This window comes from Actinoplanes sp. NPDC048796, assembly GCF_040650035.1.
Lineage (GTDB): Bacteria > Actinomycetota > Actinomycetes > Mycobacteriales > Micromonosporaceae > Actinoplanes.
On sequence record NZ_JBEZGO010000005.1, the window covers coordinates 424639 to 480445 of the forward strand.

At 72.2% G+C, this 55807-nt stretch carries 53 protein-coding genes (2 of these 53 running past the window's edge); 31 read left to right on the forward strand and 22 right to left on the reverse strand.

Going from position 1 to position 55807, the window contains the following annotated elements; genetic code table 11:
* The 5 genes from AB0C26_RS23655 to AB0C26_RS23675 form a co-directional block, all read right to left on the reverse strand.
* Positions 1 to 1492, reverse strand: the 5' portion of a protein-coding gene (locus AB0C26_RS23655; RefSeq protein WP_360251198.1) for a bifunctional diguanylate cyclase/phosphodiesterase. It extends 797 nt beyond the left edge of the window; 1492 of the gene's 2289 nt are visible here — the first part of the coding sequence; it begins with the start codon at positions 1490 to 1492; the stop codon falls past the left edge of the window.
* Between the two features lie 96 nt (positions 1493 to 1588).
* Positions 1589 to 5233, reverse strand: a complete 3645-nt coding sequence (locus tag AB0C26_RS23660; RefSeq protein ID WP_360251200.1) for a S8 family serine peptidase — start codon at positions 5231 to 5233, stop codon at positions 1589 to 1591.
* A 146-nt stretch (positions 5234 to 5379) separates the two neighbouring features.
* Complete coding sequence (locus tag AB0C26_RS23665) at positions 5380 to 5601, reverse strand: hypothetical protein (protein ID WP_360251203.1); 222 nt, start codon at positions 5599 to 5601, stop codon at positions 5380 to 5382.
* A gap of 221 nt (positions 5602 to 5822) precedes the next feature.
* Positions 5823 to 6824, reverse strand: a complete 1002-nt coding sequence (locus AB0C26_RS23670) for an NAD(P)H-dependent glycerol-3-phosphate dehydrogenase (RefSeq protein WP_360251206.1) — start codon at positions 6822 to 6824, stop codon at positions 5823 to 5825.
* A gap of 21 nt (positions 6825 to 6845) precedes the next feature.
* Positions 6846 to 8663, reverse strand: coding sequence for a hypothetical protein (locus tag AB0C26_RS23675; protein WP_360251209.1), 1818 nt, complete (start codon positions 8661 to 8663; stop codon positions 6846 to 6848).
* Positions 8664 to 9064: 401 nt separating this feature from the next.
* Between AB0C26_RS23675 and AB0C26_RS23680 the strand changes: the two genes are divergently transcribed.
* A complete protein-coding gene (locus AB0C26_RS23680) occupies positions 9065 to 10015 on the forward strand; it encodes an AraC family transcriptional regulator (RefSeq protein WP_360251212.1) in 951 nt (316 codons plus the stop codon).
* Here AB0C26_RS23680 and AB0C26_RS23685 read toward each other — a convergent pair.
* Genes AB0C26_RS23685 through AB0C26_RS23695 form a run of 3 tightly spaced genes read right to left on the reverse strand, consistent with a single transcriptional unit; the run spans position 9993 to position 11716 of the window.
* Complete coding sequence (locus AB0C26_RS23685) at positions 9993 to 10790, reverse strand: tyrosine-protein phosphatase (protein ID WP_360251215.1); 798 nt, start codon at positions 10788 to 10790, stop codon at positions 9993 to 9995. The two genes, AB0C26_RS23680 and AB0C26_RS23685, sit on opposite strands and share 23 nt — an antisense overlap.
* 33 nt (positions 10791 to 10823) lie before the next feature.
* Complete coding sequence (gene paaI / locus AB0C26_RS23690) at positions 10824 to 11258, reverse strand: hydroxyphenylacetyl-CoA thioesterase PaaI (RefSeq protein WP_360251218.1); 435 nt, start codon at positions 11256 to 11258, stop codon at positions 10824 to 10826.
* On the reverse strand, positions 11258 to 11716 hold the full coding sequence (locus tag AB0C26_RS23695) for a hypothetical protein (RefSeq protein ID WP_360251221.1): 459 nt from the start codon (positions 11714 to 11716) through the stop codon (positions 11258 to 11260). The genes paaI and AB0C26_RS23695 overlap by 1 nt, the downstream gene beginning before the upstream one ends.
* Before the next feature lie 115 nt (positions 11717 to 11831).
* Between AB0C26_RS23695 and AB0C26_RS23700 the strand changes: the two genes are divergently transcribed.
* Complete coding sequence (locus AB0C26_RS23700) at positions 11832 to 12596, forward strand: hypothetical protein (RefSeq protein WP_360251224.1); 765 nt, start codon at positions 11832 to 11834, stop codon at positions 12594 to 12596.
* Position 12597: 1 nt separating this feature from the next.
* On the opposite strand, the gene AB0C26_RS23705 is transcribed toward AB0C26_RS23700, so the two are convergent.
* On the reverse strand, positions 12598 to 13197 hold the full coding sequence (locus AB0C26_RS23705) for a hypothetical protein (RefSeq protein WP_360251227.1): 600 nt from the start codon (positions 13195 to 13197) through the stop codon (positions 12598 to 12600).
* A 156-nt stretch (positions 13198 to 13353) separates the two neighbouring features.
* Here AB0C26_RS23705 and AB0C26_RS23710 point away from each other — a divergent pair, with 156 nt between their 5' ends.
* From AB0C26_RS23710 to AB0C26_RS23720, 3 genes are all read left to right on the forward strand, one after another.
* The gene (locus AB0C26_RS23710; protein WP_360251230.1) at positions 13354 to 13701 is read left to right on the forward strand and encodes a hypothetical protein; all 348 of its coding nucleotides are present in this window, start codon (positions 13354 to 13356) and stop codon (positions 13699 to 13701) included.
* A gap of 97 nt (positions 13702 to 13798) precedes the next feature.
* Complete coding sequence (locus tag AB0C26_RS23715) at positions 13799 to 14182, forward strand: hypothetical protein (RefSeq protein ID WP_360251233.1); 384 nt, start codon at positions 13799 to 13801, stop codon at positions 14180 to 14182.
* A 41-nt stretch (positions 14183 to 14223) separates the two neighbouring features.
* Positions 14224 to 16368: a bifunctional diguanylate cyclase/phosphodiesterase gene (locus AB0C26_RS23720; RefSeq protein WP_360251236.1), complete on the forward strand. Its 2145-nt coding sequence runs from the start codon at positions 14224 to 14226 to the stop codon at positions 16366 to 16368.
* Positions 16369 to 16372: 4 nt separating this feature from the next.
* Here the strand turns inward: AB0C26_RS23720 and AB0C26_RS23725 are convergent, their stop codons facing one another.
* On the reverse strand, positions 16373 to 16969 hold the full coding sequence (locus AB0C26_RS23725) for an EamA family transporter (protein ID WP_360251239.1): 597 nt from the start codon (positions 16967 to 16969) through the stop codon (positions 16373 to 16375).
* Between the two features lie 71 nt (positions 16970 to 17040).
* On the opposite strand from AB0C26_RS23725, the gene AB0C26_RS23730 reads away from it, so the two are divergent.
* Positions 17041 to 17994, forward strand: coding sequence for a helix-turn-helix domain-containing protein (locus AB0C26_RS23730; RefSeq protein WP_360251242.1), 954 nt, complete (start codon positions 17041 to 17043; stop codon positions 17992 to 17994).
* Between the two features lie 161 nt (positions 17995 to 18155).
* Here AB0C26_RS23730 and AB0C26_RS23735 read toward each other — a convergent pair whose 3' ends face one another.
* A complete protein-coding gene (locus tag AB0C26_RS23735) occupies positions 18156 to 18332 on the reverse strand; it encodes a hypothetical protein (RefSeq protein WP_360251245.1) in 177 nt (58 codons plus the stop codon).
* Between the two features lie 168 nt (positions 18333 to 18500).
* On the reverse strand, positions 18501 to 19388 hold the full coding sequence (locus tag AB0C26_RS23740; protein ID WP_360251248.1) for a fructose bisphosphate aldolase: 888 nt from the start codon (positions 19386 to 19388) through the stop codon (positions 18501 to 18503).
* Positions 19389 to 20096: 708 nt separating this feature from the next.
* On the opposite strand from AB0C26_RS23740, the gene AB0C26_RS23745 reads away from it, so the two are divergent.
* A complete protein-coding gene (locus AB0C26_RS23745) occupies positions 20097 to 20852 on the forward strand; it encodes a hypothetical protein (RefSeq protein ID WP_360251251.1) in 756 nt (251 codons plus the stop codon).
* 253 nt (positions 20853 to 21105) lie between these two features.
* Here the strand turns inward: AB0C26_RS23745 and AB0C26_RS23750 are convergent, their stop codons facing one another.
* Both AB0C26_RS23750 and AB0C26_RS23755 read right to left on the reverse strand, forming a co-directional pair.
* Positions 21106 to 21930: an alpha/beta hydrolase gene (locus tag AB0C26_RS23750; protein WP_360251254.1), complete on the reverse strand. Its 825-nt coding sequence runs from the start codon at positions 21928 to 21930 to the stop codon at positions 21106 to 21108.
* Between the two features lie 134 nt (positions 21931 to 22064).
* Positions 22065 to 22691: a VTT domain-containing protein gene (locus AB0C26_RS23755; RefSeq protein WP_360251257.1), complete on the reverse strand. Its 627-nt coding sequence runs from the start codon at positions 22689 to 22691 to the stop codon at positions 22065 to 22067.
* A 190-nt stretch (positions 22692 to 22881) separates the two neighbouring features.
* Here AB0C26_RS23755 and AB0C26_RS23760 point away from each other — a divergent pair, with 190 nt between their 5' ends.
* The gene (locus AB0C26_RS23760; protein WP_360251260.1) at positions 22882 to 23394 is read left to right on the forward strand and encodes a VOC family protein; all 513 of its coding nucleotides are present in this window, start codon (positions 22882 to 22884) and stop codon (positions 23392 to 23394) included.
* Between the two features lie 144 nt (positions 23395 to 23538).
* Here AB0C26_RS23760 and AB0C26_RS23765 read toward each other — a convergent pair whose 3' ends face one another.
* Positions 23539 to 24420 carry an ornithine cyclodeaminase family protein gene (locus AB0C26_RS23765; RefSeq protein ID WP_360251263.1) on the reverse strand — a complete coding sequence of 294 codons (882 nt, stop codon included), beginning with the start codon at positions 24418 to 24420 and terminating at the stop codon, positions 23539 to 23541.
* Between the two features lie 40 nt (positions 24421 to 24460).
* Between AB0C26_RS23765 and AB0C26_RS23770 the strand changes: the two genes are divergently transcribed.
* From AB0C26_RS23770 to AB0C26_RS23805, 8 genes are all read left to right on the forward strand, one after another.
* Positions 24461 to 25126 carry a GntR family transcriptional regulator gene (locus AB0C26_RS23770; protein ID WP_360251266.1) on the forward strand — a complete coding sequence of 222 codons (666 nt, stop codon included), beginning with the start codon at positions 24461 to 24463 and terminating at the stop codon, positions 25124 to 25126.
* A complete protein-coding gene (locus AB0C26_RS23775; RefSeq protein WP_360251269.1) occupies positions 25123 to 26274 on the forward strand; it encodes an FAD-dependent oxidoreductase in 1152 nt (383 codons plus the stop codon). Before AB0C26_RS23770 ends, AB0C26_RS23775 begins: the two co-directional genes overlap by 4 nt.
* Before the next feature lie 91 nt (positions 26275 to 26365).
* Entirely contained in the window at positions 26366 to 26596 is a 231-nt protein-coding gene (locus AB0C26_RS23780) for a (2Fe-2S)-binding protein (RefSeq protein ID WP_360251272.1), read from the forward strand.
* Positions 26589 to 27980, forward strand: a complete 1392-nt coding sequence (locus AB0C26_RS23785; RefSeq protein ID WP_360251275.1) for an FAD/NAD(P)-binding oxidoreductase — start codon at positions 26589 to 26591, stop codon at positions 27978 to 27980. Before AB0C26_RS23780 ends, AB0C26_RS23785 begins: the two co-directional genes overlap by 8 nt.
* Positions 27977 to 28888 (forward strand): dihydrodipicolinate synthase family protein, encoded by a 912-nt coding sequence (locus AB0C26_RS23790; RefSeq protein WP_360251278.1) that lies wholly within the window; start codon positions 27977 to 27979, stop codon positions 28886 to 28888. The genes AB0C26_RS23785 and AB0C26_RS23790 overlap by 4 nt, the downstream gene beginning before the upstream one ends.
* A gap of 1 nt (position 28889) precedes the next feature.
* The gene (locus tag AB0C26_RS23795) at positions 28890 to 29891 is read left to right on the forward strand and encodes a proline racemase family protein (RefSeq protein ID WP_360251281.1); all 1002 of its coding nucleotides are present in this window, start codon (positions 28890 to 28892) and stop codon (positions 29889 to 29891) included.
* A gap of 7 nt (positions 29892 to 29898) precedes the next feature.
* Entirely contained in the window at positions 29899 to 31347 is a 1449-nt protein-coding gene (locus tag AB0C26_RS23800) for an aldehyde dehydrogenase (NADP(+)) (RefSeq protein ID WP_360251284.1), read from the forward strand.
* Positions 31348 to 31434: 87 nt separating this feature from the next.
* Positions 31435 to 32775, forward strand: coding sequence for an MFS transporter (locus AB0C26_RS23805; protein ID WP_360251287.1), 1341 nt, complete (start codon positions 31435 to 31437; stop codon positions 32773 to 32775).
* A 71-nt stretch (positions 32776 to 32846) separates the two neighbouring features.
* Here the strand turns inward: AB0C26_RS23805 and AB0C26_RS23810 are convergent, their stop codons facing one another.
* Entirely contained in the window at positions 32847 to 33536 is a 690-nt protein-coding gene (locus tag AB0C26_RS23810) for a response regulator transcription factor (RefSeq protein WP_360251290.1), read from the reverse strand.
* 116 nt (positions 33537 to 33652) lie between these two features.
* Here AB0C26_RS23810 and AB0C26_RS23815 point away from each other — a divergent pair, with 116 nt between their 5' ends.
* Positions 33653 to 34813 (forward strand): cytochrome P450, encoded by a 1161-nt coding sequence (locus AB0C26_RS23815; protein WP_360251293.1) that lies wholly within the window; start codon positions 33653 to 33655, stop codon positions 34811 to 34813.
* A 22-nt stretch (positions 34814 to 34835) separates the two neighbouring features.
* Positions 34836 to 35567 carry a hypothetical protein gene (locus tag AB0C26_RS23820; protein ID WP_360251296.1) on the forward strand — a complete coding sequence of 244 codons (732 nt, stop codon included), beginning with the start codon at positions 34836 to 34838 and terminating at the stop codon, positions 35565 to 35567.
* Here the strand turns inward: AB0C26_RS23820 and AB0C26_RS23825 are convergent.
* Positions 35527 to 35994: a nuclear transport factor 2 family protein gene (locus tag AB0C26_RS23825; protein WP_360251299.1), complete on the reverse strand. Its 468-nt coding sequence runs from the start codon at positions 35992 to 35994 to the stop codon at positions 35527 to 35529. The two genes, AB0C26_RS23820 and AB0C26_RS23825, sit on opposite strands and share 41 nt — an antisense overlap.
* A 290-nt stretch (positions 35995 to 36284) precedes the next feature.
* Between AB0C26_RS23825 and AB0C26_RS23830 the strand changes: the two genes are divergently transcribed.
* The 4 genes from AB0C26_RS23830 (at position 36285) to AB0C26_RS23845 (ending at position 38048) form a co-directional block, all read left to right on the forward strand.
* A complete protein-coding gene (locus AB0C26_RS23830; protein ID WP_360251302.1) occupies positions 36285 to 36575 on the forward strand; it encodes a cupin domain-containing protein in 291 nt (96 codons plus the stop codon).
* Complete coding sequence (locus tag AB0C26_RS23835; protein ID WP_360251305.1) at positions 36542 to 36700, forward strand: hypothetical protein; 159 nt, start codon at positions 36542 to 36544, stop codon at positions 36698 to 36700. The genes AB0C26_RS23830 and AB0C26_RS23835 overlap by 34 nt, the downstream gene beginning before the upstream one ends.
* A gap of 137 nt (positions 36701 to 36837) precedes the next feature.
* A complete protein-coding gene (locus AB0C26_RS23840) occupies positions 36838 to 37305 on the forward strand; it encodes a cyclic nucleotide-binding domain-containing protein (RefSeq protein ID WP_360251308.1) in 468 nt (155 codons plus the stop codon).
* A 362-nt stretch (positions 37306 to 37667) separates the two neighbouring features.
* On the forward strand, positions 37668 to 38048 hold the full coding sequence (locus AB0C26_RS23845; RefSeq protein ID WP_360251311.1) for a VOC family protein: 381 nt from the start codon (positions 37668 to 37670) through the stop codon (positions 38046 to 38048).
* A 62-nt stretch (positions 38049 to 38110) separates the two neighbouring features.
* Here the strand turns inward: AB0C26_RS23845 and AB0C26_RS23850 are convergent, their stop codons facing one another.
* Positions 38111 to 38977, reverse strand: coding sequence for an EamA family transporter (locus AB0C26_RS23850; protein WP_360251314.1), 867 nt, complete (start codon positions 38975 to 38977; stop codon positions 38111 to 38113).
* A 109-nt stretch (positions 38978 to 39086) separates the two neighbouring features.
* On the opposite strand from AB0C26_RS23850, the gene AB0C26_RS23855 reads away from it, so the two are divergent.
* Positions 39087 to 39566, forward strand: a complete 480-nt coding sequence (locus AB0C26_RS23855) for a MarR family transcriptional regulator (RefSeq protein ID WP_360251317.1) — start codon at positions 39087 to 39089, stop codon at positions 39564 to 39566.
* Here the strand turns inward: AB0C26_RS23855 and AB0C26_RS23860 are convergent.
* The gene (locus tag AB0C26_RS23860; protein WP_360251320.1) at positions 39563 to 40414 is read right to left on the reverse strand and encodes an aldo/keto reductase; all 852 of its coding nucleotides are present in this window, start codon (positions 40412 to 40414) and stop codon (positions 39563 to 39565) included. The genes AB0C26_RS23855 and AB0C26_RS23860 overlap by 4 nt on opposite strands.
* A 141-nt stretch (positions 40415 to 40555) precedes the next feature.
* On the opposite strand from AB0C26_RS23860, the gene AB0C26_RS23865 reads away from it, so the two are divergent.
* Together AB0C26_RS23865 and AB0C26_RS23870 are read left to right on the forward strand one after the other, a co-directional pair.
* Positions 40556 to 41275 carry an L-type lectin-domain containing protein gene (locus AB0C26_RS23865; protein ID WP_360251323.1) on the forward strand — a complete coding sequence of 240 codons (720 nt, stop codon included), beginning with the start codon at positions 40556 to 40558 and terminating at the stop codon, positions 41273 to 41275.
* A gap of 39 nt (positions 41276 to 41314) precedes the next feature.
* Positions 41315 to 42028 (forward strand): enoyl-CoA hydratase/isomerase family protein, encoded by a 714-nt coding sequence (locus AB0C26_RS23870; RefSeq protein WP_360251326.1) that lies wholly within the window; start codon positions 41315 to 41317, stop codon positions 42026 to 42028.
* On the opposite strand, the gene AB0C26_RS23875 is transcribed toward AB0C26_RS23870, so the two are convergent.
* Complete coding sequence (locus AB0C26_RS23875; RefSeq protein WP_360251329.1) at positions 42006 to 42824, reverse strand: helix-turn-helix transcriptional regulator; 819 nt, start codon at positions 42822 to 42824, stop codon at positions 42006 to 42008. The two genes, AB0C26_RS23870 and AB0C26_RS23875, sit on opposite strands and share 23 nt — an antisense overlap.
* Positions 42825 to 42953: 129 nt before the next feature.
* Here AB0C26_RS23875 and AB0C26_RS23880 point away from each other — a divergent pair, with 129 nt between their 5' ends.
* Both AB0C26_RS23880 and AB0C26_RS23885 read left to right on the forward strand, forming a co-directional pair.
* On the forward strand, positions 42954 to 43787 hold the full coding sequence (locus AB0C26_RS23880; protein WP_360251332.1) for an SDR family oxidoreductase: 834 nt from the start codon (positions 42954 to 42956) through the stop codon (positions 43785 to 43787).
* Complete coding sequence (locus AB0C26_RS23885) at positions 43784 to 44521, forward strand: SDR family oxidoreductase (RefSeq protein WP_360251335.1); 738 nt, start codon at positions 43784 to 43786, stop codon at positions 44519 to 44521. The genes AB0C26_RS23880 and AB0C26_RS23885 overlap by 4 nt, the downstream gene beginning before the upstream one ends.
* Here AB0C26_RS23885 and AB0C26_RS23890 read toward each other — a convergent pair.
* Entirely contained in the window at positions 44518 to 47238 is a 2721-nt protein-coding gene (locus AB0C26_RS23890; protein ID WP_360251338.1) for an AAA family ATPase, read from the reverse strand. The two genes, AB0C26_RS23885 and AB0C26_RS23890, sit on opposite strands and share 4 nt — an antisense overlap.
* A gap of 78 nt (positions 47239 to 47316) precedes the next feature.
* Here AB0C26_RS23890 and AB0C26_RS23895 point away from each other — a divergent pair, with 78 nt between their 5' ends.
* The gene (locus AB0C26_RS23895; protein WP_360251341.1) at positions 47317 to 52392 is read left to right on the forward strand and encodes a LuxR C-terminal-related transcriptional regulator; all 5076 of its coding nucleotides are present in this window, start codon (positions 47317 to 47319) and stop codon (positions 52390 to 52392) included.
* Here the strand turns inward: AB0C26_RS23895 and AB0C26_RS23900 are convergent.
* Positions 52386 to 53984: a CHASE3 domain-containing protein gene (locus tag AB0C26_RS23900; protein ID WP_360251344.1), complete on the reverse strand. Its 1599-nt coding sequence runs from the start codon at positions 53982 to 53984 to the stop codon at positions 52386 to 52388. The genes AB0C26_RS23895 and AB0C26_RS23900 overlap by 7 nt on opposite strands.
* A 363-nt stretch (positions 53985 to 54347) precedes the next feature.
* Here AB0C26_RS23900 and AB0C26_RS23905 point away from each other — a divergent pair, with 363 nt between their 5' ends.
* The 3 genes from AB0C26_RS23905 to AB0C26_RS23915 all read left to right on the forward strand — a co-directional run.
* Entirely contained in the window at positions 54348 to 54698 is a 351-nt protein-coding gene (locus AB0C26_RS23905) for a hypothetical protein (RefSeq protein WP_360251347.1), read from the forward strand.
* A complete protein-coding gene (locus tag AB0C26_RS23910) occupies positions 54695 to 55426 on the forward strand; it encodes an NAD(P)-dependent oxidoreductase (RefSeq protein ID WP_360251350.1) in 732 nt (243 codons plus the stop codon). The genes AB0C26_RS23905 and AB0C26_RS23910 overlap by 4 nt, the downstream gene beginning before the upstream one ends.
* 84 nt (positions 55427 to 55510) lie before the next feature.
* A protein-coding gene (locus tag AB0C26_RS23915; RefSeq protein ID WP_360251353.1) for a DUF6188 family protein crosses the window boundary here: on the forward strand, positions 55511 to 55807 show its 5' portion. Its footprint extends 99 nt past the window's final position; the window shows 297 of its 396 coding nt (coding positions 1-297); the start codon lies at positions 55511 to 55513; its stop codon lies beyond the right edge, outside the window.

Genomic DNA, 55807 nt, shown 5'->3' on the forward strand with positions numbered 1-55807 from the left:
GGCGGAGCTCGCCGCCGAGTTGCATGTGGGCCAGCACCGGCTCGCCGAGGCCGTCCACGTAGCGCACGAAACCGGCCTTGCCCTGCTGTTTGGCCGTGTACATGGCCACGTCGGCCTCGCGCAGGACCGAGTCGACGGTCGCGCCGGGTGCGGCGGTCGCGATGCCGATGCTGGCCTGGACCAGCAGCCGGTGTTCGCTGATCGGGTGGGCCAGGGCTCGCAGCAGGCGCACGGCCAGCTCTTCGGGTTCGGCGCCGGAGCAGGTCAGCACCGCGAACTCGTCGCCGCCGACCCGGACCGGCAGGCCGTCGCCGCCCACCTCGGCCTCCAGCAGCCGGGCCACCGAGACCAGCAGGTGGTCGCCGACGCCGTGGCCGAGCAGGTCGTTCACCGTCTTGAAGTCGTCCAGGTCGATCAGCAGCACCGAGGCCCGGCCGGTGGTGGTCAGCGCGTCGGCCAGCCGGTCCCGGAACAGCGCGCGGTTGCCCAGGGCGGTCAGCCCGTCGTGGCTCACCTCGTACTGCAACCGCTCCTCCTGGGCCTTCGCGTTGCGCAGCAGGCGGGTGTTCTCGCGGGACGTCAGGTAGAGCCGCACCATCACCAGGCCGGTCACCGCGACGGCGGCGATCAGGGCGACCCGCACCGGCCAGCGCAGCGGTTCCCCGAGCGCGACCGCGATCAACGGCACATCGACCAAGATCATTGCCAGGTACGGAAGGAGCACCCCGACCCGCGCGGGCGGGCGAAGGCCGTGGTCGGCGCGGGTCTGCGCGGCCACGCCGAGGGTGATGAGCAGCGGGGCCAGGGGCAGCACGATCGCCTGGGCCGGGACGCTGGCGATCAGGCCGAACCGCACGGCCAGGACGGCCGTGGCGGCGGCGGGCACGCCACCGGCGGCCGCGATGAAGCGGATCGCCACGCGGTCGACCGGGCCGCCGGCGATGTACGAGGCTTTCGTGGCCGCGCCGACCGCGATGAGCAGGCCCAGCCCGACCAGCACGGTCGCCTGCCGGCTCAGCGATTCGCGGGCGGTCAGCATGGGGGCCAGGCCGATGTACCACAGCACGGCCGCGCAGCCGAGGAAGGCGATCATCCGGTCGAGCACCATGGGCCACCGCTCGGTGACGCCGGCCGGGGCGACCGGCACCCGGGCCAGGGCAGCCATCGCGATCAGGAAGCCCAGGGCGGCGACGGCCGCGGCCGGGGTCGGCATGGCCCGGGTACGCACCTCGTCGGCGTGGGCCAGCGAGTCCACGGCCAGCCAGCCGTACCCGACGGTGATCAGGCCGATGGAGACGAAAACGGCCCGCCAGAACGGGTTCCGGCGGGTCAGGTGGTAGAGCGACGCGGTCGCGAGGGCACCGCCGACCGGGACGAAGACGTACGCGGTCGTCTCGGCGCCGATGCCGGCGCCGAGATAGGCCACACACCAGGCGGTGCCGGCGGCGGCGACCGCGGCGGTGGCCCGCACGTAAAGCGCTTCCCGCGTCACGCGCCCGACACTAGTGCGTCCGAAGTGGAGAAGATCTCCCCCGAACGTTCGAGGGGCCGGGCCGCGACGGGGGGATGCCGCGGCCCGGCCGGCCGGTCACTTCAGGCCGAAGGCCCTGGTGATCGTCTGTTCGACGCTGTTGCCGTACGCGTCCTTGGCGCCGGTCCTGAGCGTCACGTGCTGGGCTTTCCTCGGTGCCCGCAGGTCGGCCGTCCAGCCGTCCCTCGTCTGGTGCAGCCGCTCGTGCGTCCAGGTGGCGCCATCGTCGTACGACACGTCAAGCGTGACCGTCCTGATGGCCTTGGTGCTCGGGCCGCCGCTCAGGTGGGACGGCACCACGGTGATCGCGGCCGACCGGGAGGCCTGGTGCGCGATGTCCGTGTCCACCTGGTAATCGAGCTGGATGAGCGGCAGGCGGGCCGTCTTCGCGTCCGAGAAGAAGTCCCACGTCGTCCGGGTCAGCGACGAGTACGGGTAGGACGTCGTGTCCCGCTTGGTCGTGGTGACCAGGCGGTACGGGAGACGCTGGGGGCTCAGGCCGGAGTTGCTGTCGATCCAGTTGTACGAGTTCTGCTCGAGCACCTTGGCGCCCTGCGACAGGGTCGCCGTCATCTCGCCGCCCTCGGGGAAGGCCACACCGGCGTGGTTCGCGCCGGAGTCGCCCCAGCCCGGGATCTCGGCCACGATCCGGCCGCCGTCCCGGTACGGGAGGGTGACCCCGTCGTTGATCCGCGGGCGCTGGATCGCGCCCAGCCACGTCTCGCCGGTCCGGCTGCCCGCCCGGTAGGTGGTGGTGCCGCCGACCTGGAACGAGTACCGGTCGTCCATGTCGGTCGACCACGTGACGCCGTCCTGCGCGGTGACCCAGTCCGTCCGGAACCGCTCGGACCGCATCAGCGCCGTGGAGCCCACCTTCACCGGCAGGTCCGGGTTGTAGTCGAACCGCTTCTCGGAGATCTCCCGGCCCGACGTGCTCTGGAAGTCGACGTCGACCCGGGCCAGCTCCCGCTCCGACGGGCGGTAGGTGACCGACTTCGGCACGGCGCCCGGCCAGTAGCGGACCAGGTCGTACAGGTAGTCGGTGGTCGGGTCGGCGGTGACCCGCAGGCTGACCTTGCCCTGGGCGAGCTGGGCGATCAGGCGCTCGCCGCCGTCCTTGGTCAGCGACACCACGGCCAGCTTCGTCTTCGAGGTGGCGTCGTAGTAGCGCCCGGCCTCGGTGTTGACGATGGCGAGCGCCGCGGCCCCCGCCTTCTCGGCCGCCGTCACCTGATCGTCGAGGTCGGCACGGCGTACGACGGCGATCCGGTCCTTGACGTCGACCCTGGCGAAGTCGGCGGTGGTGCCGTTGCCGGCGAAGACCGCCGCCAGCTGCCGCGTGCCCTCGGCCGGCACGGTCGAACCGGGCAGCACGAGCAAGTCGTCGAAGGAGTCGCCCAGCGACAGGACCGGCTCGGTCTTGCGCCAGCGGGCGGTCACCGACATCTTGCCGTCCCGGGCCTTCTGGCCCGGCGTGACCCAGACGCTGTCGTAGTAGCGGGGAATGATGAAGGAGTCGGTGGCCTTGGCCGTGTCGCCCAGCTCGCGGTGGAAATCGAGGCGGAGCTCGGCGGTCGCCGACGCCTTGGGGGTGATGGCCTGGACCTCGCGGGTGGCGGCGGCCTTCAGCTCGACGGCGGTGTCCTTCTCGACGACGACGGTGGGCGCGCTGACCAGGGCCATGCCGCGGGAGTTGGGGCCGTGGCCGCCCTCGACGTCGCCCCACATCCACACCGCGTAGCGGCCGTCCGGCACGAGCACGTCGATCGGGCTGCCGTCGAGGGTGAGGAAGTTGTAGAAGGAGCCCGCCGGGTCGCCCTCGCGCAGCATCATGATCTCGCCGGGCATGGGCTCGCCGCCGCGGCCGGTGGGCGTGACCCTCAGGTGCCGGGGCTGATCCTCGGTGCTGATGCCGATGACCGTGTCGGCCACGCGGCCGCCGCCGGCGCCGGTGGCGACGACGCTGCCGGTGAAGCGGCCCTTCGGCTGTGCGCGGCCCAGGTCGGCGGAGACGGTGACGGAGGCGGTGCCGTTGGCCGGCACGGTCACCCGCGACGCCGAGAGCTCGGCGTCCTTGAGGTCGCCCTGCACGGCCAGGTCCAGCGCGGCGGCGGTGGCGCCGGTGTTGGTGTACGTGATCTGGCGCTCGACGGTGCCCGACGGCTCGTCCTCGGCGGGGTGGATGCCGAGGTAGGCGGTGGCGGTGGCGAACACCGTCGCCTTGGTGGTGGCGGCGATGTCGAGACGTCCGCTGCCGGCCTCGTACGGGCTGTAGTCGGGTGTCTGTCTGGCCGTGCTGACCAGGGCGTCCTTGAGCTGCGCACCGGTCCAGCCGGGGTGCTGGGCGGCGAGCAGGACGGCGGCGCCGGCCACGTGCGGCGTGGCCATCGAGGTGCCGCTCATCGTCTGGTAGAGGCCCTCGCCCTCGGAGGCGTACTGCGACCGGGCGGCCAGAATGCCGACGCCGGGCGCGGTGATCTCGGGCTTGAGCGCGCCGTCGACCAGTCGCGGGCCCCGGCTGGAGAAGTCGGCGAGGTGGTCGTCGCCGTCGACCGCGCCCACGGTCAGGGCGGCGTCGGCCGCGCCGGGCGATCCGACGGTGGTCTCGACCGGCCCGCTGTTGCCGGCGGCGATGACGAACAGCGCCCCGGTCTCGGCGCTGAGCTCGTTGACGGCCGCACTCATCGGGTCGGTGCCGTCGGTGGGGTCACCGCCCAGGCTCATGCTGACGACCTTGGCCTTGCGCTCGCGCGCGGCCCACTCCATGCCACTGATGATCCAGGAGTCCTGACCGGACCCGCCGTTGTCGAGCACCTTGCCGATCTCGAGGTCGGCGCCCGGCGCGACACCCTTCTCCGTGCCGCCGGAGGCGGCGCCGGTCCCGGCGATGGTGGAGGCGACATGCGTACCGTGGCCGTGCCCGTCGGTGACGTCCTCACCCGGCACGAAGCTCTGGCTCGACTCGATCCGGCCGGCCAGATCGGGGTGCCCGGCGTCGACGCCGGTGTCCAGGACGGCGACGTCGACGCCCTGGCCGGTGTTCCCACCGGCCCAGACTTCCGGGGCGCCGATCTGGGCCACGCTGTCGGCCAGGGCGGCGTGCACCTTGCCGTCCAGCCACACCTTGGTGATGCCGTGGGCGAAGGAGGGGGTCTTCGCTTTCGCCTTCGCGGCTGCCGGGGCGCTGGTCAGCGAGGTCCAGAAGTCCTGGTCGCGGTCGGCGCTCACCGCGCTGCCGTTGATGCTGGGCAGGGCGCGCACTTCGGTGCCGCCCTCGGGCAGCGCGCCGGCGCCGCGCTTGGCGGCCGAGTTCGCGTACCCGAGGATGACCGGCAGCCGGACGGTGGCGGCGTCGCCGTAGCCCTCGCGCAGCAGGTAGGTCACATTGAACAGGCGCTTGTCGAGCAGCCCGGCGCCGACGTAGGGCAGGGCGCTCTCCGGGTAGACGTAGGTGTCCGGCCCGACGGTGGTGATGTGCGCGCCGACCTGCTCGCCGCCGGGCCCCTGCACGGTGGTGACACCGGGCCGGACGGTGACCTTGTCACCGGTGATCAGCGTGATCGTCGTACCGGCCGGACCCGCGGTGCGCTGCGGACCGGGTGCTGCTGCTTGCGCGTGGGCGGGCGCCGCCGGGGTCACGGCCAGCGCGGTCACGGCCGCCACGATGAGCGGCACGGACCGGCCGAAGGGGGATTGCGTCAACGGAACACCTCGACTCGTTCAGAGGCCTGAAGTGCTGATGACGCTACGACAGCCGTGATCGATAGCGAGTTCGTCGATCCACCGTGTTAACAATCCCGAAACCGAATACGCAGTCCCCCGAAACACCACCATCCGGCCGGCATCGGTCAGACGAGCCCCGGCGCCTCGGCCGGCACTCCCTCCCCCCGCGCGACATCGAGCATCCGTTTGTCGTATGTGATGAGCGTGTCCAGCGCATCGCCGAGAGCCTGGGCACCGGCCACATGGATAGCGTCAAGCGTCCGAAGGGCACCCGGCAGATGGGCTGCCGCGTCGCGGACTTCCTCGGTAAGAAGAATTTCCGTGAAGCCGTTGACGAGGTCACGCATGAGATGGGGATAGTCGCCGACAGATCATCGATCGTCCTCGGCCCGGGCCTCCAGCAGCAGATCGAGCGGCGAGGCGTCAGCAGGAACGTCATATGACGGCAGTCGGTCAAGGTCAGCCGTCGTCGTCGCTTTGAGACGGATCAGTCCCTTGGCAACCAAGGGCGAGTAGCGACCCAGACCACCGGCACCTGGCAGCAGTACGGCGATGACCTTGCCGGGGGTCAGCCGGGCTCGGACTCGTGGCCGGCCGGGTGGGTGCGGAGCAGGCCCTCGTAGGCGCGTTCGGCCGTCATGTCGCCGGTGACGACGCGGTGGATCGTGCGGGTGATGGGCATGGCCAGGTCGTGGCGGTCGGCCAGCTGGACCGCCGCGTGTACGGTCTTGACGCCCTCGGCGACCTGGCCCATCTCGGCCAGGATGTCGTCCAGGCTCCGGCCACGGCCCAGCTGCTCGCCGACGTACCGGTTGCGGCTGTGCGGGCTGATGCACGTCGCCACCAGGTCGCCCATGCCGGCCAGCCCGGCCAGCGTGCTCGGCTCGCCGCCCAGCGCCACCGCCAGCCTGGTCAGCTCGGCCAGGCCGCGGGAGATCACCCCGGCCCGGGTGTTGTCGCCGACGCCCAGGCCCTGCGCGATGCCGGTGGCGATGGCCACGACGTTCTTCAGCGCTCCGCCGATCTCGCAGCCGATCACGTCGTGGTTGGTGTAGACGCGCAGCAGGCCCCGGCGGAACACCCGCTGGATCTCGGCGGCGACGGTCAGGTCCTCCGTGGCGATCACCGTGGCCGCCGCCATGCCGGCCATGATCTCCTTGGCCAGGTTGGGGCCGGTGAGCGCGGCCGCCGGGTGCCCCGGCAGCACCTGCTTGATCACCTCGGTCATCCGGAGCAGCGAGTCGCGTTCGAGGCCCTTGCTGAGGCTCACCACCGGGATCCACGGGTGCAGGTCCGGCCGTACCCGCTCCAGGGTCTCGCGGAACGCCCCCGTGGGCACGCCGACCACGAGCAGTTCCGCGTGTGCGGCCGCCTCGGCCAGGTCGGCGGTGGCGCGGAGCCGGTCCGGCAGCGGGAAGCCCTCGAGATAGCGCTCGTTGGTGTGCTTGGCGTTGATCTCCTCGGCCGCGGCCTCGTTCCGCGCCCAGATCAGCGACTCGTGATCGCGGCGGGTGAGCACCGACGCGACAGTGGTGCCCCAAGAACCCGCGCCCAGCACGGTGATCCGCATAATTCCTCTTTCGCCCGGCCGTCACCCCAGTCGGTACAGTATGGCGCTGCCGATCTGTTCGCGGGTGATGCCGAGCCCGTCGACCGGCCGGTTGGGCAGCCCCTCCCACGGTGTTCCGCCCAGCCATTCGGGCAGGACGACGACCGACTTGATGCCGGCCGCCCGCAGCGCCTCGATGCTCGCCGTGTCCGGGAACGACATGCTGATCGACCGGATCCGCTCCTGACCGGTCGGCACGAAGGTGACCACGCCGTTGGGTATCCGCGGGAACCCGTTCGTGGTCCACAGCATGATGGACATTTCCAGGCTTCCGCCGCTGGGCAGCACCAGCACGGGCTCCTGCGCGGCCGCCATCGCGGCCGGATAGCGCAGCACCTCGGGGTGCGGGGTGGTGTTGACCCCTTCGGCGACGACCAGCACGAGCGGGATCACCAGGGCGAGCCGCAGCACGGCGAACTTCCCGCGGGCCAGCACCCCGGTCTTCCACGGCGCGATGGCCCGCGCCTGGGCGACGAAGGCGCTGACCGCGCCGGCGGCCAGGATCGCCAGCAGCAGCGAACTCCACACCGTCATCCGCCCGGGTGTGCGCAGCGCGGCCCAGCCCGGCAGGTGCTTGGAGAGGGTCAGGTAGCCGGGGTCGCCGTGCCAGGGCAGGTTCGCGCCGAGCGTCAGCACCACCGCCACGGCGACGCCGAGGGTCAGCAGGATCCGGTGCCGGACGCTGAAGACCGAGACGAACACCCCGACCGTGGCCAGGGCGATCAGGGTCACGCCGGCCAGCAGCGCCATCTCCGGCGGCCACAGCAGCTCGGCGCGGGCCCCGGCGTGCCGGTCACCCCACAGCCACGACGATTCGGGCGCGATGAACAGGCCCCGCCAGGCCGGCGAGTACATCTCGGTCCAGTTCAGCCCGCGGTCGGCCTGCGGGTGCATCTCGACGACACGGGCGAAGGCGATTCCCATGTACGTGGTGACAGCCCCGAAGCACACCCCACCGATCAGATCGGCCGCCAGCAGCCGCCGGCCGAAGGGCGGACGGCCGCGCCGCCACCAGATCCAGCCGTAGAAGGCGGCGACCACGAGACAGATCCCGATCATCACGTACGCGAAGGCGAGCCCGATGGCCAGCCCGAGGGTGATCTGCCAGGCCCCGACCAGCCAGCCGGCCAGCGCCCACCACGGGCTGTGCCGTTCCGGGCGATGACCGCGGCGCAACGACCAGCCGTGCCCCCGCGCGATCATGGCGAGGCTCAGCGCGATGCCGCCGGTGGAGATCACGTTGAGGTGCCCGGCGTGCGCGAGCCGCCAGGGTGCGTAGGCCCAGACGACACCGGCCACCGTCGCCCCGAGCGGGTGGGCGCCGAGCTGGCGGGTGAGGGCGTACGCCCCGATGAAGGCGAGAGCGTGCACCAGGACGTACAGAATGTTGTAGCGCAGCACGGCCGCGTCCATACCGGACCCGATCATCCCGAACGGCGCGTACCCGAGCACGGTGTCGGTGAAGGCCAGCGAGTGCGGGTCGGGGTAGAACGTGTTGGAGTCCCACAGATACCAGGGATTGGTCAGCAGCGCGTGCCCACCCCAGGCCACCTGCCAGGCGAACAACGCCGGATCACCGATGTCACCCGGCACGGTGTGCCGCGGGTCCCGCAGCGTCGGCCAGGTCATCGCCACGGCCAGCGCCAGCCCGCCGAGGATCACCAGAATCCACTCACGCCGGCCCCAGACCCGCCTCAGCAGCCCCGGCGACGCCGCCTCGGGAGCGCTCCCATCGGCAGCCCGCTCCCCGTCCACGGCGACGGTGGCCACACCCTGCGACGGACTTTCCGTTCCACTCACCGAAGCCCCCGCACTCCCGACGCGACGCATAGCGACGACATTGTCACATATCGATGCCACTTCGCCGCCACCCACACCCACAACTTCAGGCAGGCTGTCTTCCCCAGCACCCGAGAGCGACGAGGGACGAGCCCATGGCGGCCCTCAGCATCCGCGACCTGGACGAGTTCGTCAAAGAGAAGCTCCCGCTCCATGGAGGCCGAGATTCGACCTCGCGGCGGCTGCCGCCGACGCAGACCTGGTCGCCGGCCGCGGAAGGGACGGCACGCGATCAGCGGACTCGACGGCCAGGTCGCCGCGATCCGCCGTTCTCGAGCCGCGACCTTGCCACCCGCAACACAAAGGCACGCGCTCGGCCGAGACGCCTCGATTCCCGGCGTCTGTGACCGACACTGTGCGGTATGGACGTGCTGACGGGGCTGCTGGATGGGGCTCGGGCTCGCGGGGCCTTTCTGTTGCGGTCCGTGCTGGATCCGCCCTGGGGGCTGCGCATTCAGGACGAATCGCCGCTCTCGCTGATCACACTGGTCAAAGGGGAAGCCTGGATCCGGCGTGCCGGGGAGCCGGACGCGCGGATCGGGGTGGGCGATGTCGCCGTGGTCAGCGGGATTCAGCCGTACGACATGGGGGATCAGCCGGGACGCCCACCGCAGGTGATCATCCATCCGGGGCAGCGCTGCGAAGCGGTGGACGGCACCGAGATGCGCATGACCGGGCAGGGGGTGCGGACCTGGGGTGCGGCGCCGGACGGGGCGACCGTGATGATCAGCGGGACCTACCAGATGCACAGCGAGATCGGGCGGCGGCTGCTGGACGCGCTTCCCGGGGTCCTGGTGCGGCCGGCCGAGGCCGGCGATCGGGCGCTCATCGACCTTCTCGTACGGGAGATGGCCGGCACCGAGCCGGCGCAGGATCTCGTACTGGACCGGCTGCTCGACCTCGCGCTCGTGTCGGTGGTGCGGTCCTGGCTGTCCTCACCGGACGACGGCAGGCCGGGGTGGCTGCGCGCGCAGGGCGACCCCGTGGTGGGCCCCGCTCTGCGCCTGATTCACGACGACCCGGCGTACGGCTGGACGGTCTCCTCCCTGGCCTCGAAGGCCGGGGCCTCCCGGGCGGCGTTCGCCCGCCGCTTCACCGAGATCGTCGGGGAGCCGCCGATGGCGTACCTGGCGGGCTGGCGCCTCAGCCTCGCGGCCGACCTGCTGCGGCAGGGCGACGCGACGTTGGAGGCGGTGGCCCGCCAGGTCGGGTACGGCAGCGCGTTCTCGCTGAGCAGCGCCTTCAAACGGCTCTACCGGACCAGCCCGCAGGAGTACCGGCGGCGCGAGGTCACCCCAGCAACCGCGACCTGATCGCGGCGATGTCGGCGTCGGTCAGCATCAGCCCCTGGCGCAGGTAGTTGTCGAAGCTGCCGTAGATGGAGTTCACCTGGGCGAACGCCGCCCGCAGCCAGGACACCTCCACGGCGTCGCTCCGGCCCAGGTAGGTGTTGCTGGCCAGGAAGTCCTGCTCCACGGTGGCCCGCGGCACGCCGAGCAGGGTGAGCAGCACGGCCGTGGCCCAGCCGGTGCGATCCTTGCCGGCGCTGCAGTGGAGGACGAGGCCGCCGGAATGGTGACCGACGGCGTACAGCACGTCGTGGAAGGCGTAGTCGGCGCCGACGAAGTTGACCATGAAGGGGTAGCCGATGGACTGGCCCAGGTCGGACGAGCCGGAGAACAGCCCGGCGGCGAGCGCGGCGGCCAGGGTGGCGGCCGCGTCCTTGTGGAAGCGCAGCCCGTGCGCGAGCGAGACCACGTCGGCGACCTGGTAGGTGACGCCGGCCGGGACCTTGTCGGGTTCCTGCGCGCGCTCGGAGACGTTGCGCAGGTCGAGGTCGAGGGTGATGCCGCGCGACACGACGACCTGCTGCTCGGCCGGGGTGAGGTTGCTGAGCTTGTTCGAGCGGAAGACGACGCCGGTACGGACGGTGCGGCCGTCGGCCGTGGTGTAGCCGCCGACGTCGCGGAAGTTGGTGGCCGAGGCCAGGTGCAGCGATCGGTCGAAGTCGGCGCGGGCCGGGGTGGTGACTCCGCCGACGGCGACGGTGACGGCGATGGCGGTGGCGAGGAGGGCACGACGCTTCATGCCGTCATCCAAGGCGTTCGAAGTGACGGCTTTCTATCCCGCAGGCGTCGGAGGCGTGTCGATCGGCCGGCCGAGGGAGCGGCTGCGACCGCGGAACTCGGCCAGCACGACGCCGTCCTCTCGGGTGACCGTCACGTCGTAGAGGCCGGAGCGGCCGCGGCGGGCCCGCTCGGCCGCGTGGGCGCGGAGCCGGTCGCCGGCGTGGCCCGCCTCGAGGATGGTGATGTCGAAGCCGCCGGCGACGGTCATCTCCCCGTACGTGTTGCAGGCGACCGAGAACGCGGTGTCGCACAGGGTGGCCAGCAGGCCGCCGTGCAGCAGGCCGTAGCCGTTGACCATGTCGTCGCGGACCGTCATGGTGACGACCGCGCGGCCGGGACCGACCTCCTCGAGTTCCATGCCGAGCGACCGGCTGGCGCCGTCCCGGCCGAACATGCGCTCCGCGCCCCGCAGGGCCGGGCCGGTCATCAGGCCGAGCCGGCGGCGGCCTGCTGGGCCTGCCACATGGCGATCTGGACGCCCACCACGAAGATCTGGATCGGCAGGGGCATACCGGGCAGGTCGGCCTCGATCGTGCCGGACCAGGCACTCGTACGGCGCAAGGATCCCACCTTGACACCGGCCGAGAGCAAGTCCTGCTGGGTGCCCCAGAGGGAGGCGCGGCGGAACTCGTGGACGACGCCGCCGGCGTGCACCGACCAGTTCTTGCGGCCGGCCCGCTCCACCAGGGCGACCGGGTTGTCGCCCTGGTCTAGCATCGTGAACCGGCTGCCCCAGGCGTTCGACCGCACGGTGAACCGATGACCGTCGACCTCGAACTCGCCCCCGGTACGCCACCACGACGGGTCCCACTGGGCGACCTCACGGCCGTCGGCGACCATCCGGTACTGGCCGCGCCACACGCTTTTCCTCTCGGCGGTCAACATGCCCCCGAGGTTAGACGGGCCGCGCCAGGGCCACATGACCGTTCGGCCTGCTCGCGGCCGCCGAACGGCCCAACGCTATGGTGATCGCCGCGATTTCAGAACGGGGATATAAAACATGAAATTCCGACCTACAGCTGTGGTGCCGCTCGTCCTGGCGTCGGCGCTGGCGCTGACCGCCTGCGGCAGCAAGGACGACACCGCGAGCGGGACCAAGCCCGCCGCGCCCGTCTCCGCCGCGCCGGCTGCTTCATCCGCTCCCGCCGCGAGCGCGCTCGACGCGCTCACCGGCGAGCAGATCCTCAAGAAGGCCCAGGCCGCCCTCAAGTCGGCGAAGTCCTACCACGTCGCGGGCACCATGGTCGACGAGGGCGAGAAGATCTCCCTCGACCTGAAGATCGCGGGCACCGACACGGTCGGCTTCCTCCAGATGAAGGGCGGCAAGATCGAGCTGCTCTCCGTCGGGAAGCAGAAATTCTTCCGGCCCAACCCGGGCTTCTGGACCCAGCAGCTCGGCAACGACGGCAAGGCCGTGGCCAAGCTCGTCGGCACCCGCTGGGTCAAGATCGACCCGAGCGACAAGGACACCGCCGCCATGTTCGAGATCACGAACATGGCGGAGACCCTCACCGCCGACGGCCCGGTCAAGAAGACCACCACCAAGGTGATCGACGGCAAGAAGGCGCAGGGCCTGACCGACTCGGTCGACGGCAGCAACGGCACGCTGTACGTGGCCACCGAGGGCGAGCCCTACCCGCTGCGCCTGGAGGGCCCGAAGCCGGCCGACGGCAGCCTGAACTTCACCGAGTTCGGCAAGACCTTCACCGAGATCAAGGCTCCGGCTGCCGCCGACGTCTTCGACATGAAGAGCATGGGCAAGTAGGTCAGCCGACCCGCGTGATCACCGCGCGGCGGATCAGGAACTTGCCGGGCTCGCGGACCTGCTCGAATGCGGCGTTGTTGAGCAGGACGCAGCTGCCGGAGGTGGTCTCCACCTTCACGGTGATGCTCTTGTTGTTGTCCAGGTTCGTCACCTTCAGGACCGTGCCGAGCGGGAACGTGCCGCTCGACGCGAACGGCGCGCCCGCCTCGCCCGACAGGGTGACGGTCGAGCCCTTGCAGACGACCTCGCCGGCCCCAGCGGCCGGCGGGGTCGCGGGCTTGGCCGGAGCCTTCGTCGGGGCCTTCGTCGGGGCCTTCGTCGGCGGCTTGGTTGCCGGGGCGGCCACGGGGATCTCGGCGGCCACGTCGGCCGTGCAGCCTGCCACCTGACGCCGCTGGTTGATCAGGTCGACGACGGCCTGCCGGTTCGCGATGCGCGCCGAGGACTGCGCGTCGGGCGCGGCCCGCTGACCGGCGATGAACTGAAGGTTCTGCCGCAGCGCCTGGTCAAGCCCGGCGCAGTTCTCCCCCGCGCTGCTGAGCCCGGTGCCGACGGCGAACGCGCCGCCCGCCAGCACCACCGCCGACGCTCCGAGGATCACTTTGCGGGACACCTTGTTTCGCCGGCGGCTCGGGTACATCAGTTCGCTCCTTCAGTCGATCAATCTCGATCGAGAACTACGAGGAGCGCGCGACCCGGGGATGAACGCGAAACATTAAATAACCTTAATTCGGGGCCGAGGGTCCATCATCGAGGTATGGGCAGGCGAGCCGTCGCTGTCGTGGCATTGGCCTTCCTGCTGCCCACGGCCCCCGTGCATGATCCGTTCCACGGCGGCGAGGTCGCCAACCACTCCCCCTGGTACGTGCGGATCGCCCATTCCCCGGCCGAGACGTGGCTCCGCCCGTACGAAATCTCCGCCCAGTTCCTCGGCTTCCGCGACACCGACGCCTTCGAGGCCCCGGCCAACTGCGTGACCACCATCGTCACCTGGCTCGGCCCGATCGCGCGGGGCCCGTTCCGCTACGACCGCCTCGGCCGGGACAGCCTCTGGATCCGGGTCGCCAACACCCAGGCCGTCGACGTCGTCGCGATGCGGTGCTGAGCCGGGTCCGCTGTGATCGTCGCCGCACTTGAGCGGCGGCGGGTTAGAAAGGAACACGATGAGGGAAGTCACCCCTGATGATCTTATGGGGGGAACGATGAGCGCGAGCTTGGATCGGCGGCGCACTGCCGTCCGGCAGCGAGAGCTGCTGCTGGCCTTGGAGCAGTGGGGGCCCGACTACGTGGGGCGGGTGACGCAGGCCACCGATGAGGAGATGGCCTGGCTGAAGAAGAACGGCGTCGTCGGTACGACCGTTCGCAGCGCCGCCGAGTGGGACGAGATCCGGCGGGTACGGGGCCGGCAGGCGAACGCCGCGGCCAGCGCGGCCTTCAGCGCCGGCGACTACGCGCGCGCCCGTGACCTGATCGACGAGGCCCGGGCCTACGGCGCCGTCCGCGAGACCGAGTGGCGGCACCTGCACGAGTTCATCGACAGCAAGGCCGGCCCGGAGACCGCGACGGACATCGCGGCAGCGGCCTGACATTTCTTAGCTGAGGGTTTCCGCTGCCGATCTGTCCCTTCGTGAAGGGGGCATGGGCCATCGCGGCCGCGGCGACGGAGATCGTACTGATCGTGCTCGGCACCCGTGCCGGGTTTCCCTGGCCGCTGGTGTGGGTGCCGGTAGTCGTCGCGCTCGCGCTGGCGATCGCCGGCTACCGCGACGCCGCCGCCGTGAGCACCGGCCCGCTGCGGACGTTCTGGCGGCGCCTCGTCGTCGCCCTGAGCTTCGTCCTGGCGGCGGCGCTCAGTCAGGTCGCCGACCTCGCGACGGCGACCTGGTCCGGCCTGCCGCCGATCGGGGCCAGGACCCTTTCGCTGTACGTCGTGGGCACCCTCCTCGCCATCGCGGCGCTGCTCCGCCTGCCGGGCGGGGGCCGCAGCTGGCGCCGGCTCACCACGGCCGTCCTCGACGTCGCCGTGGTGGCGGTGACCACGGGCATCGCCGGTTCGGAGTACATGGGCTGGTTCATCGACAAGTTCGGCGTCAGCGTCTCGGCCTGGTGGCTGAACACCGCGATGATGGCGATCGCGGTGGCCGGCGTCGTGGTCGTCGTCAAGATCATGTCGGCTCAGCAGAGCCCGGTCCCCCGCGCCGCCCTGTGGTGGCTCGCGCCGATCGGCCTCGCCGGCCCGCTCTCCACGGTGCTGATGACCGTGCTGCAACCGTGGCCGCACCTCAACGGCAGCGCCGCCGTCCTGCCGTTCGTCGGTCTCTGCTGTGTCATGGCCAGCCGGCGGCCGGCCGGCGGCGTGACGCGGGTGATCCCGTCCGCCCCGCCCCAGCGCGGCACCGCGATCCCGCTGGTGGCCACCGTCCTGAGCAGCGTCCTGCTCGCCACCGTGTACCTGCGCGAGGGGCATCTCAGCACGGCCCAGGTCGGCGGTACGACCCTGCTGCTCCTGCTCGTGGTGGCCCGCCAGGCGCTGGCCCTGTCCGAGAACGCCACGCTGCTCGACGCCGTCGAGCACCGGGCCACGCACGACGAACTCACCGGCCTGTACAACCGCCGCCACTTCACCGAGGCGGTCACCCCCGGGCACACCGTCGTGCTGCTCGACCTGCGCGAGTTCCGGGCGATCAACGACGGCCTGGGCACCGACGCCGGTGACGCGCTGCTCGTCGCCTTCGCCGGCCGCCTCACCACGCTGGCCGGCCCGGGCGCGGTCGTGGCCCGCCTCGGCGGCGACGAGTTCGGCGTGCTCGGCCCGCGCGGATCCGACATCGCGGACCGGCTCGTCCACGCGACGGCGGAACCGCTGCGCGCGGCCGGCCACGACATGATCGTCGAGGTCTCGGTCGGCATCGGCGACGACTACCGGGAGGCCGAGGTGGCCCTGCGCGAGGCGGCCGGCGGCCGGGTCGTCCGCTACGACGCGTCCCTCGACCGCGAGCTGCGCCAGCGCGCCACGCTCGCCGCCGACCTGCGCCGGGCCCTGCACGACGGTGAGTTCCACCTGCTCTACCAGCCGATCGTCACGCTGCCGCACGGCGAGGTGTACGGCGTCGAATCCCTCGTACGCTGGACCCTGCCCTCGGGCGAGATCGTCTCCCCGGCCGATTTCATCCCGGTCGCCGAGGACACCGGCCTGATCGTCGAACTGGGCGCGTGGATCCTCGACACCGCCTGCGCCCAGGCCGCCGCCTGGCCCGGCCTGCACTCGGTCGCCGTCAACGTGTCGGCCCGCCAGCTGCTCGACCCGGCCCTGCCGGATCTGGTGGCGTCGGCGCTGGCCCGTCACGGCGTACCCCCGTCGCAATTGACCGTCGAGATCACCGAGACGGCGGTCTTCGGCGGCGGCCGCGCGCTGGCCACCGTCAAGGCCCTGTCGGCGCTGGGCGTCAGCATCGCCCTCGACGACTTCGGCACCGGCCACTCGTCGCTGGGCCTGCTGCGCACCTGCCCGGTCGACGTCATCAAGGTCGACAAGTCGTTCGTGGACGGCCTCGGCGGCGCCCCCGAGCAGGAGGCCGTCGTCACGGCCCTGACCGGCATCGCCGAGACGATGGGCCTGCGCACGGTGGCCGAGGGCGTCGAGACCGCGGCCCAGGCCGAGCGCCTGCACCAGCTCGGCTACCGCCACGTGCAGGGCTTCCACTTCGCCCGCCCGCTGCCCGCGGCGGCCGTCAGCGACCTGCTCGCACAAGATCAGCGCGCTGCGGCTTAAGGGCCTATCTGACGGCTCGCTCCACGCGATCCGCCGGACAGGCCTTAGGCGCCAGCACGATGAGAGCCACCCCGGCCGCGATCACCGCCGTGGCCAGGATCGTCCGCGCGGTCAGCGGCTCGTCGAGGATCCACCAGCCGAGCAGGACGGCCACGACCGGATTCACGAAGGCGTAGGTGCCGGCGATCTGCGGGGCGGCGTTCTTCACGAGCCAGGTGTACGCCGTGTAGGCCACCAGGCTGCCGAACACGATCAGATAGCCCACGGCCAGCGCCGCCCGGCCGGTGACATCGATCCGGGACCATTCGCCGGTCAGGAACAGCGCGGTGATCCCGGAGGAGAGCCACTGCTCGGCCCACGCGGCGCCGCCGGTGCCGGCGGCCGGGAGCAGCAGGCCGAGCAGGGCGCCGGCCCGCCACTGCCGGCGATCCGGAGGGGCGACCCGGCGGTAGCGGCAGAACCCGTACAGCAGAGCCCCGGCGACGAGGAATCGGAACGCGTTCATGGTCAGCGGCGGCACGCCCTCGAGGCCCACCTTCTGCGCGAGATAGGTGGAGCCCCAGACGACGTACACGATCAGCAGCGGTCCGGCGAAGGTCATGCCATTCGGCGTACCCGCCCCGGACTGGCACGTTTGCCATCCAGGCCGCAGTTCGTGCCATCCTGGACGGCATGACCGTTGACGTCGCGGTGGTCGTGGCCGAGCCGGTGCCCGCGTTCGAGCTCGGCATCGCCAGCGAGATCTTCGGGCTGCGCCGGGTCGACCCGGCGCTGCCGAGCTACCGCTACGAGGTGTGCGCCGAGACGCCGGGACCGCTGCGCACGTCGACCGGCTTCCTGATGACCCCGACCGCCGGCCTGGACCACCTCGACCACGCGGACCTGATCATCGTGACCGGGGCCGGGCCGCCGGTGCCGCCACCCTCGGCCGGCCTGGTGGCGGCGCTGCGCCGGGCCGGCGAGCGGGGCGCGACCATCGCGGCGCTGTGCACGGGCGCGTTCACGCTGGCGGCGGCCGGCCTGCTCGACGGGCGCACGGCGACGACCCACTGGGCGTACGCCGACGATCTCGCCACCCGCTACCCGTCGGTGACGGTCGACGCCGACCGGATCTACGCGGTGGACGGAAAGATCGCCACCAGCGCCGGGGCGTCGGCCGCCATCGACCTGTGCCTGCACCTGATCCGCCGCGACCACGGCGCGGACGTCGCCAACCGGGTCGCCCGCGAAATGGTCGTGCCGGCCCACCGCAGCGGCGGTCAGGCCCAGTTCTCCCGGCGCCCGGTCACCCCCGCCGATCCGGGGCCGACCCTGGCCGGGTTGCTGGACTGGGCCGCCGATCACCTGGACGCCGACCTGTCGGTCACCGCCCTGGCCGCCCGGGCCGCCATGTCACCACGCACCTTCATCAGGCACTTCACGGCGGCGACGGGCGCGACCCCCGCCGCCTGGGTCCGCGAACAGCGGGTACGCCGAGCCGAGCAGCTGCTGGAACGCGCCGACGCGACGATCGCCGCGGTGGCCCGCCGCTGCGGTTTCGGCAGCCTCGACACGCTGCAACGGCACTTCCGGCGGGCCCGGGGCGTCAGCCCCGAGGCCTACCGGACGGCCTTCCGCACCCGCTAGCCTGTCGACCCGGCCTGATCAGCTCGCGGGCTTTCCGCCCTCCGTGATCAGCTCGCAGGCTTTCCGGCCCAGACGATCAGCTCACAGGCTTTCCGGCCCCGTGATCAGCTCACAGGCTTTCCGGCCCAGACGATCAGCTCACAGGCTTTCCGGCCCCGTGATCAGCTCGCGGGTGCTGGCTCCGGGGCGGCGGCCGGGGCCGGGATCGTCTGCCCGAGCGCTATGGCGGCGGCGTGCAGGTAGGCTCGGTCGCCGCTGGCCACGTACTGGGCGCGGAGGCGGGCGGCGATCTCGTTCGCGGTGGCCGAGCGGGAGTCGGCGTCGATTGTCCTGAACATGGTCACACTTTCTCGATCAGATCGGACCATGATGCTCGGTGGAACCCTTCCCGACATCAGCCGAAACGGTGATGGTCAACAAGACCAACGGCCGATGTACGCACGGTGACGCGACTCTGATCACGGCCTGGAAACGAGCCGCGGACTTCGCCGGTGACGGCCTCCCGTTCAGGTGGCGGACGCCCGGTAGATGTCGGTGATCGCCTGGTCGAGCACCCGGTCGAACTCGGCGTCGCTCTGGTCGCGGCGCAGATCCTGGGTCAGCGCCCGCGAGAAACTGGCGATCAGTCCGTGGTTCCGGGCGAGCCGCTCGTCGGCTTCCGCCTGGGTGTAACCGCCGGACAGCGCGACCACCCGCAGCACCTTCGGGTGCGCGATCAGCCCCGCGTAGAAGTCGTCCCGAGCCGGAATCGACAGCTTGAGCATCACCTGCCGCCCGTCCGGCACCCCCGCCAGCCGGTCGACGATCCCGGCCAGCAGCAGCTCCTCGGCCGCCGCCTTGCCGTCACTGTGAATGTCGACCTCAGGTTCGATGATCGGCACGAGCCCCGCGTCAAGGATCTCCGAGGCGTACCCGAACTGCTGATCCAGAACGGCGGCCACGCCGCCCCGATCGGCCTCGGCGATGAACGACCGCATCTTCGTCCCGAACACCCCACGACCGGCGGCCCGCTCCAGCAGCCCGCCGAGCCTGGTGAACGGCTTCATCAGCCGCACGCCGTCCTTTTCCGCGGCCAGCCCCTCATCGACTTTCACAAAAGGCACAACCCGCTTGCGACCCCAGAGGTACGCCGGGACGGGCACCCCCTCGACCTCACGCTCCATGGTCTGCTCGAACAGAATCGCCGCCAGCACCCGATCCCCACCGAACGCCGGCGCGGTGATGATCCGCGACCGGAACTCGTGCATGAGATCGAACATCTGCTCATCATCCGAGTACGCCGACTCCGGAACCCCGTACTGCGCAAGCGCCTTGGGTGTGCTTCCCCCACTCTGATCCAGCGCCGCGAGAAACCCCGTCCCCGACCCAACCTTCGAAAGCTGCTCCTGGTCCATCCCCCGATCGTGGCACCGCTACCGACCACTCGCCCGTCAGCGCGGAGTCACGCCCGTCACGCCCACGCCCCAAACGGATTAGCCCCCTTCGCCCGGCTCCCCACACCAACCGGATCAGGCACCCCACCGACCCGACAAAAAGGACCATTCGCCCTGGATTGCCCGGCGGACACGACTTACGGTCGCCTGAACCGAAGGGAAAAGTCATGCCACATCGCCCACGCAACGTTTCCGGAATGCGCCGGCGGCATTGGGCACTGACCCTCGGCCTGGCCACCGCAGCGACCCTCGACCTCACCGGAATCCTGAGTGCGATCCCAAGCCCACCGCCGCCCAGACCCCCAGCCGTCGCCGCAAGCACTCCGCGGCCCGAACCACCCGCCGCCATCGCAAGCACCCCGCGGCCCCAGCCACCCGCCGCCGTCGCAAGCACCCCGCGGCCCCAGCCACCCGCCGCCGTCGCAAGCACCCCGCGGCCCGAACCACCCGCCGCCACCGCAAACACCCCGCACCCCGAACCACCCGCCGCCACCGCAAACACCCCGCACCCCGAACCACCCGCCGCCACCGCAAACACCCCGCGCTGATTCCGGCGGTCGTCGCGTTTACCCCCGGTTGGATGCCGGCCGTCGTCGGGAGAGGCTTCGGCGGGCGGCGGGCGGCGGGCGGCGGGCGGCGGATGGCGCCGAGGCGGTGCATGATCGGGGCATGTGGCGGAACCGGGATGCGAACTGGGATCTCTGGCCGGTGCCGGATTACCTGGACGAGGTCTACCGCGAGGTGCGGGCCGACGACGATGCGGTCCTCGTGCACCACAGCGCATTCTTCCGGCGTTTCCCAGCCGGACATTTCGGACGGTCCCTGGAGCTCGGGGCGGGACCGAACCTCTATCCGCTGATGCTGTCCGCCGCGGTCAGCCGTGAGATCGAGGCCGTGGAGCCGAGCACGGCCAGCGTCTCCTATTTGGAGGGTCAGCTGCGCGACGGACCCGAGGAGAGCTGGCAGCCGTTCTACGCCCGGTGCCGTGAGCTGCAACCGGCGCTGCCGGTCACGCTGAGTGAGGCGCTCGCCCGGGTGCGGGTACGCCGAGGCGGCGCCGCCGATCTGACACCGCAGTCGTACGACCTGGCATCGATGCACTTCGTCGCGGAGAGCGCCACCGAAAGCCCCGACGAGTTCCGCGACCTCTGCCACGCCTTCGCCGGCGCAGTCCGGCCGGGCGGCTGGCTGGTAGCCGCGTTCATGGAGAACATGGGCCGCTACCGCATAGCCGACGGCCCCGTCTGGCCCGGCTACCCCGTCGACAGCGCTGCCGTACAAGAGGTCTTCGCACCACTCACCGACGAGTTGACCATCGACCGCGTCAACTCGGCCCCAACCGGCGAAGGCTACGAAACCACCGGCATGGTCCTACTCACCGCCCGCACGCGAAATCCGCTCGCCCGCAAAGCCGCCGATAAGTAAAAGCGCTTATCCGCGAGAGCTTCCAGTTAGCGAAGACCGCTGGCTCCTGAAAGCCGCTGGCTCGCAAAACCGCCAGTTCGCGACAACCGCTGATTCGCGACAAGCGCCGTTTCGCCACAAGCGCCCGTTCGCGACAAGCGCCCGTTCGCGACAAGCGCCCGTTCGCGACAAGCGCCCGTTCGCGACAAGCGCTGATTCGCTATAAGCGCGGAAAGCCGCCGAGCCGAAGCCCGGCGGCTTTGCTTGCGGTCCGTCAGGACTGGATGAACTCCAGCAGGTCGGCGTTGATGACCGCGGCCTGCGTGGTGGGCATGCCGTGCGGGAACCCGGCGTAGGTCTTCAGGGTGCCGTTCTGCACGAGCTTGGCCGAGAGCGGGCCCGAGTCGGCGTACGGAACGACCTGGTCGTCGTCGCCGTGCATGACCAGGACCGGGACCGTGATCTTCTTGAGGTCCTCGGTGAAGTCGGTCTGCGAGAACGCGACCACGCCGTCGTAGTGGGCCTTGGCGCCGCCCATCATGCCCTGGCGCCACCAGTTCTGGATGATGGCCTCGATCGGCTCGACACCGTCGCGGTTGAAGCCGTAGAACGCCGTGGCCGGCAGCTCGCGGTAGAAGACCGAGCGGTTGGTCGCCACCTGCTCCTGGATGCCGTCGAAGACGCTCTTCGGCAGGCCGCCCGGGTTGTTCTCGGTCTGCACCATGATCGGCGGTACGGCGCTGATCAGTACCGCCTTGGCGACGCGGCTCTCGCCGTGCCGGGCGATGTAGTGCGCGACCTCGCCACCACCGGTCGAGTGCCCGACGTGAATCGCGTCGTGCAGGTCGAGGTGCGCGGTCAGCGCGGCCAGGTCATCCGCGTAGTGGTCCATGTCGTGACCGTCGGCCACCTGCGTCGAACGGCCGTGACCCCGGCGGTCGTGGGCGATGACCCGGTAGCCGCGCTGAAGGAAGAACATCAGCTGCGCGTCCCAGTCATCGGACGACAGCGGCCATCCGTGGCTGAAGACGATCGGCTGGCCTGAGCCCCAGTCCTTGTAGAAGATCTCGACGCCGTCGGTGGTCGTGATGAAACCCATGCTGTTCCCCCCTAGTTCCTTGCTTGCCACGTCAACTTATGCCGTTGACCTGTGACGGACCACGAAACCGTGATGAACAAATGGGTGCCCTCCATCACGCGAGCAACCTGAGTAAGGTGCGCACCTCAGACCCCCTACGCCCCCGGCCGGCCCGCGTCCACAAGCACGCGTTCCGAAGTCTTGATGGCTTTTCTCCTTTTTGCCGACCTCCTCTGCACGAGCGCGCCCACACCGGCCAGGCTCATGCCGACGCCCAGGCCGAAAGCCGTGCCGAGCAGCGGCGAGTCGGCGAAGGCGACGCCTCCGAGAAGACCCAGACTGATGATGTACGCGGCCCAGGCCGCACTCGCCAGCAACGAGAACAGCCGAAACCGGCTCGCCGGAAACGACACCGACCCGGCGGTGACGGCACTCGCCGTACGCCCGTACGGCAGGAAGCGCCCCACCAGAATCGCCACCCCGCCGTATCGCCCCAGCGCCCGTTCGGCCCGCTCCTTGGCGGCGATCAGCTTGCGGCTCCTGATCCAGCGCCCGGCCCGGCGTCCCAGCGCGTACGCGATCCCATCCCCCGCCATGCCGCCTACCACCACGGCCACGGCCAGCGCCACGAGAGAAGACGAGCCGCTCGCCGACATCGCGCCGAGGCTGATCACCACAGCTTCGGACGGCATGGCCGGGAAGAACCCGTCGATCGCCACCAGCACGAACACGACGAGGTAGATCCAGGGCGACGAGATCAGCGGCATCACATGGTCCAGCAACGACGTCCTCCTCGATCTCTGCCATCGACCGTACGGATTGCCGGAACGCCGTTCGATGGTGCAAGCCCGCCGATCTTGGGTAGGGGCAGCACCACCAGCTCTCGTAGCCTTACAGCCCGCCCGGGCCGGATGCTTACAGGTTGCTTGCCAGCGGCCGAATTCTGACCGCATTGCCTGCGACTCTCGCGGCATGACCACACCGATTCTGCTTGCGCCCGGCTCGGTGCCCGAGGGGGGCGCCGTGCTCAATCCGTTCGTGATCGTCGACGACGCCGCGGCCTTCATCGAGTTCACCTCCGAAGTCTTCGGTGTACCGGAAACCGCCGAGGCGCGAACCTCGATGCCCGACGGCAAGCTCATCCATGCCCAGCTCCGCCTCGGCACCGTCGACCTCATGGTCGCCGACCGCCTCGACGGCTGGCCGCCACGCCCCGGCCTCCTGCAGGTCTGGGTCCACGACGCGGCCGAAGTCCTCCAGCGTGCCACCACCCTCGGCGCCACCACGGTCACCGAGCCGCTCCCGTTCTACGGCGAAATCACGCTCGCCCGCATGCTCGACCGCTGGCAGAACCTCTGGTGGCTCTGGTCCCCGGCGCCGGGCCAACCCGACCCGCTGCCGTCGTGGGAGGGCGGCTCGGACGCCATCTTCGGCACCCTCGACGAAACCCTGAAATCCCTGGCCACCCCTGGGTCGCGGCTATGAAGTCGAGGGCGCCGCAGGGAACGCCGGCGGAGGCGACCTCGGCGGAGCCCGGGCCCCGTAGGGTCCGTACGTGATCCAAGCCTGACCGTGGCGGTCCGTGAGCGATCGCGGACCGTCGCCGGCAACGGTGACGGGCTGACAGCCTCATGCCGCGGCCTCCACAACGGCGGTGGCGATCACAAGGTCCTCCCAGCCCATCCCCACGGTTTTGATCAACCGGGGCCGGGCGGGAGCGGAATCCTGGACCAGGTCGGCATGGGTGACCAGCGCTCCGGCGTCGATCACGCCGGCGTCGAGGGCCTGAATGACGTCGCCGGCCTCGCGCAGGGCGGCGGCGCGCGACTCGACGAGCACGCCACCGCGGCGCACCGTCGCGGCGTCGACCTCCCTGGCGTCAGGCTCGTGGGAGCCGACGGCGACCACCACGGCCTCCGGCGCGAGCAGAGAACCGGGGAAGAGCGGCTGCCGGGCCGTGGTGCAGCAGACCACGAGGTCGGCGTCGGCGACCGCTTCAGCGCCGGCGGCGCTCGCACCGACACTGTCGGCGAAAGCGGCCGTTCTCGCCGGGTCCCGGCCCACGACGCGTACGGAATCAATCGGTCTTGTCTCCCGCAGCGCCTCGATGTGGCCCCGGGCCTGAGGGCCGGTGCCGAAGACGACAAGCCGGTGAGCGCCGGGCGGCGCGACCAGGTCGACACCGAGCGCCGACACCGCCGGGGTGCGCAAAGCGGTCAGCGCCGCGCCGTCGAGAACCGCGCGGGGAACTAGCGTCTCGGCGTCGAAGAGCACGTAGACCCCATGGACACGGGGCAGGCCACGAGCCGGGTTGCCGGGCGCGATGGTGACCAGTTTGACGCCGGCGGTCTTGTGATCGGCCGACGGCATCACCAGGATCTCACCGGTGCCGGTATCTATAGGTACGCGCGAGGGTTCGCGCTCGGGGTCGAGGCCGGCGGCCAAGGCGCCGCGCAGGGCCGCGACGGCTCGGGGAAAGCCGAGCGAGTGCACCTGGTCCGCGTTCAACATGCGCTGTACTATGTCACACACCACTGAAGGAGGCAACGAGATGACGATCGGACCGCTGCAGATCGCCGGCAGCTATCGCCAGTCGGTTGAGGAGGCGGTCGCGGCCGCGATCGTCTCCGGGGAGTTCCCGCCGGGCACCATGCTGACCGCTCCCACGCTGGCCGCGCGCTTCGACGTCTCCGCCACCCCCGTCCGGGAAGCGCTGTTGAATCTGGAGAAACGCGGGTTCGTCGAGATCGCGCGCAACAAGGGCTTCCGGGTCACCGAGGTCAGCCAGCAGGAACTCGAGCAGATCGTGCAGATCCGCCAGTGGCTCGAGGCGCCGGCGATGCGGCTGCTGGCCGGCAAGATCGAGGGCACGGTGCTGACCGAGCTCCGCGCCCAGGCCGAGGAGATCGTGACCAGCGCGGACGCCTCCGCCCTGCAGACCTATCTGGCGGCCGACATGGCCTTCCATCTTCATCTGCTCAGCCTGACCGGTAATGATCGGCTGGTCGCGCTGGTCGGCGACCTGCGGCAGCAGACCCGGCTGGTCGGCCTGGCCGACATGCTCGGCAGCACTGAGCTGGCTCGATCATCGGCCGAGCACCACACACTGCTCGACCTTCTTGTGGCTGGCGAGGGTGCCGCCGCAGAGGGTCTGATGCGCGTGCACATCGGCCACGTCACCGGCTGGTGGAGCGGCCGTCCCGAGGGTCCTCGATGAAAGTCATCGTCGTCGGCGCCGGCGTGGTCGGTGCCGCCGTCGCCCGGGAACTGACCGGCGCGGGCGTCGCGGTGACCGTTCTCGATCGGTCAGCCTCGGCGGGCGGCACGTCGGCCGCCGGCGAGGGCAACCTGCTGGTCTCCGACAAGGGACCCGGCGCCGAGCTCGAGCTCGCCCAGCGCTCGCTCACCCTCTGGGCGGCAATGAAAGACGAGGTCGAAGGCTTTCCCAGCATGGAGTACGAGGCCAAGGGCGGCCTGGTCGTCGCCACCACCGAGGCCGGCGCCGCGGGATTACGGTCGTTCGCGTCGAGCCAGCGTGGCGCCGGGGTGATCGCGGATGACGTCGACCCGCACGAACTGGAGCCCGATCTCACCCCCGACTGCACCGCGGCCGTCCACTACCCGCAGGACGCTCAGGTGCAGCCCGCGATCGCTACCGAGGCGCTGCTGGCCGAGGCTCGCCGCCGCGGCGCCGTCGTGCGTCAAGGAGCCGAAGTGCTCGCGCCCCTCCTGGTCGGCGATCGGCTCGCCGGGGTCCGCACCACCGCCGGTGACCTGCTCGCCGACCATGTGGTGGTGGCCGCCGGCCCATGGTCGGGCGAGGTGGCCGCCCGCCTGGGTGTCGCGCTACCGGTGCGGCCCCGGCGCGGAACGATCCTGGTCACGACCCGTATGCCGCAACGCATTCGCCACAAGGTGTACGACGCGGACTATGTGGGCGCCGTCGGTTCGAGTGACGCCGCCCTGCAGACGTCCAGCGTGGTCGAGTCCACGGCGTCCGGCACCGTCCTGATCGGCTCGTCGCGCGAGCGGCGCGGCTTCGACGGGCGGATCGAGGCGCGGGTCCTGTCGGCGCTGGCCGCGAAGGCGATAGCGCTCTTCCCCTTCCTGTCCGACGTCGCGGTGATGCGGGCGTACGGCGGTTTTCGCCCCTATGTGCCTGATCATCTGCCGGTGATCGGGCCGGATCCCCGCCTTTCCGGCCTGTGGCACGCGACCGGGCACGAGGGCGCGGGCATCGTGTTGTCGGCGGCGACCGCCGAGCTCCTGGCCGACTTGCTGCTGGGGCGGCCGGTGAAGGTGCCCGCTTCGGCCTTCGCAGTGGAAAGGCCGACTTTGGCCTCGCATCTCGCCAGTAGTGTGTGACATACTACTGACATGACGACGACCGGACCGATGCCCGTGGGCCCCTGCCGACGACCCCGTCCGGCCCGGAGCCGCAGCGGAGATCGTGATCGTGGTCGACGACGTTCCACTAGCGGGCCTGGCTGGGCAGACCATCGCGGGAGTGCTGATGGCGGCGGGCCGTCAGAGCTGGCGCACCACCGGCCGGCGGAGCCGCCCTCGCGGAGTTTTCTGCGGCATCGGTGTCTGCTTCGACTGCCTGGTCACCGTGAACGGGCTGCCCGACGTGCGCGCCTGCCAGCGCCACGCGGCCGACGGAGACGAGGTGACCACCCATGCCTGAGGTGCTGATCATCGGGGCCGGGCCGGCCGGACTGGCCGCCGCCGCGGCGGCCCGTCGCTCCGGCGCCCGGGTCATCGTGCTCGACGCCGCCGAGGAGGTCGGCGGTCAGTATTGGCGTCACCTGCCGGCGCAGCGCCCGGCCGCCCGCGAGCACGTGCTTCATCACGGCTGGGATCGGTTCGCCGCTCTGCGGAGGGAGCTGACCGGCGCCGAGATCGTGACAGCGGCGCAGGTCTGGCTGGCCGAGCGTCACGACGACCGGCCGCCCACGATACGGGTCCTCGTCGGCCCGGCCGACGGGAACGATCGCCGGTCGCGGACGTTCGAGCCCGACGCTCTGGTGCTGGCGACCGGCGCCTACGAGCGGACCCTGCCCTTCCCGGGGTGGGACCTTCCCGGCGTCTTCACCGCCGGGGCCGCCCAGTCCCTGGCCAAAGCCGAACGGGTCGCGGTCGGCCGGCGCGTGCTCGTCGCCGGGGCCGGCCCCTTCCTGCTGCCGGTGGCGTCGAGCCTGATCCGCACGGGAGCGCGGGTGGCCGGGGTGCTCGAGGCCGGCGGCTGGGGCCGGCTCGGCCGGGCCTGGACGGCTCGGCCCACCGAGCTGCTGAGCGCGTCGCGCAAGGCCGGCGAGCTGGCCGGGTACGTCCGCGATCTCGCGCGCCACCGCGTTCCCTACCGCGTGGCGACCGGCGTGATCGCCGCCCACGGGCACGACCGGGTCGAAGAGGTGACCGTCGCCCGCCTGGACACGCAGTGGACGCCGATCCCGGGCACGTCCAGGAGACTCGTGGTGGACGCGGTGTGCGTCAGCCACGGCTTCCTTCCCCGGACGGAGCTGGCCGTCGCCGCCGGGTGCGAGACCGGGCCGGAGGGTGCCGTCGCCGTGGACGGCGATTGCCGCACCAGCGTGCCCGGCGTCTTCGCGGCCGGCGAGATCACCGGCATCGGCGGCGCCGATCTGGCCCTGGCCGAGGGAACGATCGCGGGCACGGTGGCCGCCGGCGCCGCGCCCACGGCCGCTCAGCGCCGTGACGTGCTGACGCACCAGCGCTTCGCCGCCCGCCTCGGTGCCGGGCACGGCATCCGCCCGGGCTGGACCGGGTGGCTCGCCGACGACACTCTGATCTGCCGCTGCGAGGAGGTGACCGCCGGCGAACTGCGCGACATCGCCGTGGCCACCGGGTCACGCGGCCTGCGGTCCCTGAAGCTGAGCACCCGTGCGGGGCTCGGCGTCTGCCAGGGCCGGGTCTGCGGGCGCAGCGTCGAGGAACTTCTCGACCGTACGACCGGTGGCCTGCTCGACCCGGGCCGGACCGCCACCCGCCCCCTGGCCGGCCTGGTTCGCCTCGGCGAGCTGGCACGCATGCAAGGAGACACCGAATGACCGAGACTCTGCGTGGAGTCATCGTCGCCACCGCCCTCCCCTACCGCGAAGACTCCTCCGCCCCCGCCGGCCTGGCCGTCGACTACGACAAGTTCGCCGAGCATTGCGACTGGCTGATCAGCAGCGGCTGCCACGGCGTCGGGCCCAACGGCTCGCTCGGTGAGTACTCCTCGCTGACCGACGCCGAGCGCCGCAAGGTCGTGCAGGTGGCGGTCGAGGCCGTCGGTGGCCGCGGCGTGGTCGTCGCCGGCGTCCACGGTCCCGGCTGGCATCAGGCGAAACACTGGGCCGAGCTGGCCGCCGAGGACGGCGCCGACGGTGTGCTGGCCCTGCCCCCGACCATGTACCGGGCCAGCGCGGCGCAGGTGGTCGAGCACTACACGCACATCGCCGAGGCCGGGCTCCCGATGATGATCTACAACAACCCCCATGACACCAAGGTCGACCTGGTCCCCTCGCTGGTGGCCGAGATCGCGCGGATTCCGCAGGTGAAGGCGGTGAAGGAGTTCAGCGGCGACGTGCGGCGGCTCTTCGAGATCCGCGAGAGGTGCGACATCGACGTGGTGGCCGGCGCCGACGACGTCCTGTTCGAGCTCATGGTGGACGGCGCGGTGGGCTGGTTCGCCGGCTTCCCCAACGTCTTCCCCGCCGAGTCGGTGCTCATCTACAACCTCATGCGCGACGGCCAGGTCGCCGAGGCCCGCGCGCTGTACGAGAAGCTGGTTGCGCTCTTCCGCTGGGACTCGCGCACCGAGTTCGTCCAGGCCATCAAGCTGAGCATGGACATCGTCGGCCGGTACGGCGGCCCGTGCCGGCCACCGCGCGGCGCCCTCACGCCGGAGCACCGCGCCCAGATCGAGGCCGAGACCAAGCAGGCGGTCGAGGCCGTCGCGACCCTGGCGGCCTGACATGCGCGCGTCCCGCATGTTCACCGCCGTCGACTCGCACACCGAGGGCATGCCGACGCGGGTCGTCACCGGCGGCGTCGGCACGATCCCCGGCGCCACGATGAACGAGCGCCGGCTGTACTTCATCGAGCACCTGGACGGCATCCGGCAGCTACTGATGAACGAGCCACGCGGGCACGCGGCCATGAGCGGCGCGATCCTTCAGCCACCGGCCCGGCCGGACGCCGACTTCGGCGTGGTCTACATCGAGGTGTCGGGCTGCCTGCCGATGTGCGGACACGGCACGATCGGCGTGGCGACGGTGCTGGTCGAGACCGGCATGGTGCCGGTCACCGAGCCGGTCACGACGATCCGGCTCGACACACCGGCCGGGCTGGTCGTGGCCAAGGTGCACGTGAGCGACGGGCACGCGGACGCGGTGACCCTGGAGAACGTGCCCGCCTACTGCGACCGGCTGGACGCGAGCATCGACGTTCCGGGCGTCGGCACGGTCCCGTACAGCCTGGCCTTCGGCGGCAACTTCTACGCGATGGTCGACCTGGAAGCGGTCGGGCTGCCGTTCGACCGGGCCCGGCAACGCGACATCCTCGACGCCGGCCTGGCCATCATGGACGCGATCAACCTGACGGACCCGCCCCGGCACCCCTCGATCGCCGGCGTCGACCATTGCCATCACGTCGAGTTCATCGCGCCGGGCTCCGACGCCCGGTTGTCCCGGCACGCGATGGCCATCCATCCGGGCTGGTTCGACCGCTCGCCCTGCGGGACCGGCACGTCGGCCCGGATGGCCGAGCTCTGGGCACGCGGTGAACTGGCGCTCGGCCAGGACTTCGTCAACGAGTCGTTCATCGGCAGCCGCTTCACCGGCCGCCTGATCGGCGAAACCACCGTCGGCGGGCGGCCCGCCGTCCTGCCTACGATCACCGGCCGTGCTTGGGTGACCGGCATCGGCCAGTACATGCTGGACCCGTCCGACCCATATCCCACCGGCTTCGCGTTCTGAGGTTCCCATGACTGACGTAATCGGCGCCGCGGTCGCGGCCGACTTCGGCTCCTTCTCACCCCGCGATCGGGGCCGCGCCCTGGTCGCCGTCGCGGACGCGCTCGACGCCGCGGCCGACGAGCTGATTCCCGTGGCCCAGGCCGAGACGGGCCTGGCCGAGGGACGGCTGCGCGGCGAGCTCAAGCGGACAACCGTGCAGCTGAGACTCTTCGCCTCGGTCGCGGCCGCGGGTGAGTTCCTTGACGTACGCATCGACGACGCCGACCCGGAGTTCGTGCTCGGGCCGCGACCCGACCTGCGGCGCTACCGGGTGCCGCTGGGCCCCGTGCTCAACTTCGCGGCGAGCAACTTCCCGTTCGCCTTCTCGGTGCTGGGCGGCGACACGGCCTCGGCCCTGGCAGCCGGATGCGCGGTCGTGGTCAAGGCCCACCCCGGCCACCCGAAGCTCTCCGACCGCACCGCCGAGGTCGCCCGCGCCGCTATCGCCTCCACCGGGCTCCCGGCCGACGCCGTGACCGTCATCCACGGCCAGGACGAGGGCGTGGCCGCACTGCGCGACCCTCGGATCACCGCGGCCACCTTCACCGGATCGGTGGCCGGGGGCCGGGCGCTGGCCCGCATCGCCGCCGAGCGGGACCATCCGATCCCGTTCTACGGCGAGCTCGGCAGCATCAACCCGGTCGTGGTGACGCCCGCCGCCCTGGCCGAGCGGGCCGAACAGATCGCCGCCGGTTTCGCCACCAGCGTCACCAGTTCCGCCGGCCAGCTGTGCACCAAGCCGGGACTCCTCTTCGTTCCCGCCTCCGGCGACTTCGCCCGGCTCGCGGCTGGGGCGTTCGAGGCGGCGGGCCCGCACAGGCTGCTGCACCCGGGCATCGCCGAGGGGTACACACGGCGACGGGACGAGGTGCTGGGCACGCCGGGCGTCACCGTGGTCGTGACCGGTGAGGTCGCTGAGCTCGAGGCCTCGCCGACGCTGGTCGAGACCGATGTGGCGACGCTGATCGCGCATCGGGACACCCTGCTGGACGAGGCTTTCGGGCCGCTGTCGGTGGTCGTCCGCTACGAACCGGGTGGAGCGCTCGCGGCCGAACTGGCCGGGCTGGTCGAGGGGTCCCTGGCGGCCGGCGTGCACACCGGCGCGGGCGAGGACTCGCCGTGGCTGCGCGATCTGGTCGCGCTCCTGAGCGACCGGTCGGGCCGGCTTCTCTTCAACGGGTGGCCGACCGGGGTGGCGGTGACTCCGGCCCAGCAGCATGGCGGTCCGTGGCCGGCCACCACCAACCCGACCACCACGTCGGTCGGCACGGCGGCGATCGACCGGTTCCTGCGTCCGGTCACCTATCAGGACTGTCCGCCGGAGCTGCTGCCGGAGCCGCTGCGCGACGACAATCCCTGGCACGTCCCGCAGCATCGCTCCCCCGCCGGGGAATCCGCGCGCTGGGGCGAGATCTGACGGGGGTCTGCACCTGCGGACATCGCGGGTTGCCCGTGACGGGAAGGAGCCTGGGCGGTAGGTGATCATCCGCGCTTCGGTAGGTGGATGACTGACGTTCGGCAATCGCGTAACTCCGCCCGCGACCGGGTGGCATACGCGGGCGTCATCATGGCGGCGACCGTGGTGGCGTTCGCGGCGGGGGCGGGAAGCCCGCTCTTCGTGCTCTACCAGAGGGAATGGGGGTTTCCGGACTGGGAGTTGACCGCGGCGTTCACCGTCTACGCCGTAGCGCTGCTGGCCACGCTGCTCATCGCCGGGTCACTGTCCGACCACATCGGGCGGCGGCGGGTGGTGACCGGCGCGCTGATCCTGATGCTGGTCGCCTCGGGCCTGTTTCTCGCGGCCGACGGCATCGGATGGGTGATCGCGGCGCGGGTCGTGCAGGGGTTGGCCACCGGTGCCGCCACCAGCACGTTCACGGCGATGATCGTGGAGCTGGCGCCGGACGCGGGCAAGCGGACGGCGACGCTGATCAGCAGCGCGGCGCCGGTCGGCGGGCTGGCGCTGGGCGCGTTCGGAGCGGGTGTCGCGGTGCAGGTGAGCGACCGGCCGACCGTGGTGGTGTTCGGGTCGTTGACCGTGGTCTTCGTGCTGGGCATCGCGGCGGTGCTGTTGGCCCGTGAGACCGCCACGCCACGGCCCCACGCGCTGGCCTCGCTGCGGCCCCGGCTGGCCGTGCCGCGGCGGGCCGCGGGCGAGTTCGCCGCGGCCGCTCCGCTGTTGGCGGCCGCGTGGAGCCTGTCCGGCCTGTTCCTCGGGCTCGCCCCGTCGATCGACCACGGCATCTTCGGCGTCGACAGCGGCACGGTCAACGGGCTCGTCGTCGCCCTGCAGCCCACGTCGTCCGCGATCGCCGGGCTAGCGCTCGGCGGCATCCCGACCCGCCGGCGGGCCGTACTCGGCAGCGCCCTGGTCCTCGCCGGTGTCGTCGTGGCCGCCATCGGCGCGGTGACCGGAACGCTCGTCGTCTTCGGCCTCGGCGCCGTCATCGGCGGCATCGGGTTCGGCAGCGGGTTCGCCGCCACGCTGCAGATTCTCGGTCCGCTGGCCCGCGAACACGAACGGGGCGGGCTGTTCTCCGCGGTCTACCTGGTGAACTACCTGGCCTACGGCGTGCCCGCACTGATCGCCGGTCTCGTCGTCGACCGGGCCGGCCTGAGCGCCACCGTCGTCGGCTATGCCGCGGTCACCGCCGCACTGGCCACGGTCGCCCTCCTCGTGCAGACGGCCCGCGCGCGGACAGCCTCACCCGCTCCGACCGTCCACGCACCCGACTCGACCCGAGGCGGAGGACGATCCGGTCGCGTTGGTGGAGGAAACACGCCCGCACCGGATACGACCTCGCCCGAGACCACGAGCGAGTGCGCGACGAGGCCCGGCCGGTGAAGGCGCTGTGGTCCACGACGACAAGAGCCGGGTCCGAGCCCGGACCGCGCCCCTGCGGAGCAGACGCGCAGTCAGATGACTCCGAAGCGCATGGCGTGGGCGATTATGTGGGAGCGGTTGCGCAAGGACAAGCGGCGGAGGATGCCGCTGATCACTGCTTTCACCGTTCGTTCGGAGCAGTTCAGGTGGGCGCCGATCTCGGTTGTTTCCCAGCCCTCGGCCATGAGGCGGATCACCTCCACCTCGCGTGGGCGCAAGCCTGAGGCGGCTCTGCCGGACTCGTCGAGGACGTCGCTCTGCAATTGGCGTACGTGGGTCATCAGGTCGCCTGCCAAGCCCGGCGGGAGGACGGCGCCGCCTCCGACCGCGGTGTGGATGCTGCCGGACAGGCGGTCGGTGGTTACGGCGGCTACAGGGAGGACGCTCACCACCCGGCACTCGACGGCGGCGAGCAGCTCTTCGCGGGTGATCTCCTCCACGATCAGGACCACCGGGCGGCGGGTTTCGACCGAGGAGCGGCGCAAGGCGGGGATCACCCGGCCGTCCACCCGGGCGGCGGCGAAGACCAGCACATCGGCCGTGGCGCCGTCGCCGTCGACGATGTGGAGACCGGGGACGAGCCCGAGCAGCCGGGACAGGCCGGCCAGGCTCAGCGGATCGGTGGCACGCAGAGCGACCGTGATCGCTGCCGGGGCAAGGCCGGCAATCGGTGTCGCGGCCAGGGGCGTGATCGTTGTGGGGGCAAGGGCGGTTGTCTCCATGGGCAAAAGCGTGCGCCGGGGACGTGGCGGGACCATGCGTCGTTCGACCGGTCGGCGGTGAGGGCCGGTATTGTCGGGACTGTTGATTGATGAGCTTGGATGGAAGAGGAGAGTTCATGACGTCGCATGTTCGGGTCGATCTCGGCGATCCCGCGTTTCATGCCGATCCCCATCCGTTCTACGCTCGGCTGCGCCGCGAGGATCCGGTGCATTGGGTACGGCTTCCCGATGGAACCGGCGCCTGGCTGGTCACCAGGTATGAGGACGCAAGGCACGCGTTGAGTGATCCGCGCCTGTCCAAGCAGTACCCGGCGGTCGGGCTCCCGGCGGTCAGCCGGCACATGCTCGCCGCGGATCCGCCCGACCACACGCGGCTGCGCCGGCTGGTGTCGGCGGCCTTCACCGCGCGCCGCGTCGAGGCTCTGCGCCCGCGGATCGAGGAGATCACGGCCGGCCTCCTCGACGAGATGAATGGTGGCGGGGAGGTTGATCTGATTGACGCCTTTGCGTTTCCGCTTCCCATTCAGGTGATCTGTGAGCTGCTGGGGGTGCCGGCCGGCGATCGGGACGCCTTCCGGGAGTGGACCACCGCCATCGTCGGCGGGCCGCAGCCTGGGGTCGATCACGCGGGGGCGGTGCTCGCCTTGATCGCCTACATCCAGGATCTGCTCGGTCGGCGGCGCCACCAGGGCGGCGACGACCTCCTCGCGGCGCTTCTCGACGTTCGTGAGGAAGGGGACCGGCTCAGCGAGGACGAACTCACCTCGATGGTGTTCCTGCTGCTCATCGCCGGGCACGAAACCACCGTCAATCTGATCGGCAACGGGGCCTGGCTGCTGCTCAGCGACCGTCAGCGGTGGGAACGGCTGGTCGCCGAGCCCTCGCTGCTGCCGGCGGCGATCGAGGAGATGCTGCGGTTCGAGGCGCCCGTCGAGACCGCCACCTTCCGGATCGCCGTCACCGATCTGACCATCGGCGACCAGCATGTCGCGGCCGGCGATCAGGTCGTGGTCGGGCTGTTGGCGGCCAACCGCGACGAGCGTTTCCCGGCGCCGGACGACATGGTGCTCGATCGGGACAACAACGCGCATCTGGCCTTCGGGCACGGCATCCACTATTGCCTGGGTGCGCCGCTGGCCCGGCTGGAAGGCCAGGTCGCCTTCACCCGGCTGATCGAGCGCTTCCCCGATCTGCGGCTGGCGCCGGAAGCCCGGCCCGACTGGCGGCCGGGGCTGCTTCTGCGCGGGCTGCGGGAATTGCCCGTACGGCTGTCTTGAACCGCGGTTTCACAATCGGGGCATGGGCTGGTGGGGACGGGCGGATTGCCCGGTACGCGAAGTGGAGCGGGACTGGATCGAGACGTCGCTGGACTGGATGATCGGCCAGTTCGGCCGCGAGCGGCTGCTCGGGACGGTGGTGCTGCCCACCGACGAGTTCTTCCCGGGGGTCTACCGGGGAAGCCGGGACGACATCCGGGCGGTGTTCCGCCGGGTCAGCGCGCACATGGGAGTCGACCCGGCGGCCATCGACCTCGAGCATGACGCCGACGAGGAGGACGACGCGCTGGCGGCGTCCGTGCCGCTGAACCGGCAGTGGCAGGTGGCGGCCGGGCATCACCGCGTCCGGGACGGGCGGTCGGTCATCGGCATCCGCGACGACAAGGCGGCCGAGCCGATGGCCCTGGTCGCGACCATCGCGCACGAGCTGGGTCACGCGCTCCTGCTCAACGACGCCGGCACGGTCCGGATCGACCCCGAGCGCGAGGATCACGAGCCGCTGACCGACCTGCTCACGGTCTTCTTCGGGCTGGGCATCTTCACGGCCAACGCCGCCTTCGAGTTCAACCGGCACGAGACCGGCTACCGCACGTCGCGGCTGGGCTATCTGACCGAGCCGATGTACGGGTACGCGCTGGCCCGGTACGCGTGGCTGCGCGGCGAGCCGGATCCGATGTGGGCGCGATGCCTGGACACCAACCCACGGGCGTACCTCAAGCGGGGTCTTCGGTATCTGAGCCGGAACCCGGTGTGACGCCGCGGGCCAGGGCGGCCAGCGTGGCGTGATCGATGCGATGGGTCAGCGCGTCGGCGTGGCGGTGCAGGAGCAGCCATCGGCCCTCGACCCGCCGGAAGGCCAGGGTCACGCGCAGCGACCAGTCCTGGTTCAGGCCGCCGATGCGGCCGTGCTGGTGCTCGATCAGGACCACCACGGCCAGGTCGCCCGAGTGGTGGGCGGCCACGATCTCCGTCTCCACCTCGCCGCCCTGGAACCACTCGGCGATGCCCGCCGCCGCCTCGTCGGTCAGGGTCGCGCCGTGGTCGACCGCACCGCCGTACGGGGACATCAGGGTGTAATCACCAGCGTGCGGAAGCAGGTCGGCATAGCCGCGCGCGTCACCCTGGATCAGGCAGCTGGCCGCCGCGGACACTCGGTCGAGCAGGGGCGCGAGATCGGTCATCGGGCCATGGTGACCGCCGCCGCGCCGAAGCGCCGCCGGGTAGGCGACAACCGGCGGCCGACTACCTGACCAGGGTGGCCAGCAGGCCGAGGTTGAGCAGGATGACCAGGGCGCCGGCCAGCCAGGCGGCGGCCGTCGTGATCCGGCGTCAACCCCGACCCCAGCTCGGGCCGGATCGGTGCAGAGCCTGAGCGCCGGCGAGTTCCCCCTGCTGTCTGCGCGGCGCCGCCCTGATCACGGTCTTCGACAACGGCAGCCAGTACCACCGGTTCACCATCAGCGAGGGGCAGATGTTCTACGTCCCGTCGGGGGCGCTGCACACCGTCGAGGTGATCGGCGACGAGTTCGACGTGGAGGCCATGTCGGCCCCGGTCGCCTCGTCCGAGGGCTGGGCCAAGACCGCCCGCAAGCAGTTCTGGCCGGTGCTGGACAACGTGGCCATGTACTCGCTGAAGATCGCCGACAGCGGGATGCGGGAGCCGCACTGGCACCCGGAGACGGCCGAGATGGGCTACATCGCCCAGGGCACGGGCCGGACGACCAGCCGATGCCCCGCGACATCGGCTACCGCGCGGCCCTGAGCGCCCTACGCCCGGAGACGGTCGCGGCCGCCTTCGAGATCGCGCCCGAGGACGTGCCGGCGCTGCCGTTCACCCCGGCCGACCCGCTGATCGTGGGCCGGGTCAACCAGGTCGACCGGGGATGAACGGTCAGGCGCCCTCGTACGCCCGAATGATCGTCTGATCGATCGAACTGCCGCCGGCGGCGCCGGCGGAACTGCATTTCGATTCAACGGTCCCTTCGGCCCTACTGGAAGGCGGCCGGCCGGACGAGCCTGAAGCCATGACCACACTGTCCGTCTTCGATCTGCTCGCCCTGCACGACTTCGCGGCCGACATGCCGGCGCACTGGATGCACCGGCTGTCGTGGGCGGGCCGTCCGGTCTACCGCGCGTCGGGCCACCGGCTGTGCCGCGAGGACGGCCCGGCCGACCGGTTCTGGCTGATCCACTCGGGCACCGTCGCGATCGACCTGTTCGTGCCCGGCCGCGGCGACGTCACCATCGAACGTCTCGGTCCCGGCTCGGTGGTCGGCTGGTCGTGGCTGCTGCCACCCTGCCGCTGGCGTTTCGGGGCGGTCGTCGCCGAGGACATCCGCGCGGTCGAGCTCGACGCCGTACGCGTCCACAAGCTCATGTCCGAGGACCCGGACCTGGCCCGCGACCTGAGCCGGCGGTTCCTCGCCGTCACCGGCGACCGCCTGGCCGCCGCCCGCCACCGCCTGGTCGAGCTCTACGCGGTAGCCCCGTAACCGCCGTCCGCGTAGGCCCGCGTTACCAGCGGGTCGGGAATGTACGGGGATGCTCGCCGCGGGGTTGGAGGCGGAGCGCACGCGGGCGAGCTCGACGATGACGGGCGTCGACTGGTGGTGCGTAAAGGTCACGCCCGGCCGCGGCAGGTGCTACCAGTGCCGGCGCGGAGGAAGCGATTAGGCCCTCGGATTCTGGACCGCGCTGCCGGCGCCCGACCGACGGCGGGATCCTCCAGAATTGCCTGTCGTTCGGTTCGCCGGGCCGTCAGGAGGCCCGGGTAGGGTCCTAAGCGTGTTCCCACGGCAGGAGCCCACGAGCTCCGCAGCCGCCCCGGGCGTTCTCACGTTGAGAGGTTTCGTCAATGGCATGCCGCATCAGTGAGCTCGTACTCGATTGCCACGACCCCGAGTTGCTGGCGCGGTTCTGGTGCGAGGTCCTGGACTTCGTCGTGCTCGACCGCGAAGAGGACGGCAGTCTCGAGATCGGGCCCCGCGACGGGTTCGGCGGCCCGCAGCCGACGATCATCCTCAGCCGCAGCGACGAGCCGGCGAGGGGAAAGCCCCGGCTGCACATCGACGTCAACGCCACCGACCGCGATCAGGACGCCGAGCTCGAACGCCTCCTGAAGCTCGGAGCGCGCCCGGCCGACATCGGCCAGACCGGCGAGGAGCCATGGCACGTTCTCGCCGACCCCGAAGGCAATGAATTCTGCCTGCTCAAGCCTCGCCTCGATCCGCTCTGACCAACGCTGTTTCGAGAATTGCTCCCGCTCCGCGAGTCAAGGCCGCGAGTCAAGGCCGCGTGTCAGGGCGGGGTTTGCGGGCTCGGTTCGGTGGGCCGGGCTTCGTGGCTGCTTCGCACGAGTGCTGCTCCGGCCACGCTGACCAGGACCAGCGCCAGGATCGGGACGGGGCCCAGCCGCTGGCCCAGGATCAGGCGGCCGGCGAGGGCGGCGGCCGCCGGCTGCAGGCTCATCAGCACTCCGAAGACGCGGGTGGGCAGGTCGCGCAGGGCGATCAGTTCCAGCGCGTACGGGATGACGCCCGCCAGCAACGCCACGATGACCGCGCCGCCGAGCAGCCGGGGCTGGGCGAAGGCCCGTACCGCCCCGGTGAAACCGAACGGCAGCACCAGCAGCGCGGCGACCGCGAACGACACCGCCAGCCCGCCCACTCCGGGCACCGCCGCGCCGAGCCGGGCGCTGAAGACGATGTACCCGGCCCCGCACGCCCCGGCGGCCAAGGCGAGCGCCAGCCCCGCCATCGGCACCTCCGCGCCGGCCCGCAACCCGAGCAACGCGACCCCGGCCCCGGCCGTGAGGGCGCACACCAGGTCGGCCACCCGTCGCGTCTGCGCCAGCGCGAGGATGAGCGGCCCGGCGAACGACGCGGTGACCACGATTCCTTGCGGCGCTGTCCGCAACGCCAGGTAGGACAGCAGAGTCAGCCCGGCCGCGAACACGCCGAGCAGCACCGCGGCCCGCCACGCCGCGCCCGTCCACCGCCACACCCGCGGCCGCACGGCCACGGCCAGGACGAGCGCCGCGAACCCCATCCGCCAGGCCAGGGTCCCGGCCGGGCCCAGCTCGCCGAAGAGCGTGCGGGCGACCGCCGAACCGGACTGGGCCGACGCGACCGACGCCACCACCAGCAGCCCGGGCACCGTCCTCATGGCGCCGACGGTAGGGCGCCACGAGGACGGGGTGGAACGAAGTCGTACCGTCAGGCGACGACGGTCATGTAGGTTGTAGCAACAACTAATTTCGTGGGATGATGTGGTCATGGACACACGATGGCTGACCCCCGACGAGCTGAACGCCTGGGTTCGCCTGGCCGCCGTGCTCGAGCTGCTGCCCGGGGTGCTGGAGAGTCAGCTGCGCCGCGACGCCGACCTCGGGCACTTCGAGTACTACGTGCTCGCCATGCTCTCCGAGGCCGACGAGAAGACACTGCGGATGACGGCGCTGGCCCGGATGACCAACGCCACCCTCCCCCGGCTCTCGCACGTCGTGCAGCGTCTGGAGGCGCGCGGCTTCGTCGAGCGTTTCCCCTGCCCGGAAGACCGGCGCGCCACCAACGCCCGGCTCACCGGCGCCGGCTGGGAGAAGGTCGAGGCGAGCGCGCCGGGCCACGTCGCCACCGCCCGGGAGTACGTCGTCGACGCCCTCACCCCGGAGCAGATCACGCAGCTCAGTGAGATCACCGGCGCGATACTCACCCGCCTCGACCCGGGCGGCCACTTCGCCGCCCGCCGTACCTAGACAAGGGCCTGGAACTCGTCGTCGGTCAGCTGAATGTCGGCCGCCGCGCAGTTCTCCTCGAGATGCGCCACCGACGAGGTGCCCGGGATCGGCACCATCACCGGCGAGCGGCGCAGCAGCCAGGCCAGCGCCAGCTGGCCGGTCGTCGTGCCCGGGTGGGCCGCCGCGACCTCGTCCAGCGGGCCGCCCGGACGGGCCAGCGCGCCCGCGTCGACCGGCGCCCACGGAATGAAGGCGATGCCCTGCTCGGTGCAGTAGTCGAGCAGTTCCTCGGCCCGGCGGTCGCCCAGGTTGTAGCGGTTCTGCACCGAGGCGACCGGCACCCCGAACTCCTGCGCCTGCTTGACGTCCTCGACCGTCACCTCGGACAGGCCGACCTGCTTGGCCAGGCCCTCGTCGAGGAACCAGCGAAGCACCTCGAACTGCTCCTCGCGCGGCGTGTTCGGGTCGATGCGGTGCAGCTGCCACAGGTCGATCTGCTCCACGCCCAGGCGCCGCAGCGACAGCTGCATGCACTGTCGCAGGTACTCGGCGCGGCCCAGGGCGACCCACACGCCCGGCCCGGTCCGCGCGAAGCCGCCCTTCGTCGCGATGGCCACGTCGCCGTAGCCCTTGCCGTCGTGCAGAGCCTCCCGGATCAGATTTTCCGAGACCTCCGGGCCGTACGAGTCGGCGGTGTCGATGAAGGTGACGCCGAGCTCCACCGAGCGGCGCAACACCCGTACCGCCTCGCCGGGGTCGGCCGGCGGGCCCCAGATGCCCGGCCCGGTGATCCGCATGGCCCCGTACCCGAGCCGGTGGACCGTTTTGCCGCCCAGCTCGATAGTGCCGCTTCCGGCGACGCTCATCATGTGCTCCTCGAAGTCTGCTGAGATCCCCAACCTATGCCGGCGCAAACACCAGCCGCGAATGCGCCGATTCCGCGTACGCGGGCCGTTGCCCCGACCTACGTTGAGCCCGTCAACACCGCTCTTATGGAGGACGGAACAATGTCCCAGCCTGTCTATCGCAAGCGGCTGACGGGCGGTCTGCTGGCCGTCGCGGCGTCCCTGGCCACCGTCGCCGTGGCCGCGCCCGCCCAGGCCGCCGCGGGTGACTTCCCGTTCAGCGACTTCAGCCTCAACGGGTCGGCCAGCTTCGTGTCGGCCAGCGACTCGCCCAGCTCCGTGCTGCGCCTGACCGGCGGCGGCTACCGGCAGGCCGGTTCCGCCTGGGGTGGCGAGCAGATCGATCTGACCCGCTCCTTCGAGACCAGTTTCCGCGTGCACCTGCGCGGCAACGCCCCGGGCGCCGACGGCGTCGCCTTCCTCGTGCAGGGGGTCGGCCCGCGCGCCCTCGGCGGCTGGGGCGGCGGCCTCGGCTACCGCGGCATCCGCCCGAGCGTGGCGGTCGAGCTCGACGACTTCCGCAACGCGGGCGACGCCGACGCCAACCACGCCGGGGTCGTGCTGCGCGGCAACCCGGACTACCACCTGTCCGCCGCCCCGGTCGCCCCGCCGTTGTTCGGCTCGCCGGTCGACGTCCGGGTCGGCTACGACGCCGGAGCCCACAACCTGACCGTCGACGTCGGCGGCCGCCGGCTGATCAGCACCGGCGTGGACCTCGCGGCCGAGGTCGGCGCCGGCCGGGCGTGGGTGGGTTTCACCGGCGCGACCGGCAGCACGTCGTCGACCCAGGAGATCCTCGACTGGAATCTCTCAGTCGGCTGACTCATGGCGGGCCCGGCCCCCGCTCCTAGCGTCGACGCCATGACGTGGAACGCTTCCGAGCGAGGGCCGGTCGCCCTGCTCACCTTCGACAACCCGCCGGACGGCCTGATGAGCTTCGCCGGCCTCCTCGAGCTGGGCGATCTGCTCGAGACGTACGCCGAGAAGCCCGCCGACATCAAGCTGATCGTTCTCACCGGCGGCGCTCCGGGCCTGTTCATCAACCACGCCGACCTGGCCGAACTCGCCAAGCTGGGCGCGGGCACCGCCACCGAGCGGGAGCGCGGGGCCTGGAGCCGCGCGCTGCGCCTGCTGGAGGAGATCCCGCAGCCGGCCATCGCGGCCATCGACGGCCTGGCCTCCGGCGGCGGCCACGAACTGGCCCTGGCCTGCACCCTGCGGGTGGGCTCGCCCGACGCCCGGCTCCAGCAGCCCGAGGTGCCGGCCGGTTTCATCCCGGGTGGCGGCGGAAGCGTACGGCTCCCCCGCCTCATCGGTCCCGGCCTGGCCGCCGACGTCATCCTGACCGGTCGCGAGGTCGGCGCCTCGGAGGCGCTGCGGGTGGGCTGGCTGAGCCGTGTCTTCTCCGGCTCCGACTTCCTGACCGAGGTTCTGGCCTGGGCGGACTCCATCGCCGCGGCCCCGGCGCCGGCCCTGGCCGCCGCCAAGAAGTCGATAGTTCAGGGCAGCCGCCTGCCGTTCGGCGCGGCCCAGGCCCAGGAACGGGAGCTGTTCAGCGGCGTTCTGGCTCGTTAGCCAGCAGCGCGAGGGCGTCGGCGGCCGGGCTGCCCGGCTCGGCGTGGTACATCACCAGTTGAAGGCCGTCGCTGCCGATGACCGCCAGCTTCTCCCGGCGCAGACGCATCTCGCCGACGCGCGGGTGGTGGATGACGCCGGTGTCGCTGCCGCCGCGGTGGATGTCGTGCCGGGCCCACAGCTTGCGGAACTGCTCGCTCTTGAGCGACAGCTCGCCGATCAGCGACTGCAGGCGCGGGTCGTCGGTGTCGGTGCCCATCTCGGCCCGCAGCTGCGCCACCACGTTCCCGATGTTCTCGTCGAGGTCGGGGTGGGCCAGCCGGGCCGACGGGTCGGTGAAGAGCACGATGAGGCGGTTGGTGCCGGGCCGCATCAGCGGCGACAGCTCGGCCGCCAGCGGATTGGCGGCCAGCACGTCCCGGTAGCGGTTGACCACGAACGCGGGCACGTTCAGCGTGCCCAGCAGCATCGCGATCCCGTCCGGCACGCGGTCGGCGGCCTTCGCGGCCCGGCGCCGGCTCTTAGGCCGGGCCAGGTCGAGGAGGTACGCGGCTCCCTCGGCGTCGAGTTGCAGGACGCGGGCCAGCGCCTCGACGACCTGGGCCGACGGCGTACGGTCGCGGCCCTGTTCCAAGCGCAGGTAATACTCCGCGCTGATCCCGGCCAGCATCGCCACCTCCTCGCGGCGCAGCCCCGGCACCCGCCGCAGCCCGCCGCCGGGCAGGCCCACCTCGCGCGGCGTCACCAGTTCCCGGCGTGCCCTCAGAAAGTCACCCAGCGCGTTGTCCGTAGCCATGATCCCCACGATACGAAGCACCGGGGCCGGGTGCCTGTCCCCGCCACTACCAGGAACAACTCTGTCTGCCACCGCACCGCCGAACACCGGACAGTGGTGTTCAGGCAACAACGACTGAAGGAGAACGACGTGAAGACCTGGTTCATCACCGGCGTCAACAGCGGCTTCGGCCGCCAGATGACCGAGCAGCTGCTCGCCCGCGGCGAGCGCGTCGCCGGCACCATCCGCAAAGCCGGCTCGGTCGACGACCTCAAGGACAAGTACGGCGAGCAGTTCTGGGTCGCCAACCTCGACGTCACCGACCTGCCCGGGGTCCGTGCGACCGTCGACCGCGCCTTCGCCGAGCTCGGCCGCATCGACGTCATCGTCAACAACGCCGGCTACGGCCTGTTCGGCGCCGCCGAGGAACTGACCGACGAGCAGGTCATCGGCCAGATCAACACCAACCTGCTCGGCTCCATCGCCGTGGTCCGGGCGGCCCTGCCGCACCTGCGGGCCCAGGGCGGCGGCCGGGTCATCCAGATCTCCACGTACGGCGGTCAGGCCACCAACCCGGGCGCGTCGCTCTACCACGCCGGCAAGTGGGGCATCGAGGGCTTCATCGAGGGCACGGCTCGTGACGTGGCCCCGTTCGGGATCGAGATGACCATCGTCGAGCCCGGTGGCGCCCGCACCGAGTTCCGGTTCGACAGCCTGCAACTGGCCACCCCGCTCGAGGCGTACGACAACACGCCCGCCGCGATGGTCCGCGGGGCCAAGGACCGCAGCCGTCCCCCGCTGGGCGACCCGGCGAAGATGGCCGCCCGCATCATCGAGAGCGCCGGCCAGTCCCCGGCCCCGCTGCGCCTCGTGCTCGGCTCGGACGCGTACAAGTTCGTGACCAGCGCCCTGCGCGAGCGCCTGGCCCAGATCGAGCCGCAGGAGGCGCTGGCCGCCTCCACCGACTGGACCGACGAGCAGTGACCGACCTGTCGGGAAAGGTGGCCCTGGTCACCGGCTCGGCGCGGGGTATCGGACGGGCCGTCGCCCTCCGGTACGCCGCGCTCGGGGCCGACGTCGTGATCAACTACGCGCACGGGGCCGAGGCCGCCGAAGAGACCCGCGCCGCCGCCACGGCGCTGGGAGTCCGTGCCGAGGCGGTGCGGGCCGACGTGTCAGTGGTCGACGACGTACGGCGGCTCTTCGCCGGCCGGCGCCCCGACATCGTGGTGGTGAACGCCGGCCTGGAGCACACCGGGCTGCCGGTCGCCGACTTCACCGAGGAACAGTTCGATCGCATGTTCGCGGTCAACACCAAGGGTGCCTTCTTCACCATGCAGGAAGCGGCCCGGCACGTCGCCGACTCCGGCCGCATCATCTACGTCAGCTCCAGCACGACCGGCTACCCCATGCCCGGCTACGCCCTGCACGGCGGCAGCAAGGTGGCGCCCGAATATCTGGTCCGGGTGCTGGCGCACGAGATCGGCCACCGCGGCGTCACGGTGAACGGCATCCTGCCCACCGCCACCGAGGGCGCCGGCCTGCACACGAGCGCCGGGCCGGACGCGCCGATCCGCGCGTTCCTGCGCGACTTCAACCCGACGGGCCGGATGGGCACGGCCGACGACGTGGCCGACGTGGCCGAGTTCTTCGCCGGCCCGCTCTCGTCCTTCGTCAGCGGCCAGCTGCTCACGGTCTCGGGCGGGGCGATCGCTTAAGCGAGGGCCGCCTGAAGTTGCGTACGGCTCGTGACGCCCAGCTTCGGGAACGCCTTGTAAAGGTGTACGCCGACCGTGCGCGGCGACAGGTACATCTGGTCGGCGATCTCCCGGTTGGTGAGGCCGGCCGCGGCGAGACGAGCGACCTGGCTCTCCTGCGGGGTCAGCTGAGCCGTCCGTACGGACGGGGTCCGCTCCGCCTCGTCGGCGGCGCCGGCCGCGCGCAGCTCCAGGGAGGCGCGCTCGGCCGGCCAGGCCGCGCCGGCGCGGGCGAACTCGCGCAGCGCCGCCGCGAGCAGGTCCCGGGCCGGGGCGATGCGCCGGCGGCGGCGCAGCCATTCCCCGTACGCGAGCCGGCTGCGGGCCAGCTCGAACGTGTTTCCCGACGCCTCGGCGCGGGCGATCGACAGGGTGTGGTCCTCCTCGGCGCCGTCGCCGTCGGTCACCAGCGCCCGGGCCCGGTGCACGATGGCCCACAGGTGGTCGGAGCCGAGGGCGGCGGCCTGCTCGGCCGCCTCGGCGCACAGCCGGCGGGCCTGCTCGGCGTGGCCGCCGCGTACCCCGGCCTCGGCCACGTCGGACAGCGCCCACAGGCCGGTCGACGGGTGCGCGGCCACGCCGGCCAGCTCGAGCCAGGCGTCACCGGGCCGCCCGGCCCGCAGCGCCAGCAGGCCGGCCGCCCACGACTCGCGGGCGGTGATCAGGGCGTACGGCTCATGCCGGCGGTAGCGCACGCTGTCGGCCAGGCGCTGCTCGGCGGCCTCCCGGTCGTCGCGCCAGGCGTGGGCGAGCGCGGAGACCGCCGCCGCCACTCCGGCCACGCGAGTCAGGCCGCTGCCCTCGGCGAGCCGCAAAGCCTGCTCCGTGTCGGCCAGCCCGGCGTCCAGGTCGCCCCGCAGCACGTGGATCATCCCGCGGCCGTTGAGGGCGTACGCCTCGTCGCCCAGCGAGCTGGCCGCGCTGTGGTACTCCCGGTAGATCTCCCAGCAGGACCAGGCCAGATCCAGGTCCTGCAGCGACTCGGAGCAGCGGGCGAAGATCGGCAGGAGGCGGCTGGTGCCGACCGCCCGCTCGGTGTCCTTGGCGAACGCCGCTTCCCGGGCCGAGCTCAGCATCGCCGTCAGCCGCGGGCGCACGGCCGGCCCGTACGCGGCCGGGTCGACCATGGCGAGCATCATGTCGCGCTGCCACAGACCCTCGGCGACCAGATCGAGCACGGCCGCCCGCAGCCGGCCGGCGGTCTCCGCCGAGCCGTCCATGTTCCACCACTGCCCGACGGCCGCGGTGAGGAACCGGATCCGGGCCACGGTGTCCTCCGGGCCGTCGCCGAGGGAGGCGGCGAGACGGATGGAGGCCTCGACATTGCGTACGGGCGTGCCGAACGTCATGGCCAGCAACCGTTCGACAGTGGCCAGCCCGGCCACGTCGTGCGGCGTCGCGGCGATCGGCAGAGCCTCGGTCAGCAGCGCGTACGACTGCTCGGGCAGACCGGCCTGCCGGGCCACCTCGGCGCCGGTGGTGAGCCGGCGGGCCCGGTCCTCGAGCGTCGGCGACAGTACGGCGGCCCGGCGCAGGGCGGCGACGGCCTCGGGCAGGGTGCCGCGTTTCTGCGACAGCGCGGAGGCGGTCTCCAACTCGCGCGCCACGGTCTCGTCCGGCTGCAAGGTGGCGGCGGCCCGGTGCCAGGCGGCACGGACGGGGTCGGCCACCACCTCGGCCAGATGGTTGTGCGCGGCGGCCCGCTCGGTCGTGGTGGCGGCGCCGTAGACGGCGGAGCGGACCAGCGGATGGTCGAAGGCCAGGCGGTCGCCGCTGAGCCGGACCAGCCGGTTGCGCTCCAGCGGCTGCAGGTCGCCGGGCCCGGCCCCGGCCCGCCGGCCCGCCTCCACGATCTCGGGCACGGTGCCGCGCTCGTCGTTCGCGGCGGCGATCAGCAGCAGGGCACGGCTCGCGGCCGGCAGCGCGGCCAGATCACCGAGCAGGGCCCGTTCGAGCCGGCGGCTCACCGGCAGGCGCTCGGCGTCCTCGGCCCACGGCAGCCGGTCCGCCTCGGCGGCGAACTCCCGCAGGGCCAGCGGGTTGCCGCCCGCCTCGGCCAGCACCCGCTCGCGCAGCGCGTCGCCCAGCTCGGGCGCGGTCGCGGTCAGCAGCCGTACGGCCGCGTCGGCGCCGAGCGGTGCCAGCGTCATCGTGGTCGCGCCCGGCAGCCCGGCCGGCAGCAGCCCGGTCCGGGCCGTGGCCAGCATCATGATCGGAGCGTCGCCCCGATGCCCGGCCACGAAGGTGACGGCGGCCCGGCTGGACGGGTCGAGCCACGGCAGATCCTCGACGACCAGCAGCAGACCCCGGTCCCCGGCCGCCGCCTCGAGCAGGCCGAGCGTGGCCAGCCCGACCAGCAGCGGATCGGGCCGCGGTCCCTCCGACACGCCGAGCGCGCTCAGCAGCGCCGCCCGCTGACGCTCCGGCAGGTCACCGGCCGTACCCAGAATCGGGTCGAGCAGTTCGAACAGCCCGGTGTAGCCGACCGGCGCCGGCCCCTCGACCCCGACACCCAGCAGCACCGGCAGGCCACGCCGCTCGGCCTCGTCCATGACGGCGTCGACCACCGTCGTCTTGCCCACACCGGCGTCGCCCTCGAGCACGACTACCCGCCCACCCGAGCGCGCGTCATCCAGGACACCGGCGAGAAACGCCAGCTCAGTCTCGCGTCCGATCATCGCGGGAGAGTCTATTCCGGTACGCGGACCGGTCGGATGACGTATGCCGGTGACCGGCGGCGCAGGCACCATGGAACGGTGTTAGTGGGCCGGGAGCGAGAGTCGGGCCAGCTGGCCGCCCTCGTGACGGGCCTGACTCGCCGCGGCGGCGCGGTAGCGATCACCGGCGACCCCGGCTCGGGCCGCACCACCATGCTCAACCATGTGGCCCACCTGGCCGAGGAGGCCGGCCACACGGTCGTCCGCTTCCCCGACCGGCCCGCCATCGACCGCCGCCACCCGACGGTGGTGCTGGCCGACAACCCGGGCCGCCTGGCGGAGCCGGACCGGGAGGCGCTGGCCGGCCTGGCCCGCCGAGCCCGCACCGCTCCCCTGCTCGTGGTGACCGCCGGCTCCCCGGCGGACGAGACCGTGACGTGGGCGGCCACTTCGGTACCGCTCGGCCCGTTACCACCGGAAGCGGCCGACGCGCTGCTGGCCGCCCTCCCCCGGGAAACGGCCCGCCGAATAGCGGAGAAGGCGCGGGGCAACCCGCTGGCGCTGACCGAACTGGCCTTGACCGAACTGGCCCTGACCGGCGAGCCGCTGGCCCTGACCGACCGGCTGCGGGCCAGCCTGCTCGCCGAGGTGCCGGAGGACGCGCGTCCCCTGCTGGCCCTGCTCGCCTGCGGGGAACATCACGAACTGCCCGAGCTGGCGGCGGCCGCGCTCCGCCTCGGCCTGGACCTCGGCGGTCTCGGCCCGGCCGAACGCGCCGGCGTGGTCACGGTCATCGGCGACACCGTCCGGGTGCGGCTGCCGCTGGTCCGGGAGGCGCTCTACGAGGCGGCAGCCCCAGCGGAGCGGCGGGCCGCCCACGAGGCACTGGCCGCCACCACGCTCGACGACGCCGCCGCGGCGTGGCATCGCTCGGTAGCCGCCCATGACACCGGAGCCGACGACGGCGACCTCGAGGTTGCCGCGGGGCGGGCGGCGGCCCGGGGCTCACTGGCGAGTGCGGTACGGCTGTTGCGCCGCGCGGCCGCGCTCGCCGCCGGCTCTCGGGCCCGGGGCCGCTGCCTCGCCCAGGCGGCGGAGCTGGCCCGGCAGGCGGGCGAGACGTCTCAGGCCCGGGCGCTGGCCGAGCAGGCCGTCGCGGCCTCGCCGCCGGCCGCCGTACGGGAACGGATTGAACTGACGCTGGCGGAGCTCCGGCTCGGCGCAGGTGTGAGCGAGGCCGTCCTGGGCGAATTGCTCAGCGATCCGAGCCCCACGGCCGCCGCGCTGGCTCACGACCATGAGCTGCCGCCCGCGGAACGGGCGGCCCTGCTCCGGGCGCTACCCGCCGACGCGATGAGCCGGGCCTGGATCGATCCGCTCGCCGTCCCCGAGCCCGTGCGCCGGCGTCCGGCCCGCACGGTCGCCGAGTTCCGGGACCGCACCTCCAACGGCCGAACCGGCGACGGCCGCGCGGTTCACGAGCTGACCGCGGCCGCGCGCGCCGCCGGGGCACTGCACGACGTCCGGACGGCCGCGCAGTGCTGGGACCTGCTCGCCGATCCCTCTCTCGCGGCTCCGGGAGCCACCGCCGACGAGGCCGCTCGGCTGGCCGGCGGGGGCGTGACCAGAGTTCTGACCGGCCGCCTGCACGACGCGGTGCCCCGCTCGGGCCGGGCCGCCCGGCTCGCCGCCCGGGCCGGGCTGCCGGCCCTGGGCGACCTCGCCACCGCCGGCCGGGCGCTGGCCGAGGCCTGGACCTCGACCGCCCGTACGCCGGCGCTCCTGGTGAACCAAGCGCCCACCGCGGCGGCGCGGGCGATCCAGCGGTGGGCTCTCGGGCTGGTGGCACTTCGGGAGCGGCGGTACGACCAGGCGTGGGAGGCGCTGCACGCGGTGGGCGTTCACCGGGACACCGCCTGGAACGCGGTCGCCGATCTGGCCGAGGCGGCCGTGGGGAGCGGTCGTCCGGGGGCGGTGGCCCTCGCCGATCAGCGGGTGGCCGAGGTGGCTCACGCCGCTCGGGTCCTTGATTCCGACCACCTCCGGGCGGTGGCCTCGCGGGGCCGGGCTCTGCTGGACGAGCGCGGCGCCGAACCGCACTACCGTGACTCTCTCGCGGCCGGGCGCCGGGCCGGCACTCCGCTTGAGCTTGCCCGGACCCTGCTGGCGTACGGCCACTGGTTGCGCCGTCGAGGCCGTGTCGTGGCCGCCCGGGAGCACCTCGGCGAGGCCCGGTTCGTGTTCCAGCGGGCCGGCGCCCGGCCCTGGGCCGAGCTGGCCGCGGCCGAGCTGCGCGCGGCCGGTGTGGCTTCCGGTGCCCGCGAGGATGTCGTGGCCGGCGACGGCGTGCTCAGCCCGCAGGAGCTGCGGATCGCGCGGCTCGCCGCGGAGGGCATGACGAACAAGGAGATCGCGGCGCGTCTTCAGTGTGCGCCGCGCACCGTGGCCGCGTACCTCCGTGCCGTCTTCCCCAAGCTCTCCGTCACCCGCCGGTCGCTGCTGCGGGAGCGGCTAGGTGAAGTTCCGCCGTACGTCCATTCGACTTATGACGACGGTCCGCTTCCCTCCGAGGCTCGTCCTCGTGGCTCGTTCGAGCCGCGACGACCAGCACGCAGGGGGCGAACAATGCGCGACACCGGATCGTGGCCGGACTCGGGACTTCTGGGCCGGGACGGCGCCTGGGAGCCCGTCACCCGCGTCCTCGCGGCCGGCCGTGGGGCCACTGTCGCCGTGGTCGCCGACTCCGGGCTCGGCACGTCGGCTTTCCTCACCGCGGTGGCGAGAGCCGCCGTGGCCAAGGGTTTCCGCGTGCTGCGCACGGCCGGGCACCGCGACGAGAAGGACTACGAGGGCGCGGCCCTGCAGGCGCTTCTCTGCCCCCGGCGCGGCCTGCCCGGGCCCGACCCGCTGGCCGGCGCGGAAAGTCTGCTGTCGGCCGGCGCCGGGCCGCTGCTCGTGGTCGTCGACGACCTGCACGAGTGCGACGAGCTGTCGAGCCGGGTGCTGCGCGAGCTGACCCGCCGGCGGTTCGACCGGCCCGTCGTGTTCCTGTTCGGGGTGCGCCGCCGGCACGCCCCGCGTCTCGTGCCCGCCGGGGCCCACGTCGTCGACCTGGAGCCGCTGTCGAAGGCCGACGCCGCCCGGCTGCTGGCGCCCCAGCCGGACGCCGGCGGGAGCCTGAGCCGGCTGGCGCTGCTGAGCCGGGCCCAGGGCAAGCCCCGGGCCGTCGTCGAGCTGGCCGCCGCCTTCGCCGGCGCGTCCGCCACGGAGGTTCTCCGGCCGCCGGTGGCCCTGATCGAGCCGCTTCGGCAGCGGTTCGCGGCGCGGTTCGCGGCGCTGAAGCCGGAGACGCTGCTGCTGGCCCGTCATGTCAGCGCGCGGCTCGCCGACGAGGACGTGCCCGTGGTGCTGGCCGCCGCGGGCACGTCACGCGCCGCGCTGGACGACGCCGTCGAGGCCGAAATCCTCGAGACGGACGGCGCCCAGGTACGTTTCGCCGACCCGCTCGCCCAGGTGGCGGTCTACTTCTCGTGCCCGGCCGGCGAACGGGCCGAGCTGCACCGCCGTCTCGCCGGCGCGCTGCCACCCCACGCCCGCGCCCCGCACCTGGCCGCCGCCGCGACCGGGCCGGACGAGCAGATCGCGGCCGGGCTGGAGCGGGCCGGCGCCGAGGCCCTGCGGAGCGGGCGCCGCACCGAGCACGCCCTCGCGCTCGCCTGGGCCGCCGACCTGTCCCCGGCCGGGCACGACGCGGCCCGCCGCTACGCCGACGCGGCCGTCGGGGCCAGCTGGCTCGGCCAGACCCGCTGGGCGCTCGATCTGCACGCCGCGGCGGCGGCACAGGGACATCCGGAGGCCGTCTCCGAGGAGGCCGCCGTCGAGACCGTACTCGCGCTGTGCCGGGGCGGGCACCAGCGGGAGGCGATGGACCAGCTCCTGCTCAACGCCCGCAAGCATCCGGCCCGGCCCGAGGCGCTGGTCACCGCCGCCGCCTTCATCGCCCAACTGTCCGGTCTGGAGCAACACCGGGCACTCGTACGGGACCTCGGCCCGGTGCCGGCCCCGTCCGACGCCGAGCCGGTGGTGGACCGGCGGTCGGCGCTGCGGGCCCTGCGGCGTGCCGAGACGGCCGAACTCGCCGACGACACGGCGACCGCCATCGCCCTCCGGCAGGGGCTGCTCGACTGGCTGCGCGGCTTCGAGGGCGCGGCCGGCCTGGCCGAGCTGTGCCTGCCGCTGACCGGGGCCCTGATCGACGCCGGCCGCTGGGCCGAGGCCGACGCCGTGCTCGACGAGGCGCGGGAACTGTGCGACGGCGCCGACCTGCCGCTGCTGGAGGCCGAGGTGATCGCGCTGCGGGCCGTGCTGGCCGGCCGCCGCGGCGACGCCGGGGCGGCCCGGGAGCTGCTGCGCACGCTGCCGCACCGCATCGACCTGCGCGAGAACGGCCGGCTGGCCAAGTGGGTGCAGCAGGCGCTCGGCGTCGCCGCCTTCGCCGACGGGGACCACGAGCAGGCGTACTGGCACCTGCGGACGCTGTTCCAGGCCGACGGCCGTCCCCGCTATCCCGACCCGTCCGGCTCGGCCCTGCTCAGCTACGCCATGGCCGCGGTCTGGACGGGACGGACGGCGGAGGCGGCCCGGGCGCTCGAGGCGTGCGAGGGGCCGGACGGCCCGCGCCGGACGCTGGTCCGGGCGCACGTGCGGGCCCTGGTCGGCACCGACGGCGACAGCTTCCACGCCGCCGTCGAGGACCCGGCGGGCGAGGCCTGGCCGTACGAGCGGGCTCTGGCCAATGTGCAGTACGGCACGTGGCTGCGCCGCGAGCGGCGGGTGCGCGAGGCCCGCCGGCACCTCACCGCCGCCCTGACCGCCCTGGAGGAGATGGGCGCGGCCGGGATGGCCGAGGTGGCCCGCACGGAGCTGCGCGCGGCCGGCGGCGCCGTGGCCGAGCCGGAGCTGCCGGAGCCGGCGGCCGCGAAGCTGAGCACGCTCAGCCCGCAGCAGCGGCACGTCGTCCTGCTGGCCGCCCGCGGCATGCCCAACCGTGAGATCGCGACCCGCCTGCGCCTGTCGCCGCGCACGGTCGGCACCCACCTCTACAACGCCTACCCGAAACTGGGCGTCGGCGGCCGCCGCGAGCTGGGCGGGGTCCTCGCCGCGGGTCATCAGTAGCGGAAGCCGTTGACGATCGAGGTCATGTCGCCGGCCAGGCGGCTCAGATCGGCCGCCGCGCGCTGCGTCGCCGCCGCCCCGTCGGCGGTCGAGGAGGCCACCCGGGACACCTGCGAGACCGTGGCGGCCACATCGCCGCTCGCCCCGGCCGCACCGGCGACCGTACGGCTCATCTCCCCGGTCGTCGCCGTCTGCTCCTCGACCGCCGAGGCGATGGTCGTGGTGTAGTCGCCGATCCGCTGGATCACGTCGGTGATCTCGCCGATGGCCCGGGCCGCCGAGTCGCTCGAGCCCTGGATCGCCCCGATCCGGCTGGTGATCTCCTCGGTCGCCTTGGCGGTCTGCTGGGCCAGGTCCTTGACCTCCCCGGCCACCACGGCGAAGCCCTTGCCCAGCTCACCGGCGCGGGCGGCCTCGATGGTGGCGTTGAGCGCCAGCAGGTTGGTCTGCTCGGCGATGCTGGTGATCAGCCGGACCACGTCGCCGACCTCGGTGCTGGCCGCACCCAGCTCGGCGACCTGCCGGGTGGTGTTCTCGGCGACCGCCATTCCCTGCTGGGCGATCTCAGCGGCCTGGGCGGCGTTGCTGGCGATCTCGCCGATCGACGCGCTCATCTGCTCAGCCCCGGCCGCGATGGACTGCACGCCCGTGCTGACCTCCTCGCTGGCCGAGGTGGCGCTGGTGGCCTGCTGGGCGACGTCGGCCGCGCCGGCCTCGAGCCGCGCGCTGATCGACGAGAGCTCGCGGGCCGAGCCACTGAGTGTGCCCGCCGCCTCCTTCATCCGGCCGCCGATGGTCTCCCGCAACCGGGCGCCGGCCGCGTTCAGCGAGGTCGCCATCACGGCCAGCTCGTCGGTGGTGCGGATCGGGACGGAGACCGTGAGGTCGCCGTCCTCCAGACCCCGCAACGCTGTCGTGACCTCGTGCACGGGCCGGGCGATGCGCCGCGACAGCACAGTGCCGGCCACACCCATCAGCACCAGCAGAGCGCCGGTGCCGAACAGGATGACCGACCGGACCATTCCGGCCGAGGACGAGGCGGACGACGTACGCTGCGCGAGCAGCGTCCGTTCCGCGTTGTCCATGGCGCTGAGCACGGTCCGGATGTCGTCCATGACCGCCTTGCCCTTGTCGGTCAGCACCACCTGGAGCGCCGCCCGGAAGCCGCCGGCACCGGCCCGCAGGTCGATGGTCTCCTTCAGTTCGTCGAGCTTGGACTGCACGAGAGGGGCCAGCGCGTCCAGGCGTTGCTGCTGGGCCGGGTTGTCCGCGGTCATCGTCCGCAAGGTCTGCTGTTCGGTGGCCAGGTCGCCTCGTGCCGCCTCGTAGGGGGCCAGATAGTCCCGCTTGCCCGTGATGAGGAAGCCCCGCTGCCCGGTCTCGGCGTCCTTGAGGCTGGAGGAGATCGCCTCGATCCGGGCCAGGACCTGATAGGTGTGGTCGACCATCTCGCTGGTGGTGCGCAGCGACCCTACCGACCGGAACGACACGGCCGAGATGACCAGCAGGCAGAGCCCCACGCCGATCAACAGGGCGGAGATCTTCCGGGACAGGGTCCATCGCAGCCGGGGCGACGTCGTCGTCGTTTCCATGCCAAGCGCTTTCCACGACATTGGGCCGGTGGCCGGGCAGGCGCGCCCGCCCTCCGCACGGGTGACCCCGCCGTCGCCCGCACATGACCGTTCGGCACGAATCCCGGTCGGCTGAGGGCCGGAAATGATCGCTATCGTGGTGCGAATGACGGAGCCCCGCCGGATCGGCCGCCATGAGATCCGGTCACGGACCGGGTCGACCCGGCCGAGCGGCCCACCGCCCACGAACTGCTCGACCTGCTGCTGAAGGGCACCACCGCGGACGTACGGCCGGACCTGCGCAGCGCCGCCGAAGCCGCCCGCCGAACCGCTCCCCCTCGCCGCCGTCGTCGCCTGCCCCGGCTCGCCGCCTCGCTGGCCGCGGTGACCGCCCTGGCCGCTGGAACGGGCCTGGTCCTGGCCGCGAAGGCCGGCTTCGAAGACTACTGCCTCGGCCCGACCGAGATCTTCACCGGCGACCAGTCCATCGCCGTGGACGTCAGCCGGGGCGACGCCACCTCGTGCGCGGCGATCTGGCGCCGCGCGGTCAACCGCAACGGATACCGGGTGACGCTCTGCCCCGGCCGCGCCACCCTCGGCGTCGACTTCGACGGCACGGTCACCCCGGTCGCCGCCTCGGCCTTCGAAACCTGGGCCAAGCGCCGCACCCCGGCCGTCCTCCACGTTCGCATCCGCGACGGCGTGGTGATCCGCGTGGTAGGGATGGACCTGTGACCATCCTGCTGACCGGCGCGTCCGGAGCCATCGGCACCATGCTCCGCGAGCGCCTGCCCGCCCTGCGCGCCACCGACGTACGCCCGGCCGACGGCGTCGCGGAACTGGACGTGACCGACGCCGAAGCGGTCCGCGAGGCGTGCCGCGGCATCGACGCGGTGGTCCACCTGGGCGGCATCGCCGATGAGGGCCCGTTCGAGGACGTGCTGGCCGTCAACGTCCGCGGCACCGAGCGCGTCCTGCAGGCCGCCCGCGAGACGGGCGTCCCCCGCGTGGTGCTGGCGTCGAGCAACCACGCGGTGGGCCTTCATCCGTACACCGAGGACCTTCCGGACGACGCGCAGCCGCGCCCCGACTCCTACTACGGCTGGAGCAAGGCCGCGATGGAGTCGCTGGGACGGCTCTACCACGACCGGTACGGGCTGCATGTGGTCTGCCTGCGCATCGGCTCCTGCAAACCCCGGCCCGAGCACCCGCGCGACCTCGCGTCGTGGCTCTCCCCCGACGACATGGCGCGGCTCGTCCGGGCATCGCTGACCGCGACCGGGTTCCACATCGTCTGGGGCGTCTCGGCCAACACCCGCCGATGGTGGTCCCGCGCCGGCGGCGACGCCATCGGCTACGAACCGCGCGACGACGCCGAGAGGTGGGCGGGCGAGCTGGGCGAGCCGGATCCCACCGACGATCTCGTCGGCGGCCCGATGACCAGGCGGCCGCTCGGCGGTTGACGTCACAAGTTTTAAGGCCCCGTTATGGAAGCGGCGGTTACGGTCCAGCTCGTCAGTTCCCGACGAGCCCCCATCGAGGTACGCATGTCGCCGCTCTCCCCGCTGGTAGGACAGCACCTGGAATACGTCCGCCTGGGCGACGCCCTGGTCCTCAGCTTCTCCCGCGGCAGCCAGATCCTCATCGAGACGGCCGCCCACCTCACCACCCCGGAGACCCACACCCGGCTGCTTCCCGGCGACGACAGCTCCGACGCCCTGGCCTCCCTGCTGGGCGACGTGGTCAGCACCGCACAGACAGCCGACAACGGCGAACTGTCACTCACCTTCGGCGCCGGCTACGAACTCTGCGTCCACCCCGACCCCGAGGTGGAGTCGTGGGCT

Bases quoted from the DNA above. Each gene is read 5' to 3' on its own strand.
- AB0C26_RS23665 (WP_360251203.1), bottom strand. From the start codon at position 5,601: ATGCGTGACCTCGTCAACGGCTTCACGGAAATTCTTCTTACCGAGGAA.
- AB0C26_RS23670 (WP_360251206.1), bottom strand. From the start codon at position 6,824: ATGCGGATCACCGTGCTGGGCGCGGGTTCTTGGGGCACCACTGTCGCG.
- AB0C26_RS23680 (WP_360251212.1), top strand. From the start codon at position 9,065: ATGGACGTGCTGACGGGGCTGCTGGATGGGGCTCGGGCTCGCGGGGCC.
- AB0C26_RS23685 (WP_360251215.1), bottom strand. From the start codon at position 10,790: ATGAAGCGTCGTGCCCTCCTCGCCACCGCCATCGCCGTCACCGTCGCC.
- paaI (WP_360251218.1), bottom strand. From the start codon at position 11,258: ATGACCGGCCCGGCCCTGCGGGGCGCGGAGCGCATGTTCGGCCGGGAC.
- AB0C26_RS23695 (WP_360251221.1), bottom strand. From the start codon at position 11,716: ATGTTGACCGCCGAGAGGAAAAGCGTGTGGCGCGGCCAGTACCGGATG.
- AB0C26_RS23700 (WP_360251224.1), top strand. From the start codon at position 11,832: ATGAAATTCCGACCTACAGCTGTGGTGCCGCTCGTCCTGGCGTCGGCG.
- AB0C26_RS23710 (WP_360251230.1), top strand. From the start codon at position 13,354: ATGGGCAGGCGAGCCGTCGCTGTCGTGGCATTGGCCTTCCTGCTGCCC.
- AB0C26_RS23715 (WP_360251233.1), top strand. From the start codon at position 13,799: ATGAGCGCGAGCTTGGATCGGCGGCGCACTGCCGTCCGGCAGCGAGAG.
- AB0C26_RS23725 (WP_360251239.1), bottom strand. From the start codon at position 16,969: ATGACCTTCGCCGGACCGCTGCTGATCGTGTACGTCGTCTGGGGCTCC.
- AB0C26_RS23730 (WP_360251242.1), top strand. From the start codon at position 17,041: ATGACCGTTGACGTCGCGGTGGTCGTGGCCGAGCCGGTGCCCGCGTTC.
- AB0C26_RS23735 (WP_360251245.1), bottom strand. From the start codon at position 18,332: ATGTTCAGGACAATCGACGCCGACTCCCGCTCGGCCACCGCGAACGAG.
- AB0C26_RS23740 (WP_360251248.1), bottom strand. From the start codon at position 19,388: ATGGACCAGGAGCAGCTTTCGAAGGTTGGGTCGGGGACGGGGTTTCTC.
- AB0C26_RS23745 (WP_360251251.1), top strand. From the start codon at position 20,097: ATGTGGCGGAACCGGGATGCGAACTGGGATCTCTGGCCGGTGCCGGAT.
- AB0C26_RS23750 (WP_360251254.1), bottom strand. From the start codon at position 21,930: ATGGGTTTCATCACGACCACCGACGGCGTCGAGATCTTCTACAAGGAC.
- AB0C26_RS23760 (WP_360251260.1), top strand. From the start codon at position 22,882: ATGACCACACCGATTCTGCTTGCGCCCGGCTCGGTGCCCGAGGGGGGC.
- AB0C26_RS23765 (WP_360251263.1), bottom strand. From the start codon at position 24,420: ATGTTGAACGCGGACCAGGTGCACTCGCTCGGCTTTCCCCGAGCCGTC.
- AB0C26_RS23770 (WP_360251266.1), top strand. From the start codon at position 24,461: ATGACGATCGGACCGCTGCAGATCGCCGGCAGCTATCGCCAGTCGGTT.
- AB0C26_RS23775 (WP_360251269.1), top strand. From the start codon at position 25,123: ATGAAAGTCATCGTCGTCGGCGCCGGCGTGGTCGGTGCCGCCGTCGCC.
- AB0C26_RS23785 (WP_360251275.1), top strand. From the start codon at position 26,589: ATGCCTGAGGTGCTGATCATCGGGGCCGGGCCGGCCGGACTGGCCGCC.
- AB0C26_RS23790 (WP_360251278.1), top strand. From the start codon at position 27,977: ATGACCGAGACTCTGCGTGGAGTCATCGTCGCCACCGCCCTCCCCTAC.
- AB0C26_RS23795 (WP_360251281.1), top strand. From the start codon at position 28,890: ATGCGCGCGTCCCGCATGTTCACCGCCGTCGACTCGCACACCGAGGGC.
- AB0C26_RS23800 (WP_360251284.1), top strand. From the start codon at position 29,899: ATGACTGACGTAATCGGCGCCGCGGTCGCGGCCGACTTCGGCTCCTTC.
- AB0C26_RS23805 (WP_360251287.1), top strand. From the start codon at position 31,435: ATGACTGACGTTCGGCAATCGCGTAACTCCGCCCGCGACCGGGTGGCA.
- AB0C26_RS23810 (WP_360251290.1), bottom strand. From the start codon at position 33,536: ATGGAGACAACCGCCCTTGCCCCCACAACGATCACGCCCCTGGCCGCG.
- AB0C26_RS23815 (WP_360251293.1), top strand. From the start codon at position 33,653: ATGACGTCGCATGTTCGGGTCGATCTCGGCGATCCCGCGTTTCATGCC.
- AB0C26_RS23820 (WP_360251296.1), top strand. From the start codon at position 34,836: ATGGGCTGGTGGGGACGGGCGGATTGCCCGGTACGCGAAGTGGAGCGG.
- AB0C26_RS23825 (WP_360251299.1), bottom strand. From the start codon at position 35,994: ATGACCGATCTCGCGCCCCTGCTCGACCGAGTGTCCGCGGCGGCCAGC.
- AB0C26_RS23830 (WP_360251302.1), top strand. From the start codon at position 36,285: ATGTTCTACGTCCCGTCGGGGGCGCTGCACACCGTCGAGGTGATCGGC.
- AB0C26_RS23835 (WP_360251305.1), top strand. From the start codon at position 36,542: ATGCCCCGCGACATCGGCTACCGCGCGGCCCTGAGCGCCCTACGCCCG.
- AB0C26_RS23840 (WP_360251308.1), top strand. From the start codon at position 36,838: ATGACCACACTGTCCGTCTTCGATCTGCTCGCCCTGCACGACTTCGCG.
- AB0C26_RS23845 (WP_360251311.1), top strand. From the start codon at position 37,668: ATGGCATGCCGCATCAGTGAGCTCGTACTCGATTGCCACGACCCCGAG.
- AB0C26_RS23850 (WP_360251314.1), bottom strand. From the start codon at position 38,977: ATGAGGACGGTGCCCGGGCTGCTGGTGGTGGCGTCGGTCGCGTCGGCC.
- AB0C26_RS23855 (WP_360251317.1), top strand. From the start codon at position 39,087: ATGGACACACGATGGCTGACCCCCGACGAGCTGAACGCCTGGGTTCGC.
- AB0C26_RS23860 (WP_360251320.1), bottom strand. From the start codon at position 40,414: ATGAGCGTCGCCGGAAGCGGCACTATCGAGCTGGGCGGCAAAACGGTC.
- AB0C26_RS23865 (WP_360251323.1), top strand. From the start codon at position 40,556: ATGTCCCAGCCTGTCTATCGCAAGCGGCTGACGGGCGGTCTGCTGGCC.
- AB0C26_RS23870 (WP_360251326.1), top strand. From the start codon at position 41,315: ATGACGTGGAACGCTTCCGAGCGAGGGCCGGTCGCCCTGCTCACCTTC.
- AB0C26_RS23875 (WP_360251329.1), bottom strand. From the start codon at position 42,824: ATGGCTACGGACAACGCGCTGGGTGACTTTCTGAGGGCACGCCGGGAA.
- AB0C26_RS23890 (WP_360251338.1), bottom strand. From the start codon at position 47,238: ATGATCGGACGCGAGACTGAGCTGGCGTTTCTCGCCGGTGTCCTGGAT.
- AB0C26_RS23900 (WP_360251344.1), bottom strand. From the start codon at position 53,984: ATGGAAACGACGACGACGTCGCCCCGGCTGCGATGGACCCTGTCCCGG.